Consider the following 56,275-nt stretch of genomic DNA (forward strand, 5'->3'; position numbering starts at 1 on the left):
TGCTCGCCGACGCGGACGTGGTGGTCGCCGACCGGCTCGCGCCCCGCGAACTGCTCGCCGAACTCCCCCCGCACGTCGAGGTCATCGACGCCTCCAAGATCCCGTACGGCCGTTTCATGGCCCAGGAGGCGATCAACCGGACCCTGATCGAGCACGCCGAGGCCGGGAAGTTCGTGGTCCGGCTCAAGGGCGGCGACCCGTACGTCTTCGGGCGCGGCGGCGAGGAGCTGCTCGCCTGCGCAGAGGCGGGGATCCCGGTGACGGTGGTCCCCGGCATCTCCAGCTCGATCAGCGTCCCGGCCGCCGTCGGCATCCCGGTCACCCACCGCGGGATGACCCACGAGTTCACCGTCATCTCCGGTCACGTCGGCCCCGGCGAGCGCTCGCTCACCAACTGGGACGCGGTCGCCCGGATGACCGGCACCCTGGTGCTGCTGATGGCCGTGGACAAGATCGGCGACATCGCCGCCAAGCTGGTCGCGTCCGGCCGTCCGGCCGACACCCCGGTCGCCGTCGTCCAGGAGGGCACCACCGCCGCCCAGCGCCGCGTCGACGCCACCCTGGCCACCGTCGCCGCCACGGTGGCCGCGGAGGGCATCCGCCCGCCCGCCGTCATCGTCATCGGCGACGTGGTCGACGTCCTCGCGCACTGAACCGCCGCGGCCACCGGGCGGGCCGGCCCGCCCGGTGGCCCGCAGCACGCCCGCCGGTGTCCCGCGTCCGTCGGGCGACGACGGCCCGCCCCCGCCACCGAAGGCCGGGAGCGCCGCCGCACGGGCCGATTGGATTAGCGCCCGCCGACCGGGCAGGATCGGGCCCGTGTCCGAACCAAGCACCGTCACCGACCCCGCCGACCCCCGTCTGGCCGACTACACCGGCCTGACCGACGTCGAGCTGCGCCGCCGCCGCGAACCCGCCGAGGGCCTCTTCATCGCCGAGGGCGAGAAGGTCATCCGCCGCGCCCTGGAGGCCGGCTACCGGATGCGGTCGATGCTGCTGACCGCCAAGTGGCTCGGCGTCATGGCCGACGTCATCGAGGCCGCGGACGCCCCGGTCCACCTGGTCGAGCCGGCCCTCGCCGAGCAGGTGACCGGCTACCACGTGCACCGCGGCGCGCTCGCCTCGATGGAGCGCAAGCCGCTGCCGGAGGCCGCCGAGATCCTCGGGTCCGCCCGCCGGGTCGCCGTCCTGGAGGGTCTGGTCGACCACACCAACCTCGGTGCGATCTTCCGCAGTGCCGCCGCGCTCGGCATGGACGCCGTGCTGCTCTCCCCGGACTGCGCGGACCCGCTCTACCGGCGGGCGGTCAAGACCTCGATGGGCGCCGTCTTCGCCGTCCCGTACGCCCGTCTCGACCCGTGGCCGGCGGCCCTGGACGCGGTCCGTGCGGCCGGCTTCCAACTGCTCGCTCTCACCCCGGCCGAGCACGCCGTGGACCTCGCCGAGGCCGCCCCGCAGCGGCTGGAGCGCGCCGCCCTGATGCTCGGCGCCGAGGGCGACGGCCTGACCCGCCACGCGCTGGCCGCCGCGGACCGGGCCGTGCGGATCCCGATGGCCCACGGCATCGACTCGCTCAACGTGGGTGCCGCCGCCGCGGTGGCGTTCTACGCCGTCACCGCGGGCTGACCGGGGCCGGATCTCCGCGCGATCCAAGGCCGGGGGTTCGTTCGCCGCCGTCCGACCGGACGTCAGCGGGTGCCGCCGACGGCGCCGCCGGAGATGCCCGCACCGGGCCAGGACTCCTCCAGGCTGCCGTCGCCCCGGACGGTGTAACGGGTGGTGGAGACGGCGCCGGTCTGCGAGACCCGCTCCTCGCGCAGCAGCGCGCCGTTCTCGATCCGCCAGACCGCGCCGGCCTGCGGGTCGGCCGCGGAGGCCCGGGAGGCCCGGGCCACCGCGACGTCACCGTTGAAGCCGAAGAGCTGCACCAGGTCGACCGGCACCGAGCCCTCGGACCGCCGCAGCACCACCACGACGGCCGGCGCCTCCCGGTAGCGGGCGGGCAGCACGGCGGTCAGGACGCTCTGCGCGCCCTCGCCGGTGCTGCGGCCGTCCTTGAGCTGGATCGCCGGGCCGCCGGCCGGGTCGGCGTACAGCCGGTTCGACCAGTCGCCGTTCGGGACCTGGCCGGCCGCAGGCCCGAGCCCGGCGTCGCCGCCGCTGCGCGCGGCGGTGGCCAGCGGCGCGACGGCCCCGGCGCCGTCGATCGACAGCGGCGCGGGCTGCTCGGCGGACGGTGAGCCGACGACGGCCGGCTGCTGCGCGGGCAGTCCCTGCTCGCCGCGGTTCTCGCAGCCCTGGGCGGCGGCGATGGCCAGCGCGACGCCGACCGTCACCGTGACGAAGACGATCACCCGCTGCCGCAGCAGCCGTCGCCGGGATCCGCCCGGACGCACCGGCGGCGGGGTGTGCTGACGGTCCCTCGGGGCCGGCGGCCGGACCGGGGCGGGCGTGGGCTGGCGCTCCCGCACCTGCTCCGCGTGGTGCGGCCGGGGCATCGGCGCCGTGACGGGCTGGCCCGGGCGGCGCCGGACCGGCCGGTCGGCGGGGGCCGCCGCCATCGGCCGGACCGGCGCCGCGGGCTGCGGTACGGCGGGCTGCGGTACGGCGGCCCGGCCCCGGGCTGGCCCGGCCGCACCGCGCGCGGCCAGCTCGCTCAGCCGCTCGTGCAGCGCGGCGGCCGGCGGACGCTCGGCGGGCTCCTTCGCCAGGCAGGCGCGGACCAGCGGCGCGAGCGGCGCGGGCACGCCCGACAGCTCCGGCTCCTCGTGGACCACCCGGTACAGCATCACCTCGGACGAGGCACCCGAGCCGAAGGGCGTGTCACCGGTGAGCGCGAAGGCCAGCGTGGCGCCGAACGCGAAGACGTCGGTCGCCGGCGTGACGGCGGCGCCGCGCACCTGCTCGGGCGCGAGGAAGCCGGGGGAGCCCACCGCCGTGCCGACGTGGGTGAGCGTGCTGGCGCCGCGCGACCAGGCGATGCCGAAGTCGATGATCCGCGGGCCCTTGGGGGAGAGCAGGATGTTGGACGGCTTGAGGTCACGGTGGACCACCCCCGCCTCGTGCACCTTGACCAGCCCGTCGGCCAGCGCGGCACCGATCCTGGCCGCCTCCGGCCAGGGCAGCGGCCCCTCCTCGCCGACCCGCTTGTACAGCGAGGGGCCGGGTACGTACGCGGTCGCCAGCCAGGGGCGCTCGGTCTCGATGTCCGAGCCGACCACCCGGGCCGTGCAGCCGCCCCGGATCCGTGAGGCGGCGGCGATCTCCCGGGCGAAGCGGGTGCGGAACTCGGCGTCCTCGGCCAGCTCCGCGCGGATCAGCTTGAGCGCGACGCGCTGCCCCCTGCGGTCCGAGCCGAGGTAGACCACGCCCATCCCGCCGGCCCCGAGCCGCCGGTGCAGACGGTAGGGGCCGACGATGCGGGGGTCCTCACGCCGCAGCCGCATCATCGCCATGCTCGTTCCCGTCAGCCTGTGGGGTGACCCCCCGTCGGATGGGGGATCGTCAGATCCTGTCGGCCCACAGCTTACGGACTGGCCGCTGCGGTGTGCTGATACGCAACACCCCCGGCGCCGGTCGGATTGTCGGACACCGCTCACCCTGACCCGGAACCCGGTTGTCCCACCCCCTCTGACCTGCGGCGGAGCGAGCTCTAGGGGCCGTTCTCAGGGTTCCCTCGGGGATCCGTTCCGCCCGGTCTCCGCCTCCAGTAGTACACGGCACGGCGCGGGGTCATCCTCGGGGAGGCCCGGAGACGGTACGGGGGCATGACGTCATGCGCCACTCCGACGAATACCTTGGTTATCAGCGGCGGGCGGAGACCCTCGTCCCCCGAGAATCCGCCCCCGCGCCCACGTCCCACCCCGTCCGGACCGACCGGACGGCAGCAACCGGTCCGAGCAGGACGGCAGGAGCAGAGACCATGGCCATGCAGCTCAACGGAGCCGGCCGCCGCCAGAGGCCGAACGCCCCGCACAGCGGGGCCGAGACCAGGCACCCGGCGGTCGCCCTGGCCATCGCGGTCCCGTGCGCGGTCCTGCTGCTCGTGCTCTTCGGCGGGTGGGAGCAACTGGCGACGCAGACCCAGGCGGTCGCCGATCTGATCGGACGCTGACCTCGGGGGAGGTCGGTGTCGGGCCGGGGTCCGCGCACCGCGCGGTTCCCCTCCTCCGCAGGGCACGTGGACGGGCGAGCGGCGGAGGAGCACAGCGGTCGCACCAAGCGGCCCCGGAGCGTGGTTGCCGGGTACAGGTTGTCGGTGAGGGCAGCGCTGTACCCGGCGACACGCATGTCCGGGCCCCGACGAGACGAGCCGTGAAACGCCGAGAGCCGCGACCTCGGGGAGGTCACGGCTCTCGTTCTGCGGTGCGCGATACTGGGATTGAACCAGTGACCCCTACCGTGTCAAGGTAGTGCTCTCCCGCTGAGCTAATCACGCTCGACCGCTGTCACAGTCGCGGTCGTACTGGTGCGGATCCGCGAGGATCCGAGTGCGCGATACTGGGATTGAACCAGTGACCCCTACCGTGTCAAGGTAGTGCTCTCCCGCTGAGCTAATCGCGCTCGACCAGCACTGACGTGCCGACCTGGGGCTGACCCCGGTGGATCCGAGTGCGCGATACTGGGATTGAACCAGTGACCCCTACCGTGTCAAGGTAGTGCTCTCCCGCTGAGCTAATCGCGCTCGACCAGCACTGACGTGCCGTCCCGGGGCTGACCCCGGTGGATCCGAGTGCGCGATACTGGGATTGAACCAGTGACCCCTACCGTGTCAAGGTAGTGCTCTCCCGCTGAGCTAATCGCGCTCGACCAGCACTGACGTGCCGTCCCGGGGCTGACCCCGGTGGATCCGAGTGCGCGATACTGGGATTGAACCAGTGACCCCTACCGTGTCAAGGTAGTGCTCTCCCGCTGAGCTAATCGCGCGGGGAGGGCCCCGGAGAACCGGGGAACCTCTTGGAGGTGGAGACGGGATTTGAACCCGTGTACACGGCTTTGCAGGCCGTTGCCTCGCCTCTCGGCCACTCCACCAGGCAACTTCTGAAGAACGATCTTACCCTGTTCCCCATCGAGCGGACGACGAGATTCGAACTCGCGACCCTCACCTTGGCAAGGTGATGCTCTACCAACTGAGCCACGTCCGCCTGTCTCCCGGCCGCTTCCCCGACTTTCCTCGGCTCCGCTTCCCGGCGACGTGTTGAACTCTAGCGGATTCCCGGGCCAGCTAAAAATCCGTTCCCGCAGCGTGGCGCGGGGGTGGCCCCGGGGTGGCGGTTCGTCAGCCGTCCCGGCAGCTCGGGAGCCCGCACCCCGGGGGGCGCCGACCTACACTTCAGGCACCGGGGCCAGCCCCGGCGCGCGCGCCCGCACCCGGGCCGGCAGTACCGAATCCGCGCAGGAGAACCGTGTCCGGCCGCACCACCCCCCTCAGCCCCGACCAGCCGATGGCCCGCTTCGGCGGGTTGCTCGCCACCGGGCTGCGCGAGGTGACCTCCGACCCCGCGGCGCTCGACTCGGCCGGTTTCTGGGCGGTCGCCCACGACTTCGAGGGCCGACTGGTCTGCGCCCGCTTCGACGAGCTCCGGCCCGACCTCGCCCCGCCCCGCACCGACGGCTGGCTCGGCCCGCGTCCCGACGGCTGGCACAGTTCGCTCGACCGGGCCGCGTACACCGCGGGCGTCCGCCGGATCCGCGAGCACATCGCGGCCGGCGAGGTCTACCAGGCCAACCTCTGCCGGGTGCTGTCCGCGCCGCTGCCCGACCCGGGTCGCACCGACATCGACGCGCTGACCGGGCTGCTCGCGCACGGAAACCCTGCCCCCTATGCAGGAACGATTCGGCTGCCCTCGCACGGCGTCGAGATCGCCACCGCCTCGCCCGAGCTCTACCTCCGCCGGGACGGCCGCACCGTCTCGTCCGGTCCGATCAAGGGCACCGGCCGCACCGAGCACGACCTGCTGGAGAAGGACCACGCCGAGAACGTGATGATCGTCGACCTGGTCCGCAACGACCTCGGCCGGGTCTGCGAGACCGGCAGCGTGACCGTCCCCGACCTCTGCGTGGTGGAGAAGCACCCCGGCCTCGTCCACCTCGTCTCCACCGTCCGGGGCACCCTGCGACCCGGCGCCGGCTGGGGCGAACTGCTCGCCGACACCTTCCCGCCCGGTTCCGTCACCGGTGCCCCCAAGTCGAGCGCCCTGCGGATCATCGACGCGCTGGAGACCGCCCCGCGCGGCCCCTACTGCGGTGCGGTCGGCTGGGTCGACGCGGACCGCGGCACGGCGGAACTGGCCGTCGGCATCCGCACCTTCTGGATCGACCGGTCCGACGGCCCGCCGGTGCTGCGGTTCGGCACCGGCGCCGGCATCACCTGGGGCTCCGACCCCGAACGCGAGTGGGACGAGACCGAGCTCAAGGCCGCCCGGCTGGTTGCGATAGCGTCGGGCACCCACGTGTACTGAGCGGGCCCCGCCCCTGCACCGGGACACCTCGAACCACCTGCACCGAGCTCCGAGGAGCGGCGCCACATGAAGATCTGGGTCAACGGATCCCTGGCGGAGAGCGACACCGCGGCGCTCTCCGTGCTCGACCACGGGCTCACCGTCGGCGACGGCGTGTTCGAGACCGTGAAGGCCGTCGACGGCCGGCTCTTCGCCCTCACCCGCCACCTCGACCGGCTCACCCGCTCCGCGCGCGGCCTCGGCCTGCCCGACCCGGACCACGCCGTCCTCCGGGAGGCCTGCGAGCAGGTCCTCGCGGCCAACCCGATGCCGCTCGGCCGGCTCCGCATCACCTACACCGGCGGCACCAGCCCGCTCGGCTCCGAGCGTGGCGAGCTGCCCCCGAGCCTGGTGGTCGCCCTCGGCACGGCCAAGCCCCGCCCGGACACCACCGCGGTGGTGACCGTCCCCTGGCGCCGCAACGAGCACAGCGCAGTCGCGGGCCTCAAGACCACCTCGTACGCCGAGAACGTGGTCGCCCTCGCCGCCGCCCACCGGGCCGGCGCCTCCGAGGCGCTCTTCGCCAACACCGCGGGCCTGCTCTGCGAGGGCACCGGCTCCAACGTCTTCCTGGTCCTCGACGGGCAGCTGCTCACGCCGACCCTGGCCTCGGGCTGCCTCGCCGGCATCACCCGGCAGCTGACCGTGGACTGGACCGGCGCCGAGGAGCGCGACCTGCCGTTCGAGGCCCTCTTCGAGGCCGAGGAGGTCTTCCTCACCTCCACCCTGCGCGACGTCCAGGCGGTGGTCCGGGTCGACGGTCACGAGCTGCCCGCGCCGGGCCCGACCACCCTCAAGGCGATGGCCCAGTTCGCCGAGCGCAGCGGCGACGACCTCGACCCCTGAGCCGGCCCGCCGGCGCGTGGTAGAACCGGGCTCCCACCGGGAAGGGAGCCCCCATGACCACCACCCTGCGCCCCGAGGGCGCCGAGCACTCCTGGCCCGGCGGCGGCCGCAGCCGGCGCTGGCGGATCTGCGTCAACGGTCGCCCGGTGGGCGGCCTGCGCACCACGGCACTGCCCCGCGGTGAGCAGTGGTGGGGCGAGATCACCGAGCTGGAGGTCACCGAGGGCCGGCGGCGCGGACGGGCCACCATCGGCGCGCTGGCCGCCGAGGAGGTGCTGCGCGGCTGGGGCTGTTCCCGGCTGGACGTCCCGGTGCCGGCCGGCGCCGACGGCGCCCTGGCCCTGGCGCGCACCCTCGGCTACACCGAGCGGATGCGCAACATGACCAAGCGGCTCGGTCCGCCGCCGGAGCTGCCCGCCGGCCTGACGGTCCGCCGGATCGGCCCGGCCGAGTACGAGGAGTGGCTGGCCGGGGCCCGCGCCGGCTACCTGGCCGACCTGCTCGCCTCCGGGCTGAGCGAGGCCCAGGCCCGGGCCAAGGCGGACGCCGACCACCAGCAGGTGCTGCCGGACGGGCACGCCACCGAGGGCGTCGCCCTGCGGCAACTGTGTGCGGCGGACGGCACGGTGCTCGGCAGCCTCTGGGTCGCCCTGCGGCAGAGCACCCTGCCGGACGGCTCCCCGCTGGCCTGGGTGATGGTGGTGCAGGTGGACGAGGAGCACCGGGGGCGCGGGTACGGCCGCGGCCTGATGCTGCTGGCCGAGCGCGAGTGCCTGGCGGCGGGCGTCCACGACCTGGGCCTGAACGTCTTCAGCCGCAACGAGGTCGCGGTCGCGCTCTACGCCTCGCTCGGCTACCGGACCACCCTGCGGGTGCTCGGCAAGCAGCTCTACTGAGCCGGTGCGGCGGGCCCGGGTCAGGCCGTCCGGTGCTGCTCGATCAGCTCGACGACTCGATCAGCTCGACGATCCGCTCGCGCAGGCCGTCCTGGCTCCGGCCGCCGTCCAGCCGCTGCCCGGCGATCACGTAGGTGGGGGTGCCGCTCACGCCGATCGCCTTGCCCTCGGCCTGGTCGGCGTCGACCAGCAGCATGTGCCGGCCGTCGATCAGTGCCAGGTCGAGCTCCTCGGCGTCCAGCCCGAGCTCCTCGGCGACGGACACCAGGAACGCCGTCCCGCCGCGCTCCAGCTCCTCGACCCGGCCCAGCACGGCCTCCACGTACTCCCAGCCGCGCCCCTGGTCGAAGGCCTCCTGGGCGGCCTCGGCCGCCGCGTAGGCGTGCTTGTGCTTCTCCAGCGGGAAGTGCCGCAGCTCCACGGTCAGCGCGTCGCCGTACCGCGCGCGCAGCGCCCGTACGTCGTCCAGGGCGGTGCGGCAGTCGGAGCACTGGAGCTCGCACCAGAGTTCCAGGCGGGGGAGTGGAGCGTCGGTCATGGCGCCCAGTCTCTCACCCCGGGCGGGGGCCTCAGCCCGTGGTGACGGCCTCCGCCGAGCGCTGCCGGGCCCGGTAGGCGGCCACGTGCAGGCGGTTCCCGCAGGTCCGGCTGTCGCAGTAGCGGCGGGAGCGGTTGCGGGAGAGGTCGACGAAGACCCGCGCGCAGTCCGGTGCCTCGCAGCGGCGCAGCCGCTCGCGCTCGCCGGCCATCACGATGAACGCCAGCGCCATCCCCAGCTCGGCGGCGAGGTGGTCCCCGATGGCCGCGTGCGGGGCGAAGTAGTGGATGTGCCAGCCGTGGTGGTCGTGGTTGGTCAGCCGGGGCGTGGTGCCGGCGGCCGCCACCACCGCGTTGACCAGCTCGGCGGCCCGGTCGGTGGAGTCGGCCGAGAACACCTCGCGCAGCCGTCCGCGCACGGCCTGGACGGCGGTCACGTCGGCCGGGGTGAGGGAGTCGATCTCGCTGATCTCCTGCCGCACCACGAACGCGGACAGCGCCGGGACGTCCGGCAGCTGCTCGGTGCCGCACGCTTCGGGCGCGGTGTTGAGAAGCTCGACCAGAATGCTCAGGGCGCACTCGGTGTCATGAGTGATCAGCACGTGGTGACTCCTCACCCGGCGGGGGCCTGCTGCACCCGCGTCGGTCATCACCCGTGACTCTACCGGCAGCCGCCGTCACCCGACGGTGAACCGGCGCGTACGCGACATCCCGGTGGCCGGCGGGCGGACGCCCGGGTACGCCGACGGCGCGGCCCCACCCGGTCAGGGGAGGTGGCCGCGCCGCCGGGCGCGCTGCGTGTCGCGTGTTCGATGGTGCTGTGATGCGGATCATGCTCCTCGCTCTGGACCGGCCCCGGGACCGCGCACGGCGGCCCGGAGTGCGTCCGTGCCCCCGAGTTGGACGGACGCAGTGAGGTTCGCCCCGCCGCTCGCCGGCGGCGGGCACCTCGGTCGGGGTCAGCTCTCGGCGAGGATGTGTGACAGCTCCCGGTCGAGGTCGAAGTGACGGTGTTCGGTGCCGGGAGGCACGGCGGCGTCGGTGCGCTTGAGAAACGACTCCAGCGCGCGTGCCGGGGCCTCCAGCAGGGCTTCTCCTTCCGGAGAACTGAGGGCGATGCAGACCACCCCCTGTCCATGGCTGCGCGAGGGCCACACCCGCACGTCGCCGGTGCCGGTGGGTCGGTGCAGCCCCTCCGCGAGGAGGTCACGGGCGAACACCCACTCAACGGTCTCGTCGGCACCGGTGTGGAACGTCGCGTGCACGGCATAGGGGTCGGCGGTGTCGTAGCGCAGGCCCGCGGGGACGGGCAGTGAGGACTCGCTGGACACGATGAGGCGCAGGTGCAGCTCGCAGCTGACCGTGGTGTTCATAAGCGCCAGGGCCTTTCGCTCAGTGTGCGCTCGGGGAATCGCACGTCGGCGAACGGACCATCCCACCTCTAAGCCCGCTGTAAACCCGTCTGTCCCGATTCCGGTGCGAGTCGTACCCCTTCCGGCGCATTGCGGAATCGCCGCGCAGGGCGCCCGAGGCCCCGCGGGGCCCGGAACTCGGGTACTTTTCCCGGCATGTCTGTACGAAGTGACAAGGAAGAGCTGGAGTCGGCCGGCGGGGCGGCCGCGGGCGCCGGGCCGGCGGGCCGGCCGACGGGCTCCCGGGCGCCGCTGTTCATCCGGCGCTCGCCGGCGCTGCACACCAGCTGGCGGGTGATCGTCTTCCTGGCCGGCCTCGCCGTGGTCGGGCTCGGGATCGTGATGCTGCCGATGCCCGGGCCGGGCTGGGTGGTCATCTTCCTGGGCATGAGCATCTGGGCGACCGAGTTCGCGTGGGCGCAGCGGGTGCTGCGCTGGACCAGGCGCAAGGTCGCCGAGGCGGCCCACCGGGCCATGGACCCGAAGGTCCGCCGGCGCAACCTGGCGATCACCGCGGTGGTGCTGGTGCTGATCGCCGCGGCCGCCGCCTGGTACCTCCGGCGGTACGGGCTCGCGCTGCCCTGGTAGCCGGCGCCGGGCGCCGGGGCGGCCCGGGCGTGTTCGGAGCACCCCCGCAGATGGGGTAATGTTTTCCCTGCACCCGGGCGATTAGCTCAGCGGGAGAGCACTTCGTTCACACCGAAGGGGTCACTGGTTCGATCCCAGTATCGCCCACCGGAATGCACAGTAAGTCGTAGGGCCCCGGCCATTCATTGGCCGGGGCCCTACGTCTTTTCGATATCCCGGCAACTCCTGATGCCTATTCACCGGGCCGGTGCGCAAGGGGATCTGGGGGTGTGTCGGGAGGGGCGGCCGGGAACGCGATTGCGGACCTGCGGCCAAGTAGTGCTAGTCTTCTTCTCGTTGCCCGGGCGATTAGCTCAGCGGGAGAGCACTTCGTTCACACCGAAGGGGTCACTGGTTCGATCCCAGTATCGCCCACCGAGCACAACTGTCAGGCCCCGACCACATGGTGGTCGGGGCCTGACTGCTGTTCGGCCTGACTGCTCTTCGGGTCAGGCTGCCGTTCGCGCCGCGGTCTAGGCGGCCAGTTCGCAGCGGTGGTCGGCGCCGAGCCGGTGGCCGCAGGCGCAGCGGGCCGGGCGCAGTGGCCAGGAGAAGTCCACCCGTTCCGGGGTGCCCGACCGGTCGAACCAGCGTTGCAGGCCCCGGGCCTGGGCCGCGTGCCAGACGGCCTGCCGCAGATGCAGCTCGCCGGGTGTCACCGCACCGAGCCGTTCGGGGTGGCGGGAGCCGAGTGCCCGGACGAGCTGGAGGGCGGCGGCCGCGTCCACGCCGGCGTCGTGCGCGCCGACCAGGCTCACGTCGTAGTGCGCGCACAGGTCGGTCAGCGTGCGGCGGCCCTTGCGGTAGCGGTCCACGTGCTTGTCCAGCACCCACGGGTCCAGCACGAGCAGTTCGGTGCCGGCGAGGCTGTCGGCGAGGGATCCGCCGCGGTGCCGGCGTAGTTCGCGGTCGAGCAGGGTGAGGTCGTAGGGGGCGTTCATCACGACCACCGGGACGCCCGCGGCGGCCTGTTCGGCCAGCGCGCGGGCGATCTCGCCGACCACCGCGCGGGCGGGGCGGCCGTGGGCGCGGACGTGTTCGTCGCTGATGCCGTGCACCGCGCGGGCGCCGTCGGGGATCGGCACCCCCGGGTCGGCGAGCCAGCTGGTGGTGCGGGCGGGCAGGCCGGGGGCGGGTTGGAGCACCAGGGCGGCGGAGACGATCCGGTCGGACTCGACGTCCACGCCGGTGGTCTCGGTGTCGAATGAGGCGAGCGGACCTTCGTACCAGTGCCGAGACTGCTGCATGACTGCCCCTCACGGTGCCACCGGGCGGGGCGCCGCGCCCCGCCGAGGACCAGTGGGGCGCCGCGCCGCGCGGCGTTACGCAGAGGTGATACCGCAGTTGACGCCCCCTCAATCCACGGTTCGGCGGACCCCGTGCGACGGGGGCGCGTCACGCAGGGTGAGGGGGCCCTCACCGGGGCGCCGGGGTGATATCGGTGCACGGCGGCCGGTCACGGATCGGTACCATCGGGGGTGCGCAGCAGAGTGCTGTGGCAGACAGATGTCAGGAGAGACCGGTGACCGACGTCCGGATCATCATCAACCGCGAACCCGATCGGGAAGAGCGCGTGGTGACCACGGGCACTACCGCCGCCGATCTCTTCGCCGACGACCGCTCGATCGTCGCCGCCCGCGTCGGCGGGGCGCTCAAGGACCTCGCCTACCGGGTGGCCGAGGGCGACGAGGTCGAGCCGGTCGCGATCGGCAGCAAGGACGGCCTGGACATCCTGCGCCACTCGACCGCGCACGTGATGGCGCAGGCCGTGCAGGAGATCTTCCCGGAGGCCAAGCTCGGCATCGGCCCGCCGATCAAGGACGGCTTCTACTACGACTTCGACGTCGAGAAGCCGTTCCACCCCGATGACATCAAGGCCATCGAGAAGAAGATGCAGGAGATCATCAAGCGCGGGCAGAAGTTCTCGCGCCGGGTGGTCACCGACGAGGCCGCCCGCGAGGAGCTGGCCGCCGAGCCGTTCAAGCTGGAGCTGATCGGCCTCAAGGGCAGCGCCTCCGTCGAGGACGGCGCGTCCGTCGAGGTCGGCGCCGGCGAGCTGACCATCTACGACAACGTGGACCCGAAGACCGGTGACGTGTGCTGGGGCGACCTGTGCCGCGGCCCGCACCTGCCGTCCACCCGGAACATCCCGGCCTTCAAGCTGATGCGCTCGGCCGCCGCCTACTGGCGCGGCAGCGAGAAGAACCCGCAGCTCCAGCGCCTGTACGGGACCGCCTGGCCGACCAAGGACGAGCTGAAGGCGCACCTGGAGTTCCTGGAGGAGGCCGCCAAGCGCGACCACCGCAAGCTCGGCAGCGAGCTCGACCTCTTCTCCATCCCGGAGGAGATCGGCTCCGGCCTCGCCGTGTTCCACCCCAAGGGCGGCGTGATGCGTCGGGCCATGGAGGACTACTCGCGCAAGCGGCACGAGGAGTCGGGCTACGAGTTCGTCTACACCCCGCACGCCACCAAGGGCACCCTGTTCGAGCTCTCCGGTCACCTCGACTGGTACGCCGACGGGATGTACCCGCCCATGCAGCTCGACGGCGAGAACGACTACTACCTCAAGCCGATGAACTGCCCGATGCACAACCTGATCTTCCGCTCGCGCGGCCGGTCCTACCGTGAACTCCCGCTGCGGCTCTTCGAGTTCGGCACGGTCTACCGCTACGAGAAGTCCGGTGTGGTGCACGGCCTGACCCGCGCCCGGGGCTTCACCCAGGACGACGCGCACATCTACTGCACCAAGGACCAGATGGCCGGCGAGCTGGACTCGCTGCTCACCTTCGTCCTGGACCTGCTGCGCGACTACGGTCTGAACGACTTCTACCTGGAGCTGTCGACCCGCGACCCCAACAAGTCGGTGGGTTCGGACGAGGACTGGGCGGAGGCGACCCAGGCGCTGGCCGACGCGGCCGAGAAGCAGGGCCTGGAGCTGACCCTCGACCCCGAGGGCGCGGCCTTCTACGGCCCGAAGATCTCGGTGCAGGCGCGGGACGCGATCGGCCGTACCTGGCAGATGTCGACCATCCAGGTCGACTTCCAGCTGCCGCAGCGCTTCGAGTTGGAGTTCCAGGGCTCGGACGGCAACCGCCAGCGACCGGTCATGATCCACCGTGCGCTGTTCGGCTCGATCGAGCGGTTCTTCGCGGTGCTGCTGGAGCACTACGCCGGCGCCATGCCGCCGTGGCTCGCCCCGGTCACCGTGGTCGGCATCCCGATCACCGACGAGCACATCCCGTACCTGCGCGAGGTGGCGGCCGAGCTGAGGAAGCACGGCGTCCGGGTCGAGGTGGACGCCTCGGACGACCGGATGCAGAAGAAGATCCGCAACGCGCAGAAGCAGAAGGTCCCGTTCATGCTGATCGCGGGCAACGACGACGTCGAGGCGGGCGCGGTGTCGTTCCGCTACCGCAGTGGCGAGCAGAAGAACGGCGTGCCGGTGGCGGACGCGGTCGCGGAGATCGTCGACGCGGTGCAGCGCCGGATCCAGGTGTGACCGGATCGGTGTGACCCGGCGGGGCAGGCTCGTGACGAGTCTGCCCCGCACTGGTTTCCCGGCCTGCCGCGGCGCCTATGCTGATCAGCATGACGAGCGAGCCGGAACTGCAGCAGGGCGTGGGGGAGCCGGACGGCTTCCAGCGCCTGTGGACCCCCCACCGGATGGCCTACATCCAGGGTGAGAACAAGCCCACCGGACCGGCCCCCGGCGACGGCTGCCCGTTCTGCTCGATCCCGGCGCTCAGCGACGAGGACGGGCTGGTCGTCGCCCGCGGCGGCTCGGTCTTCGCCGTGCTCAACCTCTACCCGTACAACGGCGGCCACCTGATGGTCGTCCCCTACCGGCACGTCGCCGACTACACCGACCTGGACGGGGCCGAGACGGCCGAGCTCGCCGACTACACCAAGCGGGCCATGACCGCGCTGCGGGCGGCCTCCGGTGCGCACGGCTTCAACATCGGGATGAACCAGGGCGCGGCGGCCGGTGCCGGGATCGCGGCCCACCTGCACCAGCACGTGGTGCCGCGCTGGGGCGGGGACACCAACTTCATGCCGGTGGTCGGCCACACCAAGGTGCTGCCGCAGTTGCTCGCCGACACCCGGAAGATCCTCGCGGACCTCTGGCCGAAGGGCTGACGCCCGCGGGCGCGTACGGAGGGGGCCGGTCCCGTCGGGACCGGCCCCCTCCCGTGAGCCTCGGTGACGGGCCGTCAGCCCGCGTCGTACCGGTCGGCGCGGTACGGGCGGGCGCCCTGCATCTCGGACTTCATGATGTTGGAGCGGTTGGTGAAGCGCTCGACGTTCACGTCGTGCTCCGCGAGGAAGTCCATGGTGGCGGCGAGGATGACGTTGGCCACCGGGGTGGAGCCCTGGATCACGTCGTCGCTCTTGAACCGGCTGGGCCACGTCCGGTCGGCCCAGGAGGCGCGCAGGCTGAGCGGCTCCGGCAGGCCGATCGAACCGCCGAGCCAGGTGAGCAGGGTGGGGATCCGCATGAACGGCGCCCGCACCGCCTGTCGGACCACCTCGTCGTTGTCCACCAGCGCGAGCTGGACGGTCTGCTCCTCCCAGAACCGCACGGTCTTGGGGACGCTCTTCTCCTTCGGCTTGGGCTTGGCCGTGAAGTAGCCCGCGATCGGGCCGAGCGCGTGGCCGGTCACGCTGACCCGCAGGTGGTTGTGGAGCACGGTGATGTCGACCAGCATGGTCGCCACCAGCTGCCCCTTGTGCAGCACGAACTGGACGGCGACCCGGTGCCGCAGGTCGCTGCCGTAGGTCTGCCGGTTGGCCACCTCGCCGACGGCGAAGTCGCGCATCCGGAAGCCGTCCATCTCGCTGCCGCCGGGGCGGCCGATCTCGTCCGCGCCCTCGGGGATGTCCTGCACCACCCACTGGTGGATGGCCGGGCGGGGCATCGCGCCGTTCGGGATCTCGCTGGTGGACAGGGATCCGAGCCGGTCGGCGATCTTCCGGGCGAGGTCGTAGATGTGGAACGTCCGGAAGTCCTCGTGTCCTTCGGCCGGGCGCAGGTCCTCGGAGAGGTCCCAGTTCGCCCAGCGCGCGCCGACCCCGAGGATGCCCTTGCCACCGGCGTAGTGGTGGACGTTGGTCTCCTGCTCGGCCGCCAGGCGGTCGAGGGCGCCCTTGAGCGCCGTCGCCTTCTTGTCGAGGTGGTCGCGCGGCACCGCCTTGGGGACCGTCGCGGCCACCGCGCTGCCCTCGACCAGGCCGCCCCAGCGCGAGCGCAGCTCCAGCGTGGAGCGCAGCGCGATCCGCTTGGCCAGGAACCAGCCGAGGACCGGGCCGAGCATCATCACCCGGAGGTACAGGCCGGCGATCCCGCCGAGCGGCGGCCGCACCGCGAACAGCACGGCCAGGCCGGCCGCCACCAGCAGCGCCAGGGTGCCGAAGAAGCCGTCCCGGGCCGAGCCGGCCTTCGCGAAGTGGGCGCGGACCTGGTAGGCCGCGAGCCAGATCAGGGTGCCGGGCAGGAACAGGCCGCCGCACAGGAAGGTGACGGTGCTGAGCTGCCGGTCCCGGGCGTCCCGGAGGTCCTGGGCGGCGAGGCAGTGCTCGACCACCATCCGGACGTCGGTGCCGAACGAGGGCACCAGCGGGTTGCGCCCGGGCGGCAGGGTGCGGTCCAGCAGGGCGCGGCTGAAGGCCTCGCCGGCGCTCGGCCGGAAGAGGGCGAACTTGCCCTCCTTGACCTTGACCCCGGTCAGCCCCCCGAGCTCCTGGTAGTCGGCGTCGCGGTACGCGGCCGAGGAGAGGGCCTGGGTCACCGCGGTCTGGGTGCTGACGTCCGTCCGGGGTATCTGCGCACCCGGGGTCATGTCGAGCTGGCTCACTGTGGCAGGCCCTCCTCCCCTTGTCAGCGGCAGGTTACCGTGCCACCGCCCGGTCGCGCGGATGATCGTCTGAACCGCTGTCACATCTCGGCCACCGCCGCCGTCCACAGGATGCTGCCCGCTCACGGCACGCTTCGATCCTCCGGTGATCGGTTGTCTGCCGCGGGTCCCCGGATGAGGCAGGATGCGGGGCATGGCTGAGGACATCCAGCGGGACCCGGTTCTGGTCTTCGACGGCGACTGCGCTTTCTGCGCCACCTGCGTCAACTTCGCGGAGCGCTACCTGAGGGCGAGCCTGTCCTCGGGGGGCTGGGACGCGGTGCCGTACCAGTTCGCCGACCTGCCGGCGCTGGACGCGCGGGCGGGAGGCCGAGGGCTGGTGACCGCCGACCGGGCGGAGCGGGAGATCCTCTGGGTGACCCCGGCCGGGGCGGTCCACGGCGGCGCCCAGGCCGCGGCGCGGCTGCTGATGCGCTCCGGCGGGCTGTGGGCCTACCTGGGGGCCGTCCTGACGCTGGCGCCGGTGCGGCCGGCGGCGGCGGCCGGGTACCGCTGGGTCGCCCGCCACCGGCACCAGCTGCCGGGCGGCACACCGGCCTGCGCGCTGCCGCCCCGTGGGCGGGTCTGAGACCGAGCAGGGTCGGGGTCGGGTCGGTCGGGGGCCGGACTCAGGTGGCGCGTTCGTAGCGGGCGGCGACCGGGCCCGGCATCGGGGAGTGCCGCAGGTAGCTGCGGGAGAAGCTGCCGGTGCCGTGCGAGAGCGAGCGCAGGTCGACCGGGTAGTGGGTGAGTTCGATCTCCGGGACCTCGGCGCGCACCAGGCTGAGGCCCGGCCCGCCGGGTTCGGTGCCCAACACGTGGCCGCGGCGGGCGGAGAGGTCGCTGAGGACGGCGCCCTGGTACTCGTCGGGCAGCAGCACCTGGACCTCGTCGACGGGTTCGAGCAGCTGGACCTTGGCGTTGCCGGCGGCCTCCTTGAGGGCGAGCGCGGCGGCGGTCTGGAAGGCGGCGTCGGAGGAGTCCACGGAGTGGGCCTTGCCGTCGGTGAGGGTGACCCGGACGTCGGTGACCGGGTAGCCGGACACCACGCCGTGGGCGAGTTGGGCCCGCACGCCCTTCTCCACCGAGGGGATGAAGTTGCGCGGCACGGAACCGCCGACCACGTGGTCGACGAACTCGAACCCGCCGCCCGGCAGCGGTTCGACGGTGAGGTCGCAGATCGCGTACTGGCCGTGGCCGCCGGACTGCTTGACGTGCCGCCCGTGCCCCTCGGCCCGGGTGCCGAAGGTCTCGCGCAGCGCGACCCGGTACGGGACGGTGTCGACGTGCACGCCGTACCGGGTGCGCAGCCGGTCCAGGGTGACGGCCTGGTGCGCCTCGCCGGTGCACCAGAGCACGAGTTGGTGGGTGTCCGGGTTCTGCTCGACGTGCAGGGTCGGGTCCTGGGCGGCGAGCCGGGCCAGGCTCTGCGAGAGCCGGTCCTCGTCGGCCTTGCTGTGCGCCTCGACGGCGGCCGGCAGCAGCGCCTCGGGCAGCGGCCAGGGCGGTAGCGCGTCCGGGCCGGTGGTGAGGGTGTCCCCGGTGCGGGCGGCGGTCAGTTTGGCCAGGCAGACCAGGTCGCCGGCGACGGCGTGCGGGACGGGCCGCTGCTGCCTGCCGAACGGGCAGCTGAGCCCGGTGACGCGCTCGTCGGGGTGGCCGGGCAGCTGGACGGTGGTGTCGGGGCGCACGGTGCCGGAGTAGATCCGGGCCAGGCTGAGCCGGCCGACGTACGGGTCCTCGCCGGTGTGGACGATCTGCGCGGCCAGCGGTGCGTCCGGGTCGCAGGCCGGGAGGCCGTCGGTGCGGTCCAGCGGGGAGGGGAAGGCGGCGGCGATCAGGTCGAGCAGCTCGGTCGTCCCGGCGGGCCGGCCGCCGGGCTCGGTGGGCGGGGCGGTGGCGAGGACGGGGTGCAGGGTGTCCTGGCGCAGCTCGCGACGCAGTGCGGCGGTGAGGGCGTCGGTGTCGAGCTCCTCGCCGGCCAGGTAGCGCTCCAGCAGGGTGTCGTCCTCGCCGGCGATCGCCTCGGCGAGCAGGGCGCGTTCGGCGGAGAGGTCGCCCGGCTCGCCCGGTTCGCCGCAGCGGCGGCCGGTGAGCAGGTCGACCGAGCCCGCCAGCCGGCCGTCGGCGAGGGTGTAGTGGTGCAGCGGCAGGAGGGTGTCGGTGCGGCCGTCGGCGAGGACGTCGCGGAGCATCGCGAGGGTCTCGTCGAGGCGGACCCTCGCGGCGTTGAGGTGGGTGAGGACGACGGCGCGGGTGAGGCCGAGGATCTCGCACTCCCGCCACAGGGCGAGGGTGCCCGGTCCGATCGGCTCGGTGGCGGAGATCACGAACAGGGCGGCCTCGGCGGCCCGCAGGCCGGCCTGGAGCTCACCGGCGAAGTCGGCGTAGCCGGGTACGTCCAGCAGATTGATCTTGGTGTCCTGCCAGCCGATCGGGAGCAGCGAGAGCTGCACGGAGCGCTGCTGCTGGTGCTCGATCTCCTCGTGGTCGGCGGCGGTGGTGCCGTCGGGGACGCTGCCGGCCCTGGTCAGGGCGCCGGCGGTGAGCGCGAGTGACTCGGCGAGGGTGGTCTTGCCGGCACCGCTGCCGCCGATCAGCACGACGTTGCGCAGTTGGTCGGGCCGCTCGACGGTGGGTGCGGGGCTGTGGGTGACTGTCCGGTCCGGCATGGCTCTTCTCACCTCCGTACGCCCCGGGTTGGCTACGCAGGGGGACGGTCCGATCACGTCCCGTGGATGCCGAACTGCCCTCGGCGACGGCCAGTTGGCCCGGATGCCCGCTCGCGGGCGTGGGGCGACGGAGCGCGCGAGCAGCGTGGATACCATTGTCCAGCCGGGTGGGACGATCCGCTCGGTCGCCCGGGTCCGGCAGCGGTCCGGGGTGCGATCCCCGAGAATCGGAGCGGTCCGGAAGGCCATGCTCAACAAATACGCGCGTGCCTTCTTCACACGTGTCCTGACCCCGTTCGCCGCCCTCCTGCTGCGCTGGGGTGTGAGCCCGGACGCGGTGACGCTCATCGGGACCGCCGGGTCGGTCGCGGGTGCGCTGGTGTTCTTCCCCCGCGGGGAGTTCTTCTGGGGCACCATCACCATCACCCTCTTCATCTTCTCGGACCTGGTCGACGGCAACATGGCCCGCCAGGCGGGCAGTTCCAGCAAGTGGGGCGCGTTCCTGGACTCCACGCTGGACCGGGTCGCGGACGCGGCGATCTTCGGCGGCCTGGCCATGTGGTACGCCGGGACGGGCGACAACAACCTGCTGTGCGTGGTCGCGATGTTCTGCCTGGCGAGCGGCCAGGTGGTCTCGTACACCAAGGCGCGCGGCGAGAGCCTGGGCTTCCCGGTCGACGTCTCGGGGCTGGTCGAGCGGGCCGAGCGGCTGGTCATCACGCTGGTCGCGGCCGGTCTCTCGGGGCTGCACGCGTTCGGCGTGCCCTACGTGGAGTGGCTGCTGCCGTTCGCGCTGTGGGTGGTCGCGGTGGGCAGCCTGGTGACGGTGCTGCAGCGGATGCTGACGGTGCGCCGGGAGTCCTTCGAGCTGGAGCGCGCCGCCGCCGCACCGGCCGGTGTCGAGGGGGCGGAGTGAAGGAACGGTTGTCCGACGCGGCCTACGCGCTCGGCTGGGCGGCGGTGAAGCGGCTGCCGGAGCCGGTGGCGCGCGGGCTGTTCAACCGGATCGCGGACATGGCCTGGAGCCGGCGCGGCAAGGGCGTCCAGCGCCTGGAGGCGAACCTCGCCCGGGTGCACCCGGAGGCGGACGCCGAGCGGCTGCGCGAGCTGTCCCGGGCCGGGATGCGCTCCTACCTGCGGTACTGGATGGAGTCGTTCCGGCTGCCGGCCTGGAGCCTGGCCCGGATCGCCGACGCCATAACGGTCAAGAACATCGAGCAGCTCGACGCGGTGATGGCGTCCGGCCGCGGGGCGGTGCTGGCGCTGCCGCACATGGCCAACTGGGACCTGGCCGGTGCGTGGATCGCCTCGGCCGGCGGGTACCCGTTCACCACCGTCGCCGAGCGGCTGAAGCCGGAGTCGCTGTTCGACCGGTTCGTGGCGTACCGCGAGGGCCTCGGGATGGAGGTGCTGGCGCTCACCGGCGGCGAGGTCTCGGTGATCGGCACCCTGGCCCGCCGGCTGCGGGCCGGCGGCCTGGTCTGCCTGGTGGGCGACCGGGACCTCTCGGCGGCCGGCGTCCCGGTGGACTTCTTCGGCGAGCCGACCCGGATGCCGGCCGGCCCGGCGGCGCTGGCCCAGCAGACCGGCGCCGCGCTCTTCCCGGTGACGCTCTGGTACGACGGGCCGATGCTGCGCGCCGAGGTCCACCCCGAGGTCCCGGTGCCGCAGGAGGGCGACCGCAAGGAGCGCACGGCCGCGATGGTCCAGTCGCTGGCCGACGTGTGGGCCGAGGGGATCCGCGAGCACTCGGTGGACTGGCACATGCTGCAGAAGCTGTGGCTGGCGGACCTCGCCGGTCCGCGGCCCGTGAGGGGGAGCCAGTGAAGATCGGCATCGTCTGCCCGTACGACTGGGACGTGCCCGGCGGGGTGCAGTTCCACATCCGCGACCTCGCCGAGCACCTGATCGGGCTCGGCCACCAGGTCTCCGTGCTGGCACCGGCCGAGGACGACGAGGCGCTGCCGCCGTACGTCGTCTCGGCCGGCCGGGCGGTCGCGGTGCCGTACAACGGCTCGGTGGCCCGGCTGAGCTTCGGCATCCTGTCGGCGGCCCGGGTCCGGCGCTGGCTGCACGACGGCCGGTTCGACATCCTGCACGTCCACGAGCCGGCCTCGCCCAGCCTGTCGATGCTGGCCGCCTGGTCGGCCTCCGGCCCCATGGTCGGCACCTTCCACACCTCCAACCCGCGCTCGCGGGCGATGATCGCGGCCTCGCCGATCCTCCAGCCCGGGCTGGAGAAGATGAGCGCCCGGATCGCGGTCAGCGAGTACGCCCGGCGCACCCTGGTGGAGCACCTGGGCGGCGACGCGGTGGTCATCCCGAACGGCGTCGACGTGCGGTTCTTCGCCGACGCGCAGCCCGACCCGCGCTGGCAGGGCACGGCCCTGGACGGCGGCGCCGGCACGATCGGCTTCATCGGCCGGATCAACGAGCCCCGCAAGGGCCTGCCGACCCTGCTGGCGGCCCTGCCGAAGATCCTCGCCGAGCGGCCCGGCGTACGGCTGCTGGTGGCCGGCAAGGGCGACGAGGAGGAGGCCGTGGCGGGCCTGGCCCCCGAGGTGCGGGCCCAGGTCGAGTTCCTCGGCATGGTGAGCGACGCCGAGAAGGCGCGGCTGCTGCGCAGCGTCGACCTGTACGTGGCCCCGAACACCGGCGGGGAGAGCTTCGGGATCATCCTGGTCGAGGCGATGTCGGCCGGCGCCCCGGTGCTGGCCAGCGACCTGGACGCGTTCCGGCAGGTGCTGGACGGCGGCGGCGCGGGCGAGCTGTTCCCGGTGGAGGACGCCGACGCGCTGGCCGGTGCGGCGGTGAAGCTGCTCGGCAACCCGCAGCGGCTGGCCGAGCTGCGGGACGCGGCCTCCCGGCACGTGCGGCGGTTCGACTGGGAGACGGTCGGGGCGGACATCCTGTCGGTGTACGAGACGGTGACGGACGGCATGCCGCCGGTCGCCGAGGACGAGCGCACCGGCTGGCGCGAGCGGCTCGGCCTGGCCCGCGACTGAGGCCCGTCGCGCGGCGGGCCACCGGGTCCCGCCGCGGCGGGACCCCGGCGTGCGGGAGGATGGGCGGACCTGTCGTCCGTGCCCCAGGGGAGGGCCCCTCATGCCGCAGATCATCGTCGACCACTCGGAGCGCCTCGGCCTCGACCGCCGGGCCTTCGCCGCGGAGCTCCACCCGCTGGTCGCCAAGACGATCAACGCCGCCGTGGCCGAGTGCAAGACGCGTTTCCGCCGGATCGAGGAGACCTACGTCGGGGACGGCGACGCCGCCCGGGACGTGGTGCTGCTGGAGATCCGGATCCTGGACGGCCGCACCGCCGAGCAGCGGACGGCCCTGGCCGAGGCGCTGCTGGAGCTCCTGGAGCGGCACGCCGTCCCCGCCGGGGGCGTCGAACTGCACCTGGCGGTGGACGTGGTGGAGATGGACCGCCGGACCTATCGGAAGTCGGTTTCCGCGGCGGGGTAGCGTAACGCCCCGTGACTACCTGGATCTGGGCCGCCGCGGCCGTCGTGCTGTTCGCCGTCTACCTGAGCTGGACGGCGGGCCGGCTGGACCGGCTGCACGCGCGGATCGACGCGGCGAAGGCCTCGCTGGACGCCCAACTCGTCCGGCGGGCCTCGGTGGCGCTGGAACTGGCCACCTCCTCGCTGCTCGACCCGGCGGCCTCGATCCTGCTGTACGAGGCCTCGCACGCCGCCCGGCAGAGCGAGGACGAGCACCGCGAGGTGGCCGAGAGCGAGCTGAGCCTCGCGCTGCGGGCGGTCCTCGCCGAGCCGGAGCAGGTCAGGGCACTGCTGGCGGCGCCGGGCGGCGCGGAGGCGGTGAAGGACCTAACGGCGGCCGTCCGCCGGGTCCCGATGGCGCGGCGGTTCCACAACGACGCGGTACGGGCGGCCCGGGCGGTGCGCGAACACCGACTGGTCCGCTACTTCCGGCTGGCGGGCCGGGCGCCCTTCCCGCTGGCCTTCGAGATGGACGACGAGCCCCCGGTGGCGCTGACGCCCGAAGGCGCGCCCGCCTGACGCCGTCCGGCCGTTCGCCGTCCGGATCCAGCCTGTTTGTCGTATGCGGATGGCCTCGATGGACTGGATGGCGCATGGGTCGGGGCCACTTCGGGCCTACGATAGGGCGATAGCACTGGTTCATCTTCGAGTGAGGTCTCACGTGTCCACCACCCCCATCACCGCAGACCAGCCGCAGATCGGCACCGCCCGCGTCAAGCGCGGCATGGCCGAGCAGCTCAAGGGCGGTGTGATCATGGATGTGGTCAACGCCGAGCAGGCGAAGATCGCCGAGGACGCCGGTGCGGTGGCCGTCATGGCGCTGGAGCGCGTCCCCGCGGACATCCGCAAGGACGGCGGCGTGGCCCGGATGTCCGACCCGAACATGATCGAGGAGATCATCGCCGCGGTCTCCATCCCGGTCATGGCGAAGTCCCGGATCGGCCACTTCGTCGAGGCACAGGTCCTCCAGTCGCTGGGCGTCGACTACATCGACGAGTCCGAGGTGCTGACCCCGGCCGACGAGGTCAACCACTCCGACAAGTTCGCCTTCACCACCCCGTTCGTCTGCGGCGCCACCAACCTGGGCGAGGCGCTGCGCCGCATCGCCGAGGGCGCGGCCATGATCCGCTCCAAGGGCGAGGCCGGCACCGGCAACGTGGTCGAGGCCGTCCGCCACCTGCGCCAGATCAAGAACGAGATCGCCAAGCTGCGCGGCTTCGACAACAACGAGCTGTACGCCGCCGCCAAGGAGCTCCGCGCCCCGTACGAGCTGGTCAAGGAGGTCGCCGAGCTCGGCAAGCTCCCGGTGGTGCTGTTCTCCGCCGGTGGCGTGGCCACCCCGGCCGACGCCGCGCTGATGCGCCAGCTGGGTGCCGAGGGCGTCTTCGTCGGCTCGGGCATCTTCAAGTCCGGCGACCCGGCCAAGCGCGCCGCCGCCATCGTGAAGGCCACCACCTTCTTCGACGACCCGAAGATCATCGCGGACGCCTCCCGCAACCTGGGCGAGGCCATGGTCGGCATCAACTGCGACACCCTGCCGGAGACCGAGCGCTACGCCAACCGCGGCTGGTAACTCCCTTCCACCGCATGTTCGCCGGCCCGCCGCGGCTCCACCGCGCGGCGGGCCGCGCCACGCACCCAGACCGATTTCCCGAGGGGTAACAACCGTGTCCACCAACAACCCAGTCATCGGCGTCCTCGCCCTCCAGGGCGACGTCCGCGAGCACCTGATCGCGCTCGCCGCCGCCGACGCGCTCGCCCGTCCGGTGCGCCGGGCCGAGGAGCTGGCCGAGGTCGACGCGCTGGTGATCCCCGGTGGCGAGTCCACCACGATGTCCAAGCTGGCGCTGCTGTTCGGCGTGATGGACCCGCTGCGCGAGCGGGTGGCGGCCGGGATGCCGGTCTACGGCACCTGCGCGGGCATGATCATGCTGGCCGACAAGATCCTCGACGGCCGGGACGACCAGGAGACCGTCGGCGGCATCGACATGACGGTCCGCCGCAACGCCTTCGGCCGGCAGAACGAGTCCTTCGAGACCTCGATCCCGTTCCGGGGCCTGGGCGGCGAGGCCGTCAACGGCGTGTTCATCCGCGCACCGTGGGTGGAGTCGGTCGGCGAGGGCGTCCAGGTGCTCGCCGAGGTGCCGGCCGCCGACGGCCCGGACAGCCGGATCGTCGCCGTCCGCCAGGGGAACCTGCTGGCCACCTCGTTCCACCCGGAGCTGACCGGTGACCACCGGGTGCACGCGTACTTCGTGTCCATGGTCGAGGGCGCGCTCTGAGCGCGGCCTGAGGCTCGCGCTGACCGTGTGCGAGGTGTCGGTGACGACACCGGTAAGATCTCCTCTGTTCATTTCCATCTGGCGACGTAAAGGAGCTGGCGATGTCCGGCCACTCTAAGTGGGCTACCACCAAGCACAAGAAGGCCGTGATCGACGCCAAGCGCGGCAAGCTCTTCGCCAAGATGATCAAGAACATCGAGGTGGCGGCGCGCACCGGCGGCGGCGACCCGGCGGGCAACCCGACGCTCTACGACGCCATCCAGAAGGCGAAGAAGAGCTCGGTCCCGATCGACAACATCAACCGCGCCGTCAAGCGCGGTTCCGGGGCCGAGGCCGGCGGCGCCGACTACTCGACGATCATGTACGAGGGCTACGGCCCGAACGGCGTCGCGGTGCTCATCGAGTGCCTCACCGACAACCGCAACCGCGCCGCCTCCGACGTCCGGGTCGCGATGACCCGCAACGGCGGCAACATGGCGGACCCGGGCTCGGTCTCCTACCTGTTCAACCGCAAGGGCGTCATCATCGTCCCGAAGTCGGACGGCGTGGACGAGGACAAGGTGTTCGAGGTCGTCCTCGACGCCGGCGCCGAGGAGGTCAACGACCTGGGCGAGACCTTCGAGGTGATCTCCGAGGCCACCGACATGGTCGCCGTCCGCACCGCCCTGGTGGACGCCGGGATCGACTACGACTCGGCCGACGCCAACTTCGTCCCCAGCATGCAGGTCGAGCTGGACGCCGACGGCGCCCGCAAGATCTTCAAGCTGATCGACGCCCTGGAGGACAGCGACGACGTCCAGAACGTCTTCGCCAACTTCGACATCAGCGACGAGGTCGGTGCGCAGCTCGACGCCGAGTGAGCCCCGCCCTCCTGCCGGCCCGGTGGTCCTCCTGGACCGCCGGGCCGGTGTCGTCGGTGCGGCTGTCGGAGGCGACCGGTAGCCTGCGGAGGTCTCCGAGCGGCGGGGAGTCACAAGGGAAGCGGGGCCGGAGTGCGGGTGCTGGGTGTGGACCCTGGGCTGACCAGGTGCGGCGTCGGCGTGGTCGACGGCGCGCCCGGGCGGCCGCTGACCATGGTCGGCGTCGGGGTGGTGCGCACCCCGGCCGACGCGGAGATCGGGCAGCGCCTGCTGCTGGTCGAGCAGGGCCTGGAGCAGTGGCTGGACGAGCACCGTCCGGACCTGGTCGCGGTCGAGCGGGTCTTCGCGCAGCACAACGTCCGGACGGTGATGGGCACCGCGCAGGCCAGTGCCGTCGCGATGCTCTGCGCCACCCGCCGCGGGATCCCGGTCACCCTGCACACCCCGAGCGAGGTCAAGGCGGCCGTCACCGGATCCGGCCGGGCCGACAAGGCCCAGGTCACCGCGATGGTCACCCGGCTGCTGCGGCTGGACGCCCCGCCGAAACCGGCCGACGCCGCCGACGCGCTGGCCCTGGCCATCTGTCACATCTGGCGCGGCGGCTCGACCAACCGGCTCACCGCCGCGATCGCCCAGGCGGCCGCGCAGAACGCCGCCACCGCCCCCGCCACCGCACCCCGCACCACCCGCCCCGCCGTCCGTCAGGAGCGTCGCCGATGATCGCCTTCGTCCAGGGTCCCGTGGCAGCCGTCGCCACCGGCACCGCCGTCGTCGAGGTCGGCGGGGTCGGGATGGCCGTCCAGTGCACCCCGGCCACCCTGGCGGGGCTGCGGCTCGGCGAGAGCGTGCGGCTCGCCACCTCACTGGTCGTCAGGGAGGACTCGCTCACCCTCTACGGCTTCGCGGACGACGACGAGCGGGCCACCTTCGAGATCCTCCAGGCCGCCCCCGGCGTCGGCCCCAGGCTGGCGCAGGCCATGCTCGGCGTGCACAGCCCGGACGCGCTGCGCACCGCGATCGCCGGCGGGGACGAGAAGGCGCTGATCGCGGTGCCCGGGATCGGCAAGGCCAAGGCGGCCAAGCTGCTGCTGGAGTACAAGGACAAGCTGGGCGCCCCACACGGCCTGCTGCCCGCCCAGAAGCCGATCGCCGCCGGCCCCGCGCCCTGGCACGAGCAGCTGCACGCCGCACTGGTGGGCCTCGGCTACGCTCCGCGCGAGGCGGACGACGCGGTCGCCGCGGTCACTCCCGAGGCCGAGGCACAGACCGTGCCGGACATCGGGGTGCTGCTGAAGGCCGCCCTGCGCGGTCTCAACCGCACCCGCTGACGCCCGGCCCGGCGCGCCCCGGCCGGCCGCCCGCGCCCCGCGACCGGGCCCCCGCCCTGACGCCTTAGCCACCTGACGACCTGTCACCTTGTCGACATTGGAGCCCGCCCCGATGAGCCCGTACGACTCCGACCCCGCCGACCGCCTGGCCGCCGACCGGCTGGTGCGGGCGGCCGCCGACGGCGAGGACCAGGCGGTCGAGGCGGCACTGCGGCCGAAGCTGCTGGACGAGTTCATCGGCCAGGAGCGGGTGCGCGAGCAGCTCTCGCTGGTGCTCCAGGCGGCCCGCCGGCGCGGCAGCGCCCCCGACCACGTGCTGCTCTCCGGCCCGCCCGGACTGGGCAAGACCACCCTGTCGATGATCATCGCCGCCGAGCTCAACGCGCCGATCCGGATCACCTCGGGCCCGGCCATCCAGCACGCCGGTGACCTCGCCGCGATCCTCTCCTCGCTCACCGAGGGCGAGGTGCTCTTCCTGGACGAGATCCACCGGATGTCCCGGCCCGCCGAGGAGATGCTCTACCTGGCGATGGAGGACTTCCGGGTCGACGTGATCATCGGCAAGGGTCCGGGGGCCACCGCCATCCCGCTGGAGCTGCCTCCGTTCACGCTGGTCGGCGCGACCACCCGGGCCGGGCTGCTGCCGCCGCCGCTGCGCGACCGCTTCGGGTTCACCGGGCACATGGAGTTCTACACCCCCGCCGAGCTGGAGCGGGTGGTGCACCGCTCGGCCGCCCTGCTGGACGTGGAGATCGACCCGGCCGGCGCCGCCGAGATCGCCGGCCGCTCGCGCGGCACACCCCGGATCGCCAACCGGCTGCTGCGCCGGGTGCGCGACTTCGCCCAGGTCCGGCACGACGGCGCGGTCACCCGGGAGATCGCCGCCCGGGCCCTGGAGGTCTACGAGGTCGACGCCCGCGGGCTCGACCGCCTGGACCGCGCGGTGCTGGACGCCCTGCTGCGGCTGTTCGGCGGCGGCCCGGTCGGCCTGTCCACGCTGGCCGTGGCGGTGGGGGAGGAGGCCGAGACGGTCGAGGAGGTCGCCGAACCGTTCCTGGTGCGTGAGGGCCTGCTGGCCCGCACCCCCCGCGGGCGGGTCGCCACCGCCGCCGCCTGGCAGCACCTGGGGATGACGCCGCCGCTCCAGCAGCCGCGTCCGGGCTCGCCGTCGCAGCCCGGACTGTGGGGCGCCAAACCCGCCGAGTGACCCGCCCGGGCCGGTCACGTGATCGGACCGTACGGAAACTGTGCAGGCAGGGGCTCGCCACTTTCGGCGGCATGATGCGATGCTTGGCGTTGTCCGATCAGAACGGGTCGCCTAGACTCCGCCGGACCGCCCCTCTCACCCGATGGGCCGACGCATACCCTGGCCGCCCCGGCGGGCGGCCTGTAAAGGACCCTGGCTGTGAACTTCATCATCCTCCTCCTCCCGCTCCTGGCGATCTTCCTGCTGTTCCGCTCGCAGAAGAAGCGCCAGTCGCAGATGCAGTCGATGCAGCAGGCGCTGGAGCCGGGCGCCGGCGTGCGCACCATCGGTGGCCTCTACGCGCTGGTGAAGTCGGTCAACGAGGAGACCGTCGAGCTGGAGATCGCGCCGGGTGTGGTCACCCACTTCACCAAGGGCGCCGTCGCGGCCGTGCTGGACCCGCTGGAGTACGACGCGATCATCAACGGCCGCCCGGCCGAGGACGAGCTCGCGGACTCCGTCGAGGACGCCGCCGACGAGGACGACGCGCAGGACAAGCCGCTCAGCCTTGACAAGGACAAGTCGGGCAGCAGCAGCGCCGACGGTGAGGCCCCCGAGAGCAAGTAGTACGGTCGGGCCGTGCCCGGACCAGCGGCAGCCCGCCGCTAGCCAACAGGACCTCAGGGCCGTCCCGCGTCGGTGCCCCCCGTCTTGCCACGAGTCGGACCGGGGTGCAGCGTCCGCGGCGGCATGGACAGGGAGAAACGAGCAAGGTGGCAACACCAAAGTCGCGCCCGCGCGACGGTTACCCGGGACGGGCTCTGGCCCTCATCCTGGTGGCGACCGTCGGACTGGTCGCCCTCATGTTCGGGACGGGTCACAAGACCCCGCGTCTCGGAATCGACCTCGCCGGTGGCACCAGCATCACGCTGACCGCTACGTCGAAGGACCCCGCCGCGATCAACAAGTCCAACATGGACATCGCGGTCGGGATCATTCAGCAGCGCGTCAACGGGATGGGTGTCTCCGAGGCGGAGGTGCAGACCCAGGGCGACAAGAACATCATCGTCAACATTCCCGACGGTGGTGACCAGCAGACCGCTATCAAGCAGGTCGGCGACACCGCGAAGCTCTACTTCCGCCCCGTGCTGACCTACGCGCCCAGCGGTCAGCCCACGGCCGACCCCTCGGCCTCGCCGAGCACGGCCCCGAGCGGCTCGGCCGCCCCGAGCGGTGCGGCGACCCCGGGCGCCACCGCCTCGGGCGCCGCCGCCACGGGTGCGACCCCGAGCGCCTCGGCCAGTGCCAGCAAGGCCGGCCGCGCCGTCAGCGGCGCCCTGCAGGCCGACCCGACGGCCTCGGCGTCCGCTCCGGCGGCCTCGCCGAGCGCCCCGGTCGACCCGGGCACCGCGCCGACCCCGGCCGCCGACCCGGCCGTCGCCGCGCTCCAGCAGCAGTTCGCCGCGCTGGACTGCTCGGACGCCAAGCAGCGCCAGGCGCTCAACAACAACCAGGCCGACCCGACCAAGCCGACCGTGGCCTGCTCCTTCAAGGAGGAGGAGAGCGGGGTCAAGGGCCAGGCGGTCTGGAACAAGTTCGTCCTCGGCCCGGTCGCCCTGAACGGTGGCGACGTGGCCAAGGCCTCCGCCGGCTTCGACACCCAGCAGGCGGCCGGCTGGCAGGTCCAGCTGTCCTTCACCGACGCCGGCTCCAAGGCCTTCGCCGCCGTCACCGGCCAGCTCGCCACCCAGCAGTCGCCGGCCAACCAGTTCGCGATCGTGCTGGACGGCAAGGTCGTCTCGCACCCGTACGTCAGCCAGTCGATCACCGGCGGCAACGCGGTCATCTCGGGCAACTTCGGCCAGGAGGAGGCCAAGGGCCTCGCCAACGTGCTGAGCTTCGGCGCCCTGCCGCTCGACTTCACCAAGAGCGACGTCACCACCGTCTCCCCGCAGCTCGGCGGCGAGCAGCTGAAGGCCGGTCTGATCGCCGGTCTGATCGGCATGGTCCTGGTGGTCGTCTACTCGCTGGTCTACTACCGCGGCCTCGGCCTGGTGTCGATCGCGGGTCTGATGGTCTCGGCCGCGCTCACCTACGCGATCATGTCGCTGCTCGGCGCGGGCATCGGCTTCGCGCTGAACCTGCCGGCGGTCTGTGGTGCGATCGTCGCGATCGGCATCACGGCGGACTCGTTCATCGTGTACTTCGAGCGGATCCGCGACGAGGTCCGCGACGGCGCCCCGCTGCGTCCGGCCGTGCAGCGCGCCTGGCCGCGGGCCCGGCGCACCATCCTGGTCTCGGACTTCGTCTCGTTCCTGTGTGCCGCCGTGCTGTACCTGGTGTCGGTCGGCAAGGTGCAGGGCTTCGCCTTCACCCTGGGTCTGACCACGCTGCTCGACGTCGTGGTGATCTTCCTGTTCACCAAGCCGCTGATCACGCTGCTGGCCCGCACGAAGTTCTTCTCCAGCGGCCACAAGTGGTCCGGCCTGGACCCGAAGCGGCTGGGCGCCCGCCCGCCGATCCGGAGCAGCCGCCGTCGCGGCTCCGCCCCCAGTGCCCCCAAGGAGGCCTGACGCCATGTCGCGCTTCGGCAACATCGGCCACCGCCTCTACCAGGGCGAGATCAGCTTCGACTTCGTCGGCCGCCGCAAGCTCTGGTACTCGATCTCCGGTGTGATCGTCCTGGTCGCCGCGATCGGTCTGGCCATGGGCCTGCACCTGGGCATCGAGTTCAAGGGCGGGTCGGTCTACACGGTCAACAAGCCGGGCCTGTCGGTCTCCCAGGCGCAGGACGCCGCCAACAAGATCACCCACGACTCGACCGCCCTGGTCCAGAAGACCGACAAGGGTGACGTCCGGATCCAGGTGAGCTCGGCCTCCAACGTGGACGCGGAGACCTTCACCGAGCAGCTCGCCAAGGACCTCGGCGTTCCGCAGAACGAGGTCAACGCCCAGGTGATCGGCCCCAGTTGGGGCCACGAGATCTCCCAGAAGGCGCTGCTCGGCCTGGTGATCTTCATGGTGCTGGTCACCATCTACCTGGCCGTCGCCTTCGAGTGGCGGATGGCCCTGGCCGCCCTGGTCGCCCTGATCCACGACCTCCTGATCACCATCGGCGTGTACGCCCTGGTGGGCTTCGAGGTCACCCCGGGCACCGTGATCGGCTTCCTCACCATCCTGGGCTACTCGCTCTACGACACCGTCGTCGTCTTCGACACGGTGAAGGAGAACACCCGGGGCATCGCCAAGCAGAACAAGCGCACCTACAGCGAGGCGGCCAACCTCGGCCTCAACCAGACCCTGGTGCGTTCGATCAACACCACCGTGGTCGCCCTGCTCCCGGTCGCCGCGCTGCTGTTCATCGGCGGCGGCATCCTGGGCGCCGGCACCCTGAACGACATCTCGCTCGCCCTGTTCATCGGCCTCGCGGCCGGTGCGTACTCCTCCATCTGCGTCGCCACCCCGCTGCTCGCGCAGCTCAAGGAGGCGACCCCGGAGATGAAGGACCTGGCCAAGCGGGTCGCGCAGCGCCGCGCCGCGGACGCCAAGGCGGCCGAGCAGGCGGGCGGGGACCAGGCCGGGGACGGTGAGCCGGACGGTGACGTCCCGGCGGGTATGGTTGGTCAGCGCAACCAGCCGGTCGGCCGCGCCCGCGGCAAGGGCCGCCCCTCCGGCAAGCACTGAGCCCGCACTCCGTAAGGACCCCCGTGACCTCCGCTGACCCCGCCCTGGCCGCGCTGCTCGACAGCCGGATCCGGGACGTACCGGATTACCCCAAGCCCGGCGTGCTGTTCAAGGACATCGCGCCGCTGCTGGCCGACGCCGAGGCCTTCGCGGCCCTCACCCGGGCGCTGGCCGACCGGGCCAGGGCGCTCGGTGCGACCAAGGTGGTCGGTCTGGAGGCGCGGGGGTTCGTGCTGGCCGCCCCGGCGGCCTTCGCGGCCGGGCTCGGCTTCGTGCCGATCCGCAAGGCGGGCAAGCTGCCCGGCGAGGTGTTCCGGAAGTCCTACGACCTGGAGTACGGCTCGGCCACCCTGGAGGTGCAGTGCGACGCGTTCGCCCCGGGTGAGAAGGTCCTGGTGGTGGACGACGTGCTGGCCACCGGCGGCACCATCGGCGCCTCGGTGGACCTGGTCCGCCAGGCCGGCGTGGAGCTGGTGGGCGTGGTGGTGCTGATGGAGCTGGGCTTCCTGCCCGGCCGGGAGCGGCTGCTGCCGCATCTGGGCGGCGCCCCGCTGGAGACGCTGGTGACGGTCTGAGACCGTCCCGATCCCACCCCCGAGGGGGCGCACGGCGAAAGCTGTGCGCCCCCTCGGGCGTTCCCGGCCGGGCGGCGGAACGCCCGGCCTGCACTCTCGGTACCATGAAGGTTCACCCCTGCCCACCAGTGCGAGGGGCAGGCCCCGCGCCCCCGAGGAGTGTCCTTGCCCGACGAGGTTGTGCCCACGGCTGACCAGACCAGGCCCGCGCCCTCCGGTACGGCCCCGGTACGCCCCGGGCCGCCCGCCGCCCCCCGGCCGTCCTCCGGCGGCATGCGCGCCCGGCTGGCCCGCCTCGGCGGACAGCGCAGCTCCACGGTCAACCCCGTGCTGGAGCCGCTGTTCCGCACCATCCGGGCGCAGGACCCGAAGGCCGACCCGGTGCTGCTCAAGGACATCGAGAACGCCTACGCGGTCGCCGAGAAGTGGCACCGCGGCCAGAAGCGCAAGAGCGGCGACCCGTACATCACCCACCCGCTGGCGGTCGCCACCATCCTGGCCGAGCTGGGCATGGACGCCCCGACCCTGATGGCCGGGCTGCTGCACGACACCGTCGAGGACACCGACTACGGCCTGGAGACGCTGCGCCGCGACTTCGGCGACTCGGTCGCCCTGCTGGTCGACGGCGTCACCAAGCTGGACCGGGTGAAGTTCGGCGAGGCCGCCCAGGCGGAGACCGTCCGCAAGATGGTCGTGGCGATGGCCAAGGACCCGCGGGTCCTGGTGATCAAGCTGGCCGACCGCCTGCACAACATGCGCACCATGCGCTACCTCAAGCGGGAGAAGCAGGAGAAGAAGGCCCGCGAGACGCTGGAGATCTACGCCCCGCTGGCGCACCGGCTGGGCATGAACACCATCAAGTGGGAGCTGGAGGACCTCGCCTTCGCGATCCTCTACCCCAAGATGTACGACGAGATCGTCCGTCTGGTGGCCGAGCGCGCGCCCAAGCGGGACGAGTACCTGGCCACCGTGATCGACCAGGTCCAGGGCGACCTGCGCGGGGCCCGGATCACCGCGCAGACCACCGGCCGGCCGAAGCACTACTACTCGGTCTACCAGAAGATGATCGTGCGCGGCCGCGACTTCGCCGAGATCTACGACCTGGTGGGCATCCGGGTCCTGGTCGACACCGTCCGCGACTGCTACGCGGCGCTGGGCACCATCCACGCGCGGTGGAACCCGGTGCCGGGGCGGTTCAAGGACTACATCGCGATGCCCAAGTTCAACATGTACCAGTCGCTGCACACCACGGTGATCGGACCCGGCGGCAAGCCGGTCGAGCTGCAGATCCGGACCTTCGACATGCACCGCCGGGCCGAGTACGGCATCGCGGCGCACTGGAAGTACAAGCAGCGTGCGGTCGCCGGCGCCTCCAAGGTCCGCACCGACACCCCCACGCACGGGCGTCAGCACGACAAGGCCGACGCGGTCAACGAGATGGCCTGGCTGCGGCAGCTGCTGGACTGGCAGAAGGAGACCGAGGACCCGAGCGAGTTCCTCGAATCGCTGCGCTTCGACCTCTCCAACAACGAGGTCTTCGTCTTCACGCCCAAGGGCGACGTGATAGCGCTGCCGGCCAGCTCCACCCCGGTGGACTTCGCCTTCGCGGTGCACACCGAGGTCGGCTACCGCTGCATAGGGGCCAGGGTCAACGGCCGCCTGGTGCCGCTGGAGTCGACCCTGGAGAACGGCGACGCGGTCGAGGTCTTCACCTCCAAGGCGGAGAACGCCGGCCCGTCCCGGGACTGGCTCACCTTCGTCAAGTCGCCGCGGGCCCGGAACAAGATCCGTGCGTGGTTCTCCAAGGAGCGCCGCGAGGAGGCGATCGAGCACGGCAAGGAGGCGATCGCCCGGGCGATGCGCAAGCAGGGCCTGCCGATCCAGCGCATCCTCACCGGCGACTCGCTGGTCACCCTGGCGCACGAGATGCGCTACCCGGACATCTCCTCCCTGTACGCGGCGATCGGCGAGGGCCACGTCACGGCCCAGTCCATCGTGCAGAAGCTGGTCCAGGCGCTCGGCGGCGAGGAGGGCGCGGTCGAGGACCTCGCCGAGACGGCCACCCCGACCCACCAGAGCCGGGCGGTGCGCCGCCGGGCCAAGGGCGACCCGGGCGTGATCGTCAAGGGCGTCGAGGACGTCTGGGTCAAGCTCTCCCGCTGCTGCACCCCGGTGCCGGGCGACCCGATCGTCGGCTTCATCACCCGGGGCAACGGCGTCTCGGTGCACCGCGCGGACTGCGTCAACGTGGAGTCCCTGACCCAGCAGCCCGAGCGGATGATCGAGGTCGAGTGGGCGGCCACCCAGTCCTCGGTCTTCCTGGTGGCCATCCAGGTCGAGGCGCTGGACCGCTCCCGGCTGCTCTCGGACGTCACCCGGGTGCTCTCCGACCAGCACGTCAACATCCTGTCGGCGGCGGTGCAGACCTCCCGGGACCGGGTGGCGATGAGCCGCTTCACCTTCGAGATGGGAGACCCGAAGCACCTCGGCCACGTGCTCAAGGCCGTTCGCGGCGTCGAGGGCGTCTACGACGTGTACCGGGTGACCTCGGCGCGCAAGTAGCGCCCGGGCGGCCCCCGACTGCGGATGCGCGGCCTCCGCGACCGGCACAGAATGTCACCGTCCGATCCGGTGCTTTGAGTGTCGACTCGCGGAGGCCGCGATGCGTGGCAGGCAGATGGTCGTGGCAGTGGTGATCGGCGCCGGCCTGGCGGCGGGTGCCACCGGCTGCGGTGGCGGCGGCGGGGGAGGCGGGGGCAGCGGCGGCAGCGCGTCCGCGGGCGGCCCCGGTGAGGCCTCCGGCGCCACCGGCAGCCCGAACGGCGTGGAGAGCCTGGAGCCGCGCCAGATCGTCGACCGCTCGGTGCAGGCGCTCAAGGACAGCCACAGCGTGCACGTCACCGGCCGGGTGGACTCGGCAGGGGAGACGACCACCCTCGACCTCGCGATGGACTCCGACGCGCACTGCGCCGGCACCATGAGCCTGGACGGCCAGGGCGGATTCCGGGTCGTCAAGGTCGGCGAGCAGCTCTGGATCAAGCCCGACCAGGAGTTCTGGCAGACCCACGGCGGCCCGGCGATCGCCCAACTGGTCGGCGACAAGTACCTGAGGACCACCACCGACAACACCGACTTCTCGGACGTCGCCTCGCTCTGCGACCTGAACGGGATGGCCGACCTGATCGGTACCGACAACGGCCCGCTCAGCGCGGGCACCCGGACCACGGTGGAGGGCGCCCCGGTGGTCTCGGTGATCACCACCCAGGACGGCGCGCCGGGCACGCTCTACGTGGCGGTCGAGGGCCGGCCCTACCCGGTACGGCTGGAGAAGGTCGGCGGCACGGACACCGGACAGCTGGACTTCAAGGACTTCGGCGCCCGGGTCGCGGCCACCGCGCCGTCCGAGGACCAGTCGCTGGACCTGGACGAGCTCCAGCGCGAGTCCGGCGCGACCGGCCGGCCGTCCACGGTCTGAGCCGCCCCGGCGGGCCCGACCCGTCGCCGGTACGCGAGAGGCCCCCTCCGCGGAGGGGGCCTCTCGTCGCGCGGAGCGCCGGAGCCAGGTGCCGCCGGACGATCAGCCGCTGAACTCCTCAAGGCTCTTCTGGGCCTGGTCCAGCAGGGCCTGCCGGCCCGCCAGCTCGGACTCCAGCTTGGCGACCCGGCTCGCGTTGCCGGCCGCCCGGGCCTTGTCCAGGTCGGCCCGGAGCTTGTCCACGGCCTGCTGGAGCAGCCCGGTCATGCCGGCCGCGCGCGCCCGGGCCTCCGGGTTGGAGCGCTGCCACTCGGCGTCCTCCGCCTCGCGGATCGCCCGCTCGACGGTGTTCAGCCGGGCGTCGAGCTTCGGCCGGGCGTCCCGCGGCACGTGGCCGATGGCCTCCCAGCGCTCGTTGACGTCCCGCAGCGCGGCCTTGGCGGCCTTGAGGTCGGTGATCGGCAGGATCGCCTCCGCCTCGACCAGCAGGGCCTCCTTGAGCTTCTGGTTCTCACCCTGCTCGGCGTCGCGCTCGCTGAAGGTCGCGGACCGGGCCTGGAAGAAGACGTCCTGCGCACCCCGGAAGCGGGCCCACAGCTCCTCCTCCGCGTCGCGCTGGGCGCGCCCGGCGGCCTTCCACTGGGTCATCAGGTCGCGGTACGCGGCGGCGGTCGCACCCCACTCGGTGGAGTCGGAGAGCGCCTCCGCCTCGGCGACCAGCTTCTCCTTCACCGCACGGGCCTGGTCGCGCTCGGTGTCCAGCGCGGCGAAGTGCGCCTTGCGGTGCTTGGAGAAGACCGAGCGGGCGTGCGAGAAGCGGTGCCACAGCTCGTCGTCACTCTTGCGGTCCAGCCGCGGGAGCGCCTTCCAGCTGTCCACCAGGGCCCGCAGCCGGTCCCCGGCCTCCCGCCACTGGGTCGACTCGGCGAGCCGCTCGGCCTCGGCGACCAGCGCCTCCTTGGCGGCCCGGGTCTCCTCCTGGGCCTTCGCCCGGGCGGCCCGGCGCTCGGTCTGCCGGGTCTCGATCTCACCGGACAGCGTGTCGAGGCGCTTGGCCAGCGCGTCCAGGTCGCCGACCGCGTGCGCCTCGACCACCTGCGCGCGCAGGTGGTCCAGCGCGACCTGCGCCTCCTTGGCGGCCAGGTCGGTCTTGCGGACGCGGTGCTCCAGCAGGCCGATCTCGGCCTCCAGGCCCTGGTACTTCCGCTCGAAGTAGGCGAGGGCCTCCTCCGGGGAGCCGGCCTGCCAGGAGCCGACGGCACGTTCGCCGTCCGCGGTCCTGACGTACACGGTCCCCTGCTCGTCGACACGGCCCCACGGGTCGCTGCTCACAGCGCCTCCTCCACATGACGCCGCGGCCCGCGGAGGTGCGGGGCGCGTACGTCGTCCACAGTTGATGTGCGGCGGACCGATGGAGTCCGCCGTCCGAGCCGTCCGAGTGTTGCGCCGAGGGTGACGGCCGACGGTCAGGGAACCCTATACAACAGCAACATAGGCGACCAGCGCCGGTGCTGTCCGCATCCGGGCCGGGCGATTTCCTCCGGTGCCGCGCCCCGGGCCCGGGACGCGGCACCGGGATCCGTCAACCCTTGGCGACGGCAACCTTGTTGAGCACCACGTCGGCGACCGGGGCACCGTCGCCGCCGCCACCCTGGACCCCGCCGCCGGCGATGTTCTGGAGCACGTCCAGGCCGCCGGTGATCTTGCCGAACGGGGTGTAGTTCGGCGGCAGCTGGGTGTCCTTGTAGACCAGGAAGAACTGGCTGCCGTTGGTGCCCGGGCCGGCGTTGGCCATCGCCAGGGTGCCGGCCGGGTAGGTGGCGCCGGTCAGGTTCTCGTCCGGGAACTTGTAGCCCGGGCCGCCGGAGCCGGTGCCGGTCGGGTCGCCGCACTGGAGGACGTAGATGCCCTCGGTGGTGAGGCGGTGGCACTTCACGTGGTCGAAGTACTGCTCACCGGCGAGGAACGCGAAGGAGTTCACCGTGTGCGGCGCCTTGGCGGCGTCCAGGCTGACGGTCACCGGGCCGCAGCTGGTGTCCAGGGTCGCCGTGTAGGCCGCCTTGGTGTCGACGGACATGGCCGGCTCGGTCTGCCACTGCTTGCCGTTCGGCGTGCCCGCGGCCGGCGGGTTGCAGCCCTTGACCTGGGCGGCGGGGGCGGTCTTGTCGGGAGCGGCCTGGGGCGAGTTGTTCTTGCCCTTGTCCGAGGAGTCGAAGACCCCGCCCGCCCAGGCACCGCCGGCGGCGACCACCACGACCGCGAGCGCGGCGCCGACGATCGCGTTCCGCTGCTTGCGGTGCTTGTGGGCCTCCGCCCGACGTGTTGCCTGGCGCTCGTACTTCTCTCGAGCGAGCTGCCGCCGCCGCTGTTCGTTGCTGCTGGCCACCGACCGTGTCTCCTACGTAGGCGCTGAACGTCTGGGAAAGTGCCGATGCGGATCATCGCACCTGCCGGCGGCCAAGTGTAAGGACCCTGTGCGTAAGTTCGAGGTCAAGCGAGCGGCGTGCGGGCCGGGAACGACCCGCGGGGGGCGCGTGGTAACGGGTTCGCCCGCGGTGCCGTCCCGCCGGTAGGCTGCCACGTGACCAGGCGGTGACACCGGAACGCCCGCCCCCGACCGAAGAGGACTCGCGTTGTTCGTCGCCGGATTTCCCGCCGGGGCCTGGGGCACCAACTGCTACCTGGTAGCGCCGGCCGCCGGCGAGGAGTGCGTGATCGTCGACCCCGGTCACGAGGCCACCCGCGGCGTCGAGGACCTCATCCGCGAGCACCGGTTGAAGCCCGTCGCGGTGGTCCTCACCCACGGGCACATCGACCACATCGCCTCGGTGATGCCGATCTGCGGCGCCCGCGGCGTGCCCGCCTGGATCCACCCCGAGGACCGCTACATGATGGCCGACCCGGAGCGGGCGCTCGGCCGCTCGCTCGGGCAGCAGCTGATGGGCAGCCTCAGCGTCGGCGAGCCGGACGACGTCCGGGAGCTCACGGACGGCAGCCTGCTGGAACTGGCCGGCCTGCAGCTCACCGTCGACCACGCGCCCGGCCATACCAAGGGGTCGGTGACCTTCAGGACGCCCGCGTCGGCCGAGATCCCGCCGGTGCTGTTCTCGGGCGACCTGCTCTTCGCCGGCTCCATCGGGCGCACGGACCTCCCGGGCGGCGACAGCGCGGCCATCATGCGGTCGCTGGCCCGGGTGTGCCTGCCCCTCGACGACGCCACCGTGGTCCTGTCCGGCCACGGCTCCCAGACCACCATCGGCCGTGAGCGCGCCACCAACCCCTACCTCCAGCAGGCGGCCGGTGCGCTGGACGCCCCGGCCGTCCCGCGACGAGGAATGTGACGGAAGAGAAGTTGAGCACCTTCACCGCCCCCAAGGGCACCTACGACCTGCTGCCGCCGAGCTCCGCGACCTACCTGGCGATCCGCGACCGGCTCTCCGGCCCCGCGCGCCGGGCCGGGTACGGCTACATCGAGACGCCGGTCTTCGAGGACGTCAAGCTCTTCTCCCGCGGTGTCGGCGAGTCCACCGACATCGTCACCAAGGAGATGTACACCCTCACCACCAAGGGCGGCGACGAGCTGGCGCTGCGCCCCGAGGGCACCGCCTCGGTCGTCCGCGCCGCCCTCCAGGCCAACCTGCACAAGCAGGGCAACCTGCCGGTCAAGCTCTGGTACTCCGGCTCCTTCTACCGCTACGAGCGGGCCCAGAAGGGCCGCTACCGCCAGTTCGCCCAGGTCGGCGCGGAGGCGATCGGCGCCGAGGACCCGGCACTGGACGCCGAGCTGATCATCCTGGCCGACGACGCGTTCCGCTCGCTGGGCCTGCGCTCCTACTCGCTGCTGCTCAACAGCCTCGGCGACAAGCAGTGCCGGCCGGTCTACCGGGCCGCCCTGGTCGGGTTCCTGGCCGGGCTCGACCTCGATGACGACACCCGCCGCCGCGCGGAGATCAACCCGCTGCGGGTGCTCGACGACAAGCGCGAGTCCGTCCAGGCCCAGCTCACCGACGCCCCCCGGCTGCGGGACTACCTCTGCGAGGACTGCAAGGCGTACGACGAGCAGGTCCGCGAGCTGCTCACCGCCGCCGGCGTCGCCTTCGTCGACGACCCGAAGCTGGTCCGCGGCCTGGACTACTACACCCGCACCACCTTCGAGTTCGTGCACAACGGCCTCGGCGCCCAGTCCGCGATCGGCGGCGGCGGCCGCTACGACGGCCTGTCCGAGATGCTCGGCGGCCCGGCGCTGCCGTCCGTCGGCTGGGGCCTCGGCGTGGACCGCACCTTCCTCGCGATGGAGGCCGAGGGCATCGTCCTCGACCTGCCCGCCGCCACCTCCGTGTACGCCGTCGCGCTCGGCGAGGAGGCCAAGAACGTCCTGTTCGCCAAGGTGGTGGAGCTGCGCCGGGCCGGCGTCGCGACGGACCTGGCGTTCGGCGTCAAGGGCATCAAGAACGCCATGAAGTCCGCCGACCGCTCGGGTGCGCGCTACGCCCTGGTCGCGGGCGAGCGCGACCTCGCCGAAGGCGTCGTCCAGCTCAAGGACATGACCACCGGCGAGCAGACGCCCGTCGCCCTCGAAGCACTCGTCACCACCCTGAAGGAGAAGCAGCTGTGATCCGCACGCACGACGCGGGCACGCTCCGCGCGGAGCACGCCGGCACCACCGTCACCCTGGCCGGCTGGGTCGCCCGCCGCCGTGACCACGGCGGAGTCGCGTTCATCGACCTCCGCGACGCCTCCGGCACCGTGCAGATCGTGGCCCGTGACCTGGAGGCCATCGGCAGCCTGCGCGCCGAGTACTGCGTCAAGGTCACCGGCGAGGTCCGGGTCCGCCCCGAGGGCAACGAGAACGCCGAGATCGCCACCGGCGCGATCGAGGTCGTGGTCAGCGACCTGGAGGTGCTCTCCGAGGCCGCCCCGGTGCCGTTCCCGGTCGCCGAGTACGAGCCCGGCACGGTCAACGAGGAGGTGCGCCTGCGCTACCGCTACCTGGACCTCCGCCGTGAGGGCCCGGCCCGCGCGCTGCGCCTGCGCTCCAAGGTCAACAACATCATCCGCACGGTGATGGAGGAGAACGACTACCTCGACATCGAGACGCCGTACCTCACCCGCTCCACCCCCGAGGGCGCCCGCGACTTCCTCGTCCCGGTCCGCCTGCAGCCCGGCCACTGGTACGCCCTGCCGCAGTCGCCCCAGCTGTTCAAGCAGCTGCTGATGGTGGCCGGCATGGAGCGGTACTACCAGATCGCCCGCTGCTTCCGCGACGAGGACTTCCGCGCCGACCGGCAGCCGGAGTTCACCCAGCTGGACATCGAGGCGTCCTTCGTCGACCAGGAGGACATCCTGGCCCTCGGCGAGAAGATCGTCGGTGCCATCTGGCGCCAGGTGCACGGGTACGAGATCCCGAACCCGCTGCCGCGGATGAGCTACGCCGACGCGATGAACCGCTACGGCTCCGACAAGCCGGACGTCCGCTTCGGCCAGGAGCTGACCGACCTCACCGAGTACTTCGCCGGCACCGAGTTCCGGGTCTTCCAGGCCCCGTACGTCGGCGCGGTCGTCATGCCCGGCGGCGCCTCGCAGCCGCGCAAGCAGCTGGACGCCTGGCAGGACTGGGCCAAGGCGCGCGGCGCCCGCGGCCTGGCCTACGTGCTGGTGGACGCCGAGACCGGCGAGCTGCGCGGCCCGGTCGCCAAGAACCTCTCCGAGGACCACCTGGCCGGTCTGGCCGCCGCGGCCGGCGCCAAGCCCGGCGACGCGGTGTTCTTCGCGGCGGGCAAGAAGGCCGCCTCGCAGGAGCTGCTCGGCGCGGCCCGGCTGGAGATCGGCCGCCGCTGCGACCTGATCGACGAGTCGCAGTGGGCCTTCCTCTGGGTGGTCGACTTCCCGATGTTCGAGCCGATCGAGGACGACAAGGGCCAGTTCCAGGGCTGGCACGCGGTGCACCACCCGTTCACCGCGCCGACCGCCGAGTCGCTGGCGACCTTCGACACCGACCCGGGCAGCGCGCTCTCCAACGCGTACGACCTGGTGCTCAACGGCTCCGAGCTGGGCGGCGGCTCGATCCGTATCCACCAGCGGGACGTGCAGAAGCGCGCGTTCGACGCGATCGGGCTCTCCGAGGAGGAGGCCCAGTCGCAGTTCGGCTTCCTGCTGGACGCCTTCAACTACGGCCCGCCGCCGCACGGTGGTGTCGCCTTCGGCCTGGACCGCATCGTCACCCTCCTCGGCGGGTACGACACCATCCGGGACGTGATTGCCTTCCCGAAGACCAGCACCGGCGGCGACCCGCTCACCGGCGCCCCGACTCCGATCACTCCGGCCCAGCGCCGCGAGGCCGGCGTCGACGCCAAGCCGAAGGGCGCCGAGGCGGACAAGCCGGAGACCGGCAACCCGGCTCCCGAGGTCAAGTCCTGACACCCGGTCAGTAACACCATGCTCACGGCCCCGGTCGGCGCGAACCACCTCACGGTAGGCTCGCCCCGCCCGGGGCCGGTGCACAACGGCGTGCCACAGCAGAGGGGTCGAAGATGACCATCCGTATCAGAGTCGAAATCCCGGCGGACGCCCCCGCCACCAGACGGGTCCACATGGCGGCCTTCCCCGGCCCCGAGGAGGCGGACCTGGTGGACGCGCTCCGCCGGGACGGCGCCTGGGTGCCGGACCTCTCGGTGGTCGCCGTCGACGAGCGCGACCTGATCGTCGGGCACGTCCTGCTCACCCGGCTCCGGGTCGGCGACGGCCAGGGGCTCTCGCTCGCACCGGTGGCCGTCGCGCCCGAGTGGCAGCGCAAGGGCGTCGGCACCGCGCTGGTACGGGCCGCGCTGGAGGCGGCGACGACGGCGGGGGAGCGCCTGGTGGTGGTGCTGGGCGACCCCGGGTACTACGGCAGGTTCGGCTTCGAGCCGGCCTCGCGGCACCGGATCAGCGGACCGTTCGAGGTGCCCGACGCGTACTTCCAGGTCCTGCCGCTGGCCGGCTCCGGGAGCCGGCCCCAGGGGGTCTGCCGCTACCCGGCGCCGTTCGCGGCGGTCTGAGCGCCGCCGGGCGCGCACGGGCTCGTACCCGCCCGGGCACCCGAGCGCACGCCGGCCGGTTCGACGCCCTGCGGGGCGCGGGATCCGGGATCGCGCTGCGCGGGCACGGTGTCCCACGGCGACGCGCCCGGACCGGCCGCCCCGACCCGCACGGTCTCCCGGCAGCTGCGCACGAACGCCGCCATCGCCGGTGTCAGCGGCCGGCCCAGCGGCCAGTACAGACCCACCCGGCTGGCGCTGAGCCCGCGCACCGGCCGGTAGACCACCCCGGGCCGGGAGGCCAGCCGGCTCATCGTCTCCGGTGCGAAGCCGATGCCCTGGCCGCAGGCCACCGCGGTCAGCCACTCGTCCGCGTTGTGCGCGACCGCACCGATCCGGGCCGGCCGGCCGCCGCGCTCCTCGGCGGCGAGCCAGTAGTCGCGCCAGTGCCCGGCCTCCAGCGGGATGGCCACGAAGTCCTCGTCCAGCAGCTCCGCGACGTCCAGCAGAGCCCGGTCGGCCAGCCGGTGGCCGGCCGGCAGCACCGCCCAGCGGTCCTCCACCCCGAGCTCGGCGCAGTTGTACGCGGTGGAGACCGACGCGGGGGCGTGCCACAGGGCCAGGTCGATCTCCCCGGAGGCCAGGCCCGAGGTGGGGTCGAACCAGTTGTTCTGCCGCATCTGCACCTGCCAGCCCGGCATCCGGCGGGCGAAGTCCTCGACGGTGGCGCGGTCCACCACGTTGATGGTGCTGCCCTCGAAGCCGACCCGCAGCGTGCCCTCGGCCTGGGTGGCCGCCTGTCGGGTGGCCCGCAGGGCCTCCTCCCAGCCGCTCAGCAGGGACTGCGCCCGCTCCGCGAGGGCGCGGCCGGCGGGCGTGGGGGTCATCCCCTCCCGGGACCGCTCGAAGAGCGCCGTGCCCAGCTGGGCCTCCAGCTGGCGGATCTGCTTGGTCAGGGTCGGTTGGCTCACGAACAGCCTCGCGGCGGCCCCGGTCAGCCGTCCCTCCTCGCAGACCGCGACGAAGTAGCGGAGCAGTCGGGTGTCGATGTCCATGCCGCAAGGTTATGGAACGGGGAATTTGCCGTATCGGTCGGGTCCGGGGGAGAGTTGATCACTCGTCGGGCGTGAACCGGCACCGGCCGTGCAGGGGACTGCCGGTGCCGGGTCGCGCCCGACGTGCCTTTCGCCCCGTCCGACCTGCGCGGGCGGCCGGAGACCCGTAGCGTGAGTGATCGTCAGCGGCACGCGAACGGAGGGCCCGGTGGCCAAGAAGAGCAAGGATCGGCTCCCCAGGAAACCGTACGAGGCGGAGCTGCTGCGCCTGCAGTACGAGCTGGTGAAGCTCCAGGAGTGGGTGCGCGCCGAGGGTGTCCGGCTGGTCGTGGTCTTCGAGGGCCGGGACGCGGCCGGCAAGGGCGGCGCGATCAAGCGGGTCACCGAGTACCTGAACCCGCGCATCGCCCGGGTGGCGGCACTCCCCGCGCCGACCGAGCGCCAGCGCGGGCAGTGGTACTTCCAGCGCTACGTCGAGCAGCTGCCCGCCGCCGGCGAGATCGTGCTCTTCGACCGCAGCTGGTACAACCGGGCCGGGGTCGAGAAGGTGATGGGCTTCTGCACCCACGAGGAGTACCAGCAGTTCCTGCACCAGTGCCCCACCTTCGAACGGATGCTGATCGAGGCCGGGATCCTGCTGCGCAAGTACTGGTTCTCGGTCAGCGACGTCGAGCAGGAGCGCCGCTTCCGGGACCGGATGGCGGATCCGATGCGGCAGTGGAAGCTCTCGCCGATGGACATCGAGTCGATCAGCCGCTGGGAGGACTACTCCCGGGCCAAGGACGAGATGTTCGTCCACACCGACATCCCGGCCTCCCCCTGGAACGTGGTCGAGAGCGACGACAAGCGCCGGTCCCGGATCAACATGATCGCCCACCTGCTCGGATCCGTCCCGTACCAGGAGGTCCGCCGGCCCGAGGTCGAGCTGCCGCCCAGGCCCGAGTCGCAGGGGTACCGGCGCCCGCCGCGCGACCTGCAGAAGTACGTGCCGGACCACGCATCGACCCTGGCGGACGGCCGGCCCTCCTGAGACTCAGGTGGCCGAACCGGCGGCCGCCCCGGTGACCAGGTCCGGGCCCCAGCGCCCGATCGAGGCGGCGAGGTCGAGCGGGCCGGGACGGGCGTCGGAGTCCGCCGCCGGCCAGTCCTCGCGGGGGACGCGCCACATCAGCTCGAACTCGTTGCCGTCCGGGTCCTTGGCGTAGAAGGACTTGGAGACCAGGTGGTCGGTGGAGCCGACCAGCGAGCCCCGCTCGGCCAGCCGGTGGCCGAGCTCGGCCAGCTCGCCGAGGGTGCCCACCTCCCAGGCCAGGTGGTAGAGGCCGACCCTGCCCTGTTCCGGGCCGGGCGCCTCCGGCCCGAGGGCGAACAGGCCGAGGTCGTGGTCGTTGCTGCTGCCGGGGGCGCTCAGGAAGGCGGCCCGGCCGGGCATCAGGTGGTCGACCTGGAAGCCCAGGACGTCGCGGTAGAAGTCGACCGAGCGGTCGATGTCGCGGATCCAGAGCACCGCGTGGTTGAGGCGGCGTACGGGCATGGGAGCTGCTCCTTCCGGGTGGTCCGACCAGCGTACGCCCTGCGGTTCAAATTCGAACTACCTGGGTCCCGCGCTGCCGGGCCGGCTCGGGAACGGTCCGAATGCTGTCCGTGCCCTCGCATACCCTTCAGGGGTGGAAGAACCGGACCTCTTCACCGCCGCCGCCGAGGACCGCCAGGCCGCCGAGCCCGGCCGGGCCCCGCTGGCCGTGCGGATGCGCCCCCGGACCCTGGACGAGGTGGCCGGCCAGCGGCGGCTGCTCAAGGACGGCTCCCCGCTGCGCCGGCTGGTGGCCGGCTCGCGCGGCCCGGCCGCCACCAGCTCGGTGATCCTCTGGGGCCCGCCCGGCACCGGCAAGACCACCCTGGCGCACGTGATCAGCCAGGCCGTGGAGGGCCGGTTCGTCGAGCTCTCCGCGATCACCGCGGGCGTCAAGGAGGTCCGTGCGGTGATCGAGGGCGCCCGCCGCGCCGTCGGGATGTCCGGCCGCGAGACGGTCCTGTTCCTGGACGAGATCCACCGCTTCTCCAAGGCCCAGCAGGACTCGCTGCTGCCCGCCGTGGAGAACCGCTGGGTCACCCTGATCGCCGCCACCACCGAGAACCCGTACTTCTCGGTGATCTCCCCGCTGCTCTCCCGCTCACTGCTGCTCACCCTGGAGTCGCTCACCGACGACGACGTCCGCGCCCTGCTGCGCCGCGCGGTCGCCGACGAACGCGGCCTGGGCGGGGCCCTGGCGCTGAGCCCGGAGGCCGAGGACCACCTCGTCCGGCTGGCCGGCGGCGACGCCCGGCGGGCGCTCACCACGCTGGAGGCGGCGGCCGGCGCCGCGCTGGAGAAGGGCGAGCCGGAGATCGGCCTGGCCACCACCGAGACGGCCGTGGACAAGGCCGCCGTCCGCTACGACAAGGACGGCGACCAGCACTACGACGTGGCCAGCGCGCTGATCAAGTCGATCCGCGGCAGCGACGTGGACGCCGCGCTGCACTACCTGGCGCGGATGATCGAGGCGGGGGAGGACCCGCGGTTCATCGCCCGCCGGCTGATGATCTCGGCCAGCGAGGACATCGGCCTGGCCGACCCGACCGCCCTGTCGACGGCCGTCGCCGCCGCCCAGGCGGTCGCGCTGATCGGCTTCCCGGAGGCCCGGATCATCCTGTCGCAGGCCGCGATCGCGCTGGCCCTGGCACCCAAGTCCAACGCCGCCTACCTGGCGATCGACGCGGCCCTGGCCGACGTCCGCCAGGGGCTGGCCGGTGCCGTCCCGCCGCACCTTCGGGACGCGCACTACGGCGGGGCGGGCAAACTCGGCCACGGTCAGGGCTACCGCTACCCGCACGACCTGCCGGAGGGCATCGCCACCCAGCAGTACGCGCCCGACACCGTGCACGGCCGGGACTACTACACCCCCACCCGGCACGGCGCCGAGGCCCGGTACGCCGACACCGTCGCCTGGACGCGGCCGCGGCTGCGCGGCGAGCCCGTCCCGAAGCCCGCGTCGAAACCTGCGCCGAAGGCCGAGCCGAAGCCCGCGCCCGAGGCCGCGCCGGGGAGCGGGACGACGGCCGGGCCGGGCGCCGGGGCGCAGGGCGGGGAGCCCGCGGCCGGGACGCCCTGAGATCGCCTGTACACTGGTCGGCAGTGCCGTGTCCCGGGCACGGCGGCGGGTGAGAACCCGACCGACCGGCCGCACCAGCGGGGCACCGGCCGACGGGCACTCCCTCACGGGAGCGGCCCCTGGAGCGTCGCGCACCGGTTTTCGGTGTCGCGGGCAGCCCACCACCCCCGCGGTCGGTGGGCCTCTCGTGTGCATGCACTGATGTGCCCGGCTCCGGAGAGCGGCTGATCACCCCCCCCGGGGTGGTTTTTCTCCGGGTCGCGAGGAGCGACCTCCGTCAACACCTGGTGAAGCCGTATTCGCAAAGCAAGGAAGGTTTGGTTCATGGCGAACCAGAAGCGTCCCAAGGTCAAGATCGCTCGTGCCCTTGGCATCCCGCTGACCCCGAAGTCCGTCAAGTACTTCGAGGCCCGCCCGTACCCGCCCGGCCAGCACGGCCGTGGCCGCAAGCAGAACTCTGACTACAAGGTCCGTCTGACCGAGAAGCAGCGTCTGCGCGCGCAGTACGACCTGAGCGAGAAGCAGATGGCGCGGGCGTTCGACCGTGCCAAGAAGGTCGAGGGCAAGACCGGCGAGGCGCTCATCGCCGAGCTGGAGACCCGTCTCGACGCCCTGGTCCTGCGTTCGGGCATCGCCCGCACCATCTACCAGGCCCGTCAGATGGTCGTGCACGGCCACATCGAGGTCAACGGCGGCAAGGTCAACAAGCCGTCGTTCCAGCTGAAGCCGGGCTTTGTCGTCACCGTCAAGGACAAGTCCAAGGAGAAGACCCCCTTCCAGGTGGCTCGCGAGGGCGGCAACGCCGGCGAGGGCCAGACCCCGAAGTACCTCGAGGTCAACCTGAAGGCCCTGGCCTTCCGCCTGGACCGTCAGCCGCAGCGTCGCGAGATCCCCGTGATCTGCGACGAGCAGCTGGTCGTCGAGTACTACTCGCGCTGACCCGCGAGCGAGTACCACACCGAGCCCCGCAGCCTTCCGGCTGCGGGGCTCGGCCCTTCTCCGGGCCTCGTGCGCGCCGTGTCCGGCCTGTCCGGCCCCGGTCCCGGCCGTCCGGCAGGGGCGCGCGGTCAGCGGGCCGGGACCGGGGAGGGGCGCAACGGCCGGGGGCCGGGCAGCCCGTCCGGGCCGGCCGAGCGGCCGCCGCGGCCCAGCGCCCGCAGCACGGCCGCGTCCAGGTCGAGCAGGCCGCCCACCCGGAACGCCTCGTGGAACTCCTGCTCGGTCAGTCCGTCCCGGGCCCGCCGCTCGCACTCCAGGTACGGCCCGGTGAACGACCGCGAGCCGAAGAACGGCTTGCCCACCGCCTGCCAGATCCGGTGCGCCGCCCCCTGCAGCACCCGGGCCTCGACCAGGTCGCCGTCCGGCGCCTCGGTCTCCAGCAGTGCCAGCACGTCGATCGCCAGCACGATCCCCAGCAGGTCCCGGAACAGGTGGTTCAGCCGGACGCACTCGCGGGCGTGGGCCCTGGCCAGCCGCACCTCCCCGGCCGACCAGCGGGCGTAGGCCAGCGCGTACAGGCCGTAGGCGTACGCCCACTGCTCGCCGTGCTCCTCGGCCACCGCGCGGACTCGGTCGATCCAGGACTCGCCGTTCGCCCGGTCACCGAGGAACAGGTAGGCGATGCCCAGCTCGAACATCGCCATCAGGACGTTGCTGTTGAGCTCGCCGATCTCGTCGTAGTGCCACAGGGCCTCCTCGAAGAGTTCGGCGGCCCGCCCGGGGTCGTCGCCGATCAGCGCGGCGCAGCCCTGCCGGTGCACCGCGTACGCCAGGGCCCGGTCGTCGCCGGTGGCCAGGGCCTGGGTGCGGCACTCCTCCAGGACGGGCCGCGCGCGGGCCAGGTCGCCCTGCAGGATCGCCATGTAGCCGGTGACCCACAGGGCCTTGGCGCGGGCCTCGGTGGGGTCGGGGGCCAGTGCGAGCGCGCGGTCCAGCCAGTGCCGGCCCTCGCCGAGGTGGCTCGACCCGACCCAGTAGAACCAGAGGGTGCCGGCCAGCACCAGGGCGAGCTGCTCCTCGCCGGGCTCGGCGAGCGAGAACTCCAGTGCGGCCCGCAGGTTGGGGTGGGCCAGCCGGGTGCGTTCGGCGGTCTCGGCCTGGCGGGGGCCGAACCACTCCACCTCGCCCCAGGAGGCGACCCCGAGGTACCAGTCGCGGTGCCGCCGGAGCAGCCGGTGCTGCTCGCCGCCGGCCCGCAGCCATCGGCCGCCGTACTCGCGCAGGGTGTCCAGCAGCCGGAACCGCACGCCCTGCGGGCCCTCCTCGCGGAGCAGCACCGACTTGCCGACCAGGTCGGCGATCAGCTCCAGGACCTCGTCCGGCTCGATGCCGTCGCCCGCGCAGACGTACTCGGCGGCGTCCAGATCGAACGCGCCGGCGAAGACCGACAGCCTGGACCAGAGCAAACGTTCCTTCATGGTGCAGAGCTCATGGCTCCAGCCGATCGTGGTGCGGAGCGTGCGGTGCCGCAGGGGTGCCGTCCGGGCGCCCCCGGTGAGCAGCCGGAAACGGTCGTCCAGGCGGCGGTTGATCTGGGCCACCGACAGGGCGCGCAGCCGCCCGGCGGCCAACTCCACCGCCAGCGGGATGCCGTCCAGCCGGCGGCAGAGCAGGGCCACCTCGGCCCGGTTGCGCTCGGTCACCTCGAAGCCCGGCAGCACGGCCCGCGCGCGGTCGGCGAACAGCGCGACGACGTCCGGCGGTCCGCCGTCGGCGGGGTCGTCCACCGGCAGCGGGGCGAGCGGCAGCAGGTGTTCGCCGGCGGTGCCCAGCGCCTGCCGGCTGGTGGCCAGCACCCGCAGGCCCGGGGCCGCCCGCAGCAGAGCGTCGACCAGGTCCGCGCAGGGCCCGACCAGGTGCTCGCAGCCGTCCAGCACCAGCAGCAGCCGCCGGCCGGCCAGCCGTTCGACCAGGACCTCCAGGGGCGGCCGGGCGGTGGAGTCGGTCAGACCGAGCGCCTCCAGGACGGCGTGGCCGAGCAGCAGCGGATCCTGCACGGCGGCGACCTCGGCCGGCCACGCGCCGTCCGGGAAGAGGCCGGTGCCGGCGAGCACCTCGGCGGCACCGCGCAGCGCGAACCGGGACTTGCCGACCCCGCCCGGCCCGGTCACCGTGACCAGACGCGCCGAGCCGAACAGTCCGGCGAGCGTCGCGAGCTCGGCGCGGCGGCCGACGAAGCTGGTCACCTCGGCGGGCAGCCGACCCGGTGCGGGACCGCCGTGCGCTGCTCCCGGCTGACTGGACAACTGCCGCCCCCCGTCCGGCCGGGAGCGAAGACCCCGGCGACCCCTGCGTACCCGCGCTGCGCCGGCACACCCCGCCCAACGAGGCGCCCGACGGTTGGTCACGCTCGGTGTTCGTACATCCGGCCGGGCGACGGGGCGATATCCGGTCGGGGGATGCCACCCGTCCGCGATAGGGTTCACCTTTGAGGAAGATCTGCTGAAGAGGCAAGGCGAGGGAGCGCACCGGTGTCCGTGGGAGAGCTGGCCGGCCTGTTGGTGGCCGTCTTCTGGGCGGTCCTGGTGACCCTGCTCGCGGTGGTGCTGGTGCGGCTGTCCCGGGTGTTGAAGGAGGCCACCGTGCTGGTCTCCGCGGTGACCGAGCAGGCCGTGCCGCTGCTGGTCGACGCGGGCAGTGCGGTCCGCAGCGCCAACCAGCAGCTGGAGCGGGTGGACGAGATCACCGCCAACGTGCAGGACGCCGCCGCCAACGCCAACGCGCTCTCCTCCACCGTCGCCGCCACCCTGGGCGGTCCGCTGGTCAAGGTCGCGGCCTTCAGCTACGGCGTCCGAAAGGCCGTCAGCAAGCAGCAGCAGGCCGGGGTGACCCTCCCACAACAGGCCGCCGAGCGCGAGGCGTTGGCGAAGCTGATCCGTGCCGAGGTGCGCGCGGCCGGTGCGTCGCGGGGCGGCGGACTGCTCTCCCGTGTCCGGCGAGCCGTGAGGGGCTGACCATGGTTCGACGCATCTTCTGGATGGCGGTCGGCGCGGGCGCCACCGTCTGGGCCATGAACAAGGCCAACGAGGCGGTCCACCGGCTCACCCCCGACAGCCTGTCCGGCACCGCCGCGCGCGGCGCCCTCCACCTGGGCGACGCCGCCAAGCGCTTCGCCCGGGACGTCCGGGACGGCATGGCCGAGCGCGAGGAGCAGCTCCGCGACGACCTGGGCCTGCACGGCACGGCCGTGGTCGAGCCGGCCCGCCGCCGGGCGCCGCTGCGCGGCGAGCCGACGTACCGAGCTATCCCGGCGGCCCCGGGCTCCCCGGCCGCCGCCCTGCCTCCGCCGCGCAGTACCCGCATCATCCCCCCAGCCATTGATTCGCCCTCCCGCCGGCTCGACGAGCTGCCGGGAAGCCCCAACCGGAAGGACCACTGATGGAGTCGGCAGAGATCCGCCGCCGCTGGCTGCGCTTCTTCGAGGAACGCGGCCACACCGTCGTTCCGTCGGCGTCCCTGGTCGCCGACGACCCCACCCTGCTGCTGGTCAACGCCGGCATGGTGCCCTTCAAGCCGTACTTCCTCGGCGAGGTGAAGCCGAGCTTCAGCCGGGCCACCAGCGTGCAGAAGTGCGTGCGGACGCCGGACATCGAAGAGGTCGGCAAGACCACCCGCCACGGCACGTTCTTCCAGATGTGCGGCAACTTCTCCTTCGGCGACTACTTCAAGGAGGGGGCGATCAGCTACGCGTGGGAGCTGCTGACCACCCCCGTCGCCGACGGCGGTTACGGCCTGGAGCCGGAGAAGCTCTGGATCACCGTCTACCAGGACGACGACGAGGCCGAGAAGATCTGGCGGGACAAGATCGGCGTCCCGTCCGAGCGGATCCAGCGCCTCGGCAAGGCCGACAACTTCTGGTCGATGGGCGTCCCCGGCCCGTGCGGCCCGTGCTCGGAGATCAACTACGACCGCGGCCCCGCGTACGGCGAGGAGGGCGGCCCGGCGGTCAACGGCGAGCGCTACATGGAGATCTGGAACCTGGTCTTCATGCAGTACGAGCGCGGCGCCGGCACCGGCAAGGACGACTTCCCGATCCTGGGCGACCTGCCGAACCAGAACATCGACACCGGTCTCGGCCTGGAGCGCCTGGCCTGCATCCTCCAGGACGTCGACAACCTCTTCGAGATCGACACCACCCGCCTGATCCTGGACCGCGCGGCCGCCCTCACCGGCCACCGCTACGGCGCCGAGCACAAGTCGGACGTCTCGCTGCGCGTGGTCTCCGACCACATCCGCACCTCGGTGATGCTGGTCGCCGACGGCGTCACCCCCGGCAACGAGGGCCGCGGCTACGTGCTGCGCCGCATCCTGCGCCGCGCGATCCGCAACATGCGCATGCTGGGTGCCACCGGGCCGGTCGCCCAGGAGCTGGTGGACGTCACCATCGAGGCGATGGCCCCGCAGTACCCGGAGCTCGCGGAGGAGCGCAAGCGGATCGAGACCGTCATCGTCGCGGAGGAGGCCACCTTCCTCCAGACGCTGCGCAGCGGTACCACGATCCTGGACACCGCGGTCTCCGACACCAAGTCCGCCGGCTCCTCGGTGATCGCCGGTGACAAGGCCTTCCAGCTGCACGACACCTACGGCTTCCCCATCGACCTCACCCTGGAGATGGCGGCCGAGCAGGGCCTGTCGGTGGACGAGGACGGCTTCCGCCGCCTCATGAAGGAGCAGCGCGACCGCGCCAAGGCCGATGCCAGGGCGAAGAAGCACGGCCACGCCGACGTCTCCGCCTACCGGGCGGTCGCCGACAGGTCCGGCGCCACCGTCTTCACCGGCTACACCGACGAGCAGGGCGAGGCCACCGTGGTCGGCCTCCTGGTCGACGGCGTGTCGGCCCCGGCCGCGCACGAGGGCGACGAGGTCGAGATCGTCCTCGACCGGACGCCGTTCTACGCCGAGGGCGGCGGCCAGCTCGCCGACCAGGGCCGGATCCGCTTCGACTCCGGCGCGGTGGTCGAGGTCCGCGACGTGCAGGCGCCGGTCCCCGGTGTCGTGGTGCACAAGGGCTCGGTCGTGGTGGGCGAGGTGGTGCTCGGCGCCGCCGCGTACACCCAGATCGACCTGGAGCGCCGCCGGGCGATCGCCCGCGCGCACTCCGCCACCCACCTGACCCACCAGGCGCTGCGTGACGCGCTCGGCCCGACGGCCGCCCAGGCCGGTTCGGAGAACGCTCCGGGCCGCTTCCGCTTCGACTTCGGTTCGCCCTCCGCCGTGCCCGGCAGCGTGCTGGTCGACGTCGAGCAGAAGATCAACGACGTGCTGGTGCGCGAGCTGGAGGTGACCGCCGAGGTCATGACGATGGATCAGGCCCGCAAGGCCGGCGCCATCGCGATGTTCGGCGAGAAGTACGGCGACGCCGTGCGCGTGGTCACCATCGGCGACTTCTCCAAGGAGCTGTGCGGCGGCACGCACGTCGGCAACACCGCCCAGCTGGGCCTGGTGAAGCTGCTCGGCGAGTCCTCGATCGGTGCCGGTGTGCGCCGGGTCGAGGCGCTGGTCGGCGCCGACGCGTACCGCTTCCTGGCCAAGGAGCACACGGTCGTCGCCCAGCTCACCGAGCTGGTCAAGGGCCGTCCGGAGGAGCTGCCGGAGAAGATCTCGGGCATGCTCGCCAAGCTCAAGGACGCCGAGAAGGAGATCGAGCGCTTCCGTGCCGAGAAGGTGCTCGCCGCCGCGGCCGGTCTGGCCGCCGGTGCCGAGGACGTCCGCGGCGTCGCCGTGGTCGCGGCCCGGGTCGCCGACGGCACCGGCGCCGACGACCTGCGCAAGCTCGTCCTCGACGTGCGGGCCCGGCTCGGCGCCCGCCCGGCCGTGGTCGCCGCCTTCACCGTGGCGAACGACCGCCCGCTGACCGTGATCGCCACCAACGAGGACGCCCGCTCGCGCGGCGTCAAGGCCGGCGAGCTGGTCCGCACCGCCGCCAAGACCCTCGGCGGCGGCGGTGGCGGCAAGGACGACGTCGCCCAGGGCGGCGGCACCGACCCGGCCGCCGTGGACGAGGCGATCGCCGCCGTCCTGGCCCTGGTCGCGGAGCGCGCCGCCTGATGGAGGAGCAGCCGGAGAAGGTCTTCCGCCGGGGCCGCCGGATCGCCGTCGACGTGGGCGACGCCCGGATCGGGGTGGCGTCCTGCGACCCCGACGGGCTGATCGCCACGCCGGTGGAGACGGTCCCCGCCGGGGGCCGCTCCCAGGCCCGGCTGAAGGAGATCGCCGAGGAGTACGACGCGATCGAGGTCGTGGTCGGCCTGCCCCGCTCGCTGAGCGGCAAGGAGGGCCCGGCCGCGGCCAAGGTCAGGGCGTACGCCGGGCGGCTGGCCGCGCTGGTGGCCCCGGTGTCCGTCCGGCTGGTGGACGAGCGGATGACCACGGTCACCGCGAGCCAGGGGCTGCGCGCCTCCGGGCGCAGCAGCAAGAAGGGCCGCTCGGTGATCGACCAGGCCGCGGCGGTGGTGATCCTGCAGAGCGCCCTGGAGACCGAACGGGTGAGTGGGCGTGCCCCCGGTGAGAGCGTCGAACCGATCAGCTGATCGGGCTGACCTAGCGTGCGGGTAGGGGCCCGTGCGGACGCGAGTCCGTACGGGCCCTTGCCGTTCCCCGCCGACCTGAGGGCAGCTGTGGCCGACCCGTTCATCGCACCCGGACTGACTCCCGGACTCACCCCGGGCCACCTCGGCGCACCCGTGCTGGAGCTGGAGGCGCCGCCGCCGGCGGGGGTCGAGCCGCCGGACCCGCGCCGCAGGCACACCGGGCTGGCCTGTCTGCTCACCGCGATGGCGCTGTTCCTGGTGGCGGGTGCGATGGTGCTGACGGGCTACCTGCTGTGGCCCGAGGGACGGCCGCCGGCGCCGGACTACACCGGCAGCGGCAGCGGGAACGTCCAGGTGTCGGTGAGCCAGGGCGCGACGCTCACCCAGATCGGGCAGACGCTGGTCAGGAGTGGTGTGGTGGCCAGCACCAGGGCCTTCACCGAGGCGGCGGCCAAGAGCCCGGCGGGCAACCGCATCCAGCCCGGCACCTACACCCTGCGGCGCCGGATGTCCGCGGTGAACGCCCTCAACGTGCTGCTCGACCCGGCCAACGCCAACGCCCTCACCATTCCCGAGGGCCGGCGGGCCACCCAGATCTACACGGCGATCGACACCCGGCTGAACCTGAGCGCCGGCACCACCCTGCGCACCGTCGAGCAGCGGGCGGGCGAGCTCGGGCTGCCGCCGGAGGCGCACGACAACCCCGAGGGCTACCTGTACCCGTCGACGTACCCGATCACCGGTGACACCACCCCGCTCTCCCTGCTCCAGCAGATGGTGAAGGAGGCCGGGAAGGCAGCCCAGGACAACGGGGTGGTCACCACCGAGGGGCAGACGGCGTACCAGGTGCTCACCGTGGCCAGCCTCGCCGAGGCGGAGGCGGACAACCCCGAGGACATGGCGCGGGTGGCCCGGGTGATCTACAACCGGATGGCCAAGGGGATGCCGCTGCAGTTCGACTCGACCATCAACTACGCGCTCGGCCGCTCGACCCTGACCACGACCACCACCGACACCAGGCTGGACTCGCCCTACAACACCTACCTGCACGCCGGTTTGCCGCCCGGTCCGATCGGCAACCCCGGCCGGGACGGCCTGCGGGCGGCGACCCATCCCGCAGAGGGGGACTGGATCTACTTCGTCACCGTCAGCCCCGGGGACACCAGGTTCACCGACAGTCCCGAACAACACCTGAAGAACGTCGCCGACTTCAACGCCTACAGCGCGCAGCACCCCGCAGCGTCCG

50 protein-coding genes, 9 tRNA genes and 1 pseudogene (2 of these 60 only partly in view) are annotated in these 56,275 nt (G+C 72.7%); 41 read left to right on the forward strand and 19 right to left on the reverse strand.

All coding sequences use genetic code 11. The features are described from left to right. Together cobA and ACIOFR_RS17280 are read left to right on the forward strand one after the other, a co-directional pair. A protein-coding gene (gene cobA / locus ACIOFR_RS17275; protein ID WP_400997694.1) for a uroporphyrinogen-III C-methyltransferase crosses the window boundary here: on the forward strand, window positions 1–653 show its 3' portion. Its footprint begins 580 nt before the window's first position; only the last 653 of its 1,233 coding nucleotides appear in the window; its start codon lies off the left edge, out of view; the stop codon is at window positions 651–653. Window positions 654–819: 166 nt separating this feature from the next. Beyond that, window positions 820–1,626, forward strand: a complete 807-nt coding sequence (locus tag ACIOFR_RS17280; protein ID WP_400997697.1) for a TrmH family RNA methyltransferase — start codon at window positions 820–822, stop codon at window positions 1,624–1,626. A 626-nt stretch (window positions 1,627–2,252) separates the two neighbouring features. Here the strand turns inward: ACIOFR_RS17280 and ACIOFR_RS17285 are convergent. Then, window positions 2,253–3,455: pseudogene (locus ACIOFR_RS17285) on the reverse strand (protein kinase); the annotation flags it as partial. Between the two features lie 467 nt (window positions 3,456–3,922). Here ACIOFR_RS17285 and ACIOFR_RS17290 point away from each other — a divergent pair. Beyond that, window positions 3,923–4,114 (forward strand): hypothetical protein, encoded by a 192-nt coding sequence (locus ACIOFR_RS17290; RefSeq protein WP_400997700.1) that lies wholly within the window; start codon window positions 3,923–3,925, stop codon window positions 4,112–4,114. A gap of 252 nt (window positions 4,115–4,366) precedes the next feature. Here ACIOFR_RS17290 and ACIOFR_RS17295 read toward each other — a convergent pair. The 7 genes from ACIOFR_RS17295 to ACIOFR_RS17325 all read right to left on the reverse strand — a co-directional run bounded on the left by ACIOFR_RS17295 (window position 4,367) and on the right by ACIOFR_RS17325 (window position 5,144). Further along, window positions 4,367–4,438, reverse strand: a tRNA-Val gene (locus tag ACIOFR_RS17295). A gap of 53 nt (window positions 4,439–4,491) precedes the next feature. Beyond that, window positions 4,492–4,563: transfer RNA gene (locus ACIOFR_RS17300), tRNA-Val, on the reverse strand. 49 nt (window positions 4,564–4,612) lie between these two features. After that, window positions 4,613–4,684 (reverse strand) — tRNA-Val (locus ACIOFR_RS17305). 49 nt (window positions 4,685–4,733) lie between these two features. Then, a tRNA-Val gene (locus ACIOFR_RS17310) sits at window positions 4,734–4,805 on the reverse strand. 49 nt (window positions 4,806–4,854) lie between these two features. Then, window positions 4,855–4,926: transfer RNA gene (locus tag ACIOFR_RS17315), tRNA-Val, on the reverse strand. A 31-nt stretch (window positions 4,927–4,957) separates the two neighbouring features. Then, window positions 4,958–5,031, reverse strand: a tRNA-Cys gene (locus tag ACIOFR_RS17320). A 40-nt stretch (window positions 5,032–5,071) separates the two neighbouring features. Beyond that, a tRNA-Gly gene (locus ACIOFR_RS17325) sits at window positions 5,072–5,144 on the reverse strand. 300 nt (window positions 5,145–5,444) lie between these two features. On the opposite strand from ACIOFR_RS17325, the gene ACIOFR_RS17330 reads away from it, so the two are divergent. The 3 genes from ACIOFR_RS17330 to ACIOFR_RS17340 all read left to right on the forward strand — a co-directional run bounded on the left by ACIOFR_RS17330 (window position 5,445) and on the right by ACIOFR_RS17340 (window position 8,242). Continuing rightward, window positions 5,445–6,461, forward strand: a complete 1,017-nt coding sequence (locus ACIOFR_RS17330; protein ID WP_400997993.1) for a chorismate-binding protein — start codon at window positions 5,445–5,447, stop codon at window positions 6,459–6,461. A gap of 66 nt (window positions 6,462–6,527) precedes the next feature. Next, on the forward strand, window positions 6,528–7,346 hold the full coding sequence (locus ACIOFR_RS17335) for an aminotransferase class IV (protein ID WP_400997703.1): 819 nt from the start codon (window positions 6,528–6,530) through the stop codon (window positions 7,344–7,346). 53 nt (window positions 7,347–7,399) lie between these two features. Beyond that, complete coding sequence (locus ACIOFR_RS17340) at window positions 7,400–8,242, forward strand: GNAT family N-acetyltransferase (RefSeq protein WP_400997706.1); 843 nt, start codon at window positions 7,400–7,402, stop codon at window positions 8,240–8,242. Between the two features lie 43 nt (window positions 8,243–8,285). On the opposite strand, the gene ACIOFR_RS17345 is transcribed toward ACIOFR_RS17340, so the two are convergent. From ACIOFR_RS17345 to ACIOFR_RS17355, 3 genes are all read right to left on the reverse strand, one after another. After that, on the reverse strand, window positions 8,286–8,780 hold the full coding sequence (locus ACIOFR_RS17345; RefSeq protein WP_400997709.1) for a DsbA family protein: 495 nt from the start codon (window positions 8,778–8,780) through the stop codon (window positions 8,286–8,288). Between the two features lie 31 nt (window positions 8,781–8,811). Next, window positions 8,812–9,381, reverse strand: a complete 570-nt coding sequence (locus ACIOFR_RS17350) for a CGNR zinc finger domain-containing protein (RefSeq protein WP_400997712.1) — start codon at window positions 9,379–9,381, stop codon at window positions 8,812–8,814. A 357-nt stretch (window positions 9,382–9,738) separates the two neighbouring features. Then, entirely contained in the window at window positions 9,739–10,152 is a 414-nt protein-coding gene (locus ACIOFR_RS17355) for an SsgA family sporulation/cell division regulator (RefSeq protein WP_030056266.1), read from the reverse strand. A 195-nt stretch (window positions 10,153–10,347) separates the two neighbouring features. On the opposite strand from ACIOFR_RS17355, the gene ACIOFR_RS17360 reads away from it, so the two are divergent. From ACIOFR_RS17360 to ACIOFR_RS17370, 3 genes are all read left to right on the forward strand, one after another. Further along, a complete protein-coding gene (locus ACIOFR_RS17360; protein WP_400997715.1) occupies window positions 10,348–10,779 on the forward strand; it encodes a TIGR02611 family protein in 432 nt (143 codons plus the stop codon). A gap of 75 nt (window positions 10,780–10,854) precedes the next feature. Then, window positions 10,855–10,926 (forward strand) — tRNA-Val (locus tag ACIOFR_RS17365). Window positions 10,927–11,121: 195 nt separating this feature from the next. Continuing rightward, window positions 11,122–11,193: transfer RNA gene (locus tag ACIOFR_RS17370), tRNA-Val, on the forward strand. Window positions 11,194–11,291: 98 nt separating this feature from the next. Here the strand turns inward: ACIOFR_RS17370 and ACIOFR_RS17375 are convergent. Beyond that, window positions 11,292–12,065, reverse strand: coding sequence for a 3'-5' exonuclease (locus ACIOFR_RS17375; RefSeq protein ID WP_400997717.1), 774 nt, complete (start codon window positions 12,063–12,065; stop codon window positions 11,292–11,294). Window positions 12,066–12,340: 275 nt separating this feature from the next. Between ACIOFR_RS17375 and thrS the strand changes: the two genes are divergently transcribed. Next, complete coding sequence (thrS, locus tag ACIOFR_RS17380; RefSeq protein WP_400997719.1) at window positions 12,341–14,317, forward strand: threonine--tRNA ligase; 1,977 nt, start codon at window positions 12,341–12,343, stop codon at window positions 14,315–14,317. A gap of 77 nt (window positions 14,318–14,394) precedes the next feature. Beyond that, entirely contained in the window at window positions 14,395–14,955 is a 561-nt protein-coding gene (locus tag ACIOFR_RS17385) for an HIT family protein (protein ID WP_400997722.1), read from the forward strand. 74 nt (window positions 14,956–15,029) lie between these two features. Here the strand turns inward: ACIOFR_RS17385 and ACIOFR_RS17390 are convergent, their stop codons facing one another. After that, the gene (locus ACIOFR_RS17390) at window positions 15,030–16,670 is read right to left on the reverse strand and encodes a hypothetical protein (RefSeq protein ID WP_400997725.1); all 1,641 of its coding nucleotides are present in this window, start codon (window positions 16,668–16,670) and stop codon (window positions 15,030–15,032) included. A 193-nt stretch (window positions 16,671–16,863) separates the two neighbouring features. On the opposite strand from ACIOFR_RS17390, the gene ACIOFR_RS17395 reads away from it, so the two are divergent. Next, window positions 16,864–17,298, forward strand: coding sequence for a thiol-disulfide oxidoreductase DCC family protein (locus tag ACIOFR_RS17395; protein ID WP_400997728.1), 435 nt, complete (start codon window positions 16,864–16,866; stop codon window positions 17,296–17,298). Window positions 17,299–17,338: 40 nt separating this feature from the next. Here ACIOFR_RS17395 and ACIOFR_RS17400 read toward each other — a convergent pair whose 3' ends face one another. Beyond that, complete coding sequence (locus tag ACIOFR_RS17400) at window positions 17,339–19,381, reverse strand: elongation factor G (RefSeq protein ID WP_400997731.1); 2,043 nt, start codon at window positions 19,379–19,381, stop codon at window positions 17,339–17,341. Between the two features lie 247 nt (window positions 19,382–19,628). On the opposite strand from ACIOFR_RS17400, the gene pgsA reads away from it, so the two are divergent. The 17 genes from pgsA (at window position 19,629) to ACIOFR_RS17485 (ending at window position 36,277) form a co-directional block, all read left to right on the forward strand. Beyond that, entirely contained in the window at window positions 19,629–20,297 is a 669-nt protein-coding gene (gene pgsA / locus ACIOFR_RS17405) for a phosphatidylinositol phosphate synthase (RefSeq protein WP_400997734.1), read from the forward strand. Next, window positions 20,294–21,208, forward strand: coding sequence for a phosphatidylinositol mannoside acyltransferase (locus tag ACIOFR_RS17410; RefSeq protein ID WP_400997737.1), 915 nt, complete (start codon window positions 20,294–20,296; stop codon window positions 21,206–21,208). Before pgsA ends, ACIOFR_RS17410 begins: the two co-directional genes overlap by 4 nt. Then, on the forward strand, window positions 21,205–22,386 hold the full coding sequence (locus tag ACIOFR_RS17415) for a glycosyltransferase family 4 protein (protein ID WP_400997740.1): 1,182 nt from the start codon (window positions 21,205–21,207) through the stop codon (window positions 22,384–22,386). Before ACIOFR_RS17410 ends, ACIOFR_RS17415 begins: the two co-directional genes overlap by 4 nt. A 100-nt stretch (window positions 22,387–22,486) precedes the next feature. Next, window positions 22,487–22,849, forward strand: coding sequence for a 5-carboxymethyl-2-hydroxymuconate Delta-isomerase (locus ACIOFR_RS17420; RefSeq protein WP_400997743.1), 363 nt, complete (start codon window positions 22,487–22,489; stop codon window positions 22,847–22,849). Window positions 22,850–22,860: 11 nt separating this feature from the next. Further along, window positions 22,861–23,406, forward strand: a complete 546-nt coding sequence (locus tag ACIOFR_RS17425) for a hypothetical protein (RefSeq protein WP_400997746.1) — start codon at window positions 22,861–22,863, stop codon at window positions 23,404–23,406. A 142-nt stretch (window positions 23,407–23,548) separates the two neighbouring features. Continuing rightward, on the forward strand, window positions 23,549–24,460 hold the full coding sequence (gene pdxS / locus ACIOFR_RS17430) for a pyridoxal 5'-phosphate synthase lyase subunit PdxS (RefSeq protein ID WP_371501377.1): 912 nt from the start codon (window positions 23,549–23,551) through the stop codon (window positions 24,458–24,460). Between the two features lie 94 nt (window positions 24,461–24,554). Next, window positions 24,555–25,169, forward strand: coding sequence for a pyridoxal 5'-phosphate synthase glutaminase subunit PdxT (gene pdxT, locus ACIOFR_RS17435; RefSeq protein ID WP_400997750.1), 615 nt, complete (start codon window positions 24,555–24,557; stop codon window positions 25,167–25,169). 101 nt (window positions 25,170–25,270) lie between these two features. Beyond that, window positions 25,271–26,029: a YebC/PmpR family DNA-binding transcriptional regulator gene (locus ACIOFR_RS17440; protein ID WP_371501381.1), complete on the forward strand. Its 759-nt coding sequence runs from the start codon at window positions 25,271–25,273 to the stop codon at window positions 26,027–26,029. A gap of 132 nt (window positions 26,030–26,161) precedes the next feature. Beyond that, on the forward strand, window positions 26,162–26,749 hold the full coding sequence (ruvC, locus tag ACIOFR_RS17445) for a crossover junction endodeoxyribonuclease RuvC (protein WP_400997753.1): 588 nt from the start codon (window positions 26,162–26,164) through the stop codon (window positions 26,747–26,749). Further along, complete coding sequence (gene ruvA / locus ACIOFR_RS17450) at window positions 26,746–27,357, forward strand: Holliday junction branch migration protein RuvA (RefSeq protein WP_400997756.1); 612 nt, start codon at window positions 26,746–26,748, stop codon at window positions 27,355–27,357. The genes ruvC and ruvA overlap by 4 nt, the downstream gene beginning before the upstream one ends. Before the next feature lie 112 nt (window positions 27,358–27,469). Then, window positions 27,470–28,564 (forward strand): Holliday junction branch migration DNA helicase RuvB, encoded by a 1,095-nt coding sequence (gene ruvB / locus ACIOFR_RS17455; RefSeq protein WP_400997759.1) that lies wholly within the window; start codon window positions 27,470–27,472, stop codon window positions 28,562–28,564. A gap of 198 nt (window positions 28,565–28,762) precedes the next feature. Continuing rightward, on the forward strand, window positions 28,763–29,170 hold the full coding sequence (yajC, locus tag ACIOFR_RS17460; protein WP_400997762.1) for a preprotein translocase subunit YajC: 408 nt from the start codon (window positions 28,763–28,765) through the stop codon (window positions 29,168–29,170). 146 nt (window positions 29,171–29,316) lie between these two features. After that, window positions 29,317–31,116: a protein translocase subunit SecD gene (gene secD, locus ACIOFR_RS17465; RefSeq protein ID WP_400997765.1), complete on the forward strand. Its 1,800-nt coding sequence runs from the start codon at window positions 29,317–29,319 to the stop codon at window positions 31,114–31,116. 4 nt (window positions 31,117–31,120) lie between these two features. Then, window positions 31,121–32,227 carry a protein translocase subunit SecF gene (gene secF, locus ACIOFR_RS17470; RefSeq protein WP_400997768.1) on the forward strand — a complete coding sequence of 369 codons (1,107 nt, stop codon included), beginning with the start codon at window positions 31,121–31,123 and terminating at the stop codon, window positions 32,225–32,227. 23 nt (window positions 32,228–32,250) lie between these two features. Next, window positions 32,251–32,802, forward strand: a complete 552-nt coding sequence (locus ACIOFR_RS17475) for an adenine phosphoribosyltransferase (RefSeq protein WP_400997771.1) — start codon at window positions 32,251–32,253, stop codon at window positions 32,800–32,802. Window positions 32,803–32,967: 165 nt separating this feature from the next. Then, on the forward strand, window positions 32,968–35,364 hold the full coding sequence (locus ACIOFR_RS17480; RefSeq protein ID WP_400997774.1) for a RelA/SpoT family protein: 2,397 nt from the start codon (window positions 32,968–32,970) through the stop codon (window positions 35,362–35,364). A 100-nt stretch (window positions 35,365–35,464) separates the two neighbouring features. Next, entirely contained in the window at window positions 35,465–36,277 is an 813-nt protein-coding gene (locus tag ACIOFR_RS17485) for a hypothetical protein (protein WP_400997777.1), read from the forward strand. A gap of 102 nt (window positions 36,278–36,379) precedes the next feature. On the opposite strand, the gene ACIOFR_RS17490 is transcribed toward ACIOFR_RS17485, so the two are convergent. Beyond that, window positions 36,380–37,609, reverse strand: coding sequence for a DUF349 domain-containing protein (locus tag ACIOFR_RS17490; RefSeq protein WP_400997780.1), 1,230 nt, complete (start codon window positions 37,607–37,609; stop codon window positions 36,380–36,382). Between the two features lie 250 nt (window positions 37,610–37,859). Beyond that, window positions 37,860–38,663 (reverse strand): peptidylprolyl isomerase, encoded by an 804-nt coding sequence (locus ACIOFR_RS17495; protein ID WP_400997783.1) that lies wholly within the window; start codon window positions 38,661–38,663, stop codon window positions 37,860–37,862. A 247-nt stretch (window positions 38,664–38,910) separates the two neighbouring features. Between ACIOFR_RS17495 and ACIOFR_RS17500 the strand changes: the two genes are divergently transcribed. The 4 genes from ACIOFR_RS17500 (at window position 38,911) to ACIOFR_RS17515 (ending at window position 43,314) form a co-directional block, all read left to right on the forward strand. Further along, window positions 38,911–39,618 (forward strand): MBL fold metallo-hydrolase, encoded by a 708-nt coding sequence (locus ACIOFR_RS17500; protein WP_400997786.1) that lies wholly within the window; start codon window positions 38,911–38,913, stop codon window positions 39,616–39,618. A gap of 11 nt (window positions 39,619–39,629) precedes the next feature. Continuing rightward, window positions 39,630–40,892 carry a histidine--tRNA ligase gene (gene hisS, locus ACIOFR_RS17505; protein ID WP_400997789.1) on the forward strand — a complete coding sequence of 421 codons (1,263 nt, stop codon included), beginning with the start codon at window positions 39,630–39,632 and terminating at the stop codon, window positions 40,890–40,892. Beyond that, complete coding sequence (gene aspS, locus ACIOFR_RS17510; protein ID WP_400997792.1) at window positions 40,889–42,694, forward strand: aspartate--tRNA ligase; 1,806 nt, start codon at window positions 40,889–40,891, stop codon at window positions 42,692–42,694. The genes hisS and aspS overlap by 4 nt, the downstream gene beginning before the upstream one ends. Before the next feature lie 113 nt (window positions 42,695–42,807). After that, the gene (locus ACIOFR_RS17515; RefSeq protein WP_400997795.1) at window positions 42,808–43,314 is read left to right on the forward strand and encodes a GNAT family N-acetyltransferase; all 507 of its coding nucleotides are present in this window, start codon (window positions 42,808–42,810) and stop codon (window positions 43,312–43,314) included. Here ACIOFR_RS17515 and ACIOFR_RS17520 read toward each other — a convergent pair. Beyond that, the gene (locus tag ACIOFR_RS17520) at window positions 43,287–44,348 is read right to left on the reverse strand and encodes a LysR family transcriptional regulator (RefSeq protein WP_400997798.1); all 1,062 of its coding nucleotides are present in this window, start codon (window positions 44,346–44,348) and stop codon (window positions 43,287–43,289) included. The genes ACIOFR_RS17515 and ACIOFR_RS17520 overlap by 28 nt on opposite strands. Before the next feature lie 208 nt (window positions 44,349–44,556). Here ACIOFR_RS17520 and ppk2 point away from each other — a divergent pair, with 208 nt between their 5' ends. Continuing rightward, on the forward strand, window positions 44,557–45,378 hold the full coding sequence (gene ppk2 / locus ACIOFR_RS17525; RefSeq protein ID WP_400997801.1) for a polyphosphate kinase 2: 822 nt from the start codon (window positions 44,557–44,559) through the stop codon (window positions 45,376–45,378). 3 nt (window positions 45,379–45,381) lie between these two features. Here ppk2 and ACIOFR_RS17530 read toward each other — a convergent pair whose 3' ends face one another. Beyond that, window positions 45,382–45,882: a VOC family protein gene (locus ACIOFR_RS17530; RefSeq protein WP_400997803.1), complete on the reverse strand. Its 501-nt coding sequence runs from the start codon at window positions 45,880–45,882 to the stop codon at window positions 45,382–45,384. 133 nt (window positions 45,883–46,015) lie between these two features. Here ACIOFR_RS17530 and ACIOFR_RS17535 point away from each other — a divergent pair, with 133 nt between their 5' ends. Both ACIOFR_RS17535 and rpsD read left to right on the forward strand, forming a co-directional pair. Further along, on the forward strand, window positions 46,016–47,500 hold the full coding sequence (locus ACIOFR_RS17535; RefSeq protein WP_400997806.1) for a replication-associated recombination protein A: 1,485 nt from the start codon (window positions 46,016–46,018) through the stop codon (window positions 47,498–47,500). Window positions 47,501–47,824: 324 nt separating this feature from the next. Next, window positions 47,825–48,439, forward strand: coding sequence for a 30S ribosomal protein S4 (rpsD, locus tag ACIOFR_RS17540; RefSeq protein WP_363639237.1), 615 nt, complete (start codon window positions 47,825–47,827; stop codon window positions 48,437–48,439). Window positions 48,440–48,567: 128 nt separating this feature from the next. Here the strand turns inward: rpsD and ACIOFR_RS17545 are convergent, their stop codons facing one another. Beyond that, complete coding sequence (locus ACIOFR_RS17545) at window positions 48,568–50,745, reverse strand: ATP-binding protein (protein WP_400997811.1); 2,178 nt, start codon at window positions 50,743–50,745, stop codon at window positions 48,568–48,570. A 225-nt stretch (window positions 50,746–50,970) separates the two neighbouring features. Here ACIOFR_RS17545 and ACIOFR_RS17550 point away from each other — a divergent pair, with 225 nt between their 5' ends. The 5 genes from ACIOFR_RS17550 to mltG form a co-directional block, all read left to right on the forward strand. Further along, entirely contained in the window at window positions 50,971–51,453 is a 483-nt protein-coding gene (locus tag ACIOFR_RS17550; RefSeq protein ID WP_400997814.1) for a DUF948 domain-containing protein, read from the forward strand. Between the two features lie 2 nt (window positions 51,454–51,455). Beyond that, a complete protein-coding gene (locus ACIOFR_RS17555; RefSeq protein WP_400997817.1) occupies window positions 51,456–51,878 on the forward strand; it encodes a DUF6167 family protein in 423 nt (140 codons plus the stop codon). After that, entirely contained in the window at window positions 51,878–54,547 is a 2,670-nt protein-coding gene (gene alaS / locus ACIOFR_RS17560; protein WP_400997819.1) for an alanine--tRNA ligase, read from the forward strand. Before ACIOFR_RS17555 ends, alaS begins: the two co-directional genes overlap by 1 nt. Then, the gene (gene ruvX, locus ACIOFR_RS17565; protein ID WP_400997822.1) at window positions 54,547–55,029 is read left to right on the forward strand and encodes a Holliday junction resolvase RuvX; all 483 of its coding nucleotides are present in this window, start codon (window positions 54,547–54,549) and stop codon (window positions 55,027–55,029) included. The genes alaS and ruvX overlap by 1 nt, the downstream gene beginning before the upstream one ends. A gap of 87 nt (window positions 55,030–55,116) precedes the next feature. Further along, a protein-coding gene (gene mltG / locus ACIOFR_RS17570; RefSeq protein ID WP_400997825.1) for an endolytic transglycosylase MltG crosses the window boundary here: on the forward strand, window positions 55,117–56,275 show its 5' portion. The gene runs 17 nt beyond the window's last position; only the first 1,159 of its 1,176 coding nucleotides appear in the window; the start codon lies at window positions 55,117–55,119; its stop codon lies off the right edge, out of view.

The organism is Kitasatospora sp. NPDC088346, from assembly GCF_044740765.1.
Taxonomy (GTDB): domain Bacteria; phylum Actinomycetota; class Actinomycetes; order Streptomycetales; family Streptomycetaceae; genus Kitasatospora.

Coding starts and splice junctions, on each gene's coding strand:
- ACIOFR_RS17290 (WP_400997700.1), top strand. CDS start 3,923: ATGGCCATGCAGCTCAACGGAGCCGGCCGCCGCCAGAGGCCGAACGCC.
- ACIOFR_RS17330 (WP_400997993.1), top strand. CDS start 5,445: ATGGCCCGCTTCGGCGGGTTGCTCGCCACCGGGCTGCGCGAGGTGACC.
- ACIOFR_RS17335 (WP_400997703.1), top strand. CDS start 6,528: ATGAAGATCTGGGTCAACGGATCCCTGGCGGAGAGCGACACCGCGGCG.
- ACIOFR_RS17340 (WP_400997706.1), top strand. CDS start 7,400: ATGACCACCACCCTGCGCCCCGAGGGCGCCGAGCACTCCTGGCCCGGC.
- ACIOFR_RS17345 (WP_400997709.1), bottom strand. CDS start 8,780: ATGACCGACGCTCCACTCCCCCGCCTGGAACTCTGGTGCGAGCTCCAG.
- ACIOFR_RS17355 (WP_030056266.1), bottom strand. CDS start 10,152: ATGAACACCACGGTCAGCTGCGAGCTGCACCTGCGCCTCATCGTGTCC.
- ACIOFR_RS17360 (WP_400997715.1), top strand. CDS start 10,348: ATGTCTGTACGAAGTGACAAGGAAGAGCTGGAGTCGGCCGGCGGGGCG.
- ACIOFR_RS17375 (WP_400997717.1), bottom strand. CDS start 12,065: ATGCAGCAGTCTCGGCACTGGTACGAAGGTCCGCTCGCCTCATTCGAC.
- ACIOFR_RS17385 (WP_400997722.1), top strand. CDS start 14,395: ATGCTGATCAGCATGACGAGCGAGCCGGAACTGCAGCAGGGCGTGGGG.
- ACIOFR_RS17395 (WP_400997728.1), top strand. CDS start 16,864: ATGGCTGAGGACATCCAGCGGGACCCGGTTCTGGTCTTCGACGGCGAC.
- ACIOFR_RS17400 (WP_400997731.1), bottom strand. CDS start 19,381: ATGCCGGACCGGACAGTCACCCACAGCCCCGCACCCACCGTCGAGCGG.
- pgsA (WP_400997734.1), top strand. CDS start 19,629: ATGCTCAACAAATACGCGCGTGCCTTCTTCACACGTGTCCTGACCCCG.
- ACIOFR_RS17420 (WP_400997743.1), top strand. CDS start 22,487: ATGCCGCAGATCATCGTCGACCACTCGGAGCGCCTCGGCCTCGACCGC.
- ACIOFR_RS17440 (WP_371501381.1), top strand. CDS start 25,271: ATGTCCGGCCACTCTAAGTGGGCTACCACCAAGCACAAGAAGGCCGTG.
- ruvA (WP_400997756.1), top strand. CDS start 26,746: ATGATCGCCTTCGTCCAGGGTCCCGTGGCAGCCGTCGCCACCGGCACC.
- ruvB (WP_400997759.1), top strand. CDS start 27,470: ATGAGCCCGTACGACTCCGACCCCGCCGACCGCCTGGCCGCCGACCGG.
- secF (WP_400997768.1), top strand. CDS start 31,121: ATGTCGCGCTTCGGCAACATCGGCCACCGCCTCTACCAGGGCGAGATC.
- ACIOFR_RS17485 (WP_400997777.1), top strand. CDS start 35,465: ATGCGTGGCAGGCAGATGGTCGTGGCAGTGGTGATCGGCGCCGGCCTG.
- ACIOFR_RS17515 (WP_400997795.1), top strand. CDS start 42,808: ATGACCATCCGTATCAGAGTCGAAATCCCGGCGGACGCCCCCGCCACC.
- ACIOFR_RS17520 (WP_400997798.1), bottom strand. CDS start 44,348: ATGGACATCGACACCCGACTGCTCCGCTACTTCGTCGCGGTCTGCGAG.
- ACIOFR_RS17530 (WP_400997803.1), bottom strand. CDS start 45,882: ATGCCCGTACGCCGCCTCAACCACGCGGTGCTCTGGATCCGCGACATC.
- rpsD (WP_363639237.1), top strand. CDS start 47,825: ATGGCGAACCAGAAGCGTCCCAAGGTCAAGATCGCTCGTGCCCTTGGC.
- ACIOFR_RS17555 (WP_400997817.1), top strand. CDS start 51,456: ATGGTTCGACGCATCTTCTGGATGGCGGTCGGCGCGGGCGCCACCGTC.
- alaS (WP_400997819.1), top strand. CDS start 51,878: ATGGAGTCGGCAGAGATCCGCCGCCGCTGGCTGCGCTTCTTCGAGGAA.
- ruvX (WP_400997822.1), top strand. CDS start 54,547: ATGGAGGAGCAGCCGGAGAAGGTCTTCCGCCGGGGCCGCCGGATCGCC.